This is a genomic window from Mesorhizobium sp. 113-3-3, assembly GCF_016756495.1.
Classification (GTDB): Bacteria; Pseudomonadota; Alphaproteobacteria; order Rhizobiales; family Rhizobiaceae; genus Mesorhizobium.
The window spans coordinates 3714908-3770085 of sequence record NZ_AP023243.1; the positions used below are offsets into that span (position 1 = coordinate 3714908).

Sequence of the window (55178 nt, forward strand, 5' to 3'; positions counted from 1 at the left end):
GCGCCGCCATTGGTGATCTGCTTGACCGCCTTGACCACATTCGGCGTCGTTGACGCATTGATGGTGGCCACGGCGCCGATCTTTCTGGCGAATTCCAGCTTCTCGTCGGTGAGGTCGATGGCGATCACATTGGCGCCAAGCGAGCTGGCGATCATGATCGCCGACAGGCCGACGCCGCCGCAGCCATGCACCGCCACCCATTCGCCGGGCTTGACTCGGCCCTGGTCGACGATGGCGCGAAACGAGGTGACGAAACGGCAGCCGAGGCTGGCGGCGGTGGCGTATTCCATCTCCTCGGGCAGGCGCACCAGATTGGTGTCGGCATGCTCGATGCCGACATATTCGGCGAACGAGCCCCAGCCGGTGAACCCCGGCTGCGTCTGGTGCTCGCAGACCTGATGGTTGCCTGAGGTGCATTCGAAGCAGCGGCCGCAGCCGACGGCGAACGGCACCGTCACACGGTCGCCGGCCTTCCAGCGGCTGACCTGTTTGCCGGCGGCGACGACGACGCCCGCCAGCTCATGTCCCGGGACGTGCGGCAAGGTGATGCCGTCATCATGGCCCATCCAGCCATGCCAATCGCTGCGGCAGAGCCCCGTCGCCTCGACCTTGATGACGACGCCATCGGCGGCCGGTTTCGGATCGGGGACGGTCTGGATCGTCGGCGCTTCGCCGAATTTCTCGAAGACGACGGCTTTCATCGGTCACTCCACCCTGCGTACTGTCCGGGGAAACGATAGCCGATTCCCCGGCCGGTCAAGCGGAAATCGATTCCGCCAGGCTGGCTAGTCCGCCGCCCACCAAGCGCGGTCAGCTGTTTTCCTGGGTGCGGAAATCGGCAAGCCTCGTGTCGCCGGGGGCCAGCAGCCGCCCGTCCTCGGCATGCACCTCCAGCCGCCTGATCGGCCGGCCACTCCGCGTATCGACCATGAAAGTGTAGGGCTCGCCCGGCCCGGAGAAATAGGTCTCGCCCCATTGCCGCAAGGCAACCAGGACATAGAAAAGGCCGCGACCCTTTTCCGTAAGCACATATTCGTGGTGCGCGCTGCCGTCGGGTGCCGGCACCGTCTCGAGAATGCCGTGCGCGACGAGATTGCGCAGCCGCGCCGACAGGATGTTCTTGGCGGCGCCGAGGCTCTTCTGGAACTCGCCGAAGCGCCGCAAGCCGTCGAAGGCGTCGCGCACGATAAGCAGCGACCACCAGTCGCCGATCGCGTCCAGCGGCCGCGCGATCAGGCAATCCGCTTCCTGGTGGCTCGTTCGTTTCACCATGGCAATCGTTGGTCCAGGCCTGTCATTTTGGTTGCAAGATAAAACTGTTCTGCCTATCCAGCAAGTGGTTTCAACTTAAAACCTCTTTGCGGAGAGCGACATGAACATGCAGGTGGTGAACGGCACGGCGACAGGCACGGAGCGGTCCGATGGGTCGCCACAGATCGTGCCGTCGTCACCCCCGGGACTGTCGGGAATGATGGCGCTGGTCTTCGCCATTGCCTGCGGCCTGAGCGTCGCCAATGTCTATTTCGCCCATCCGCTGCTCGACGCCATGGCGCATGATTTCGCCATCGCGCCGGCCTCGGTCGGCATCGTGGTGACGGTGACGCAGATCGGCTATGCGCTCGGCCTGTTCTTCATCGTGCCGCTCGGCGACCTGTTCGACCGCCGCAAGCTGATCGTCGGGCAGGCGGTCCTTTCCGCCGTGGCGCTGATCGCGGTCGCGGTCGCGCCGAGCGCGGCGATGCTGCTCGCAAGCCTTGCCGTTGTCGGACTGCTTGCCGTGGTGGTGCAGGTGCTGGTGGCTTACGCCGCCGACCTTGCCGAGCCGTCAGAGCGGGGGCGGGCGGTCGGCACCGTCACCAGTGGCGTCATCCTTGGCATCCTGCTCGCCCGCTTCGTCGCCGGTGTCGTCGCCGACTTCGCCGGCTGGCGCTGGGTCTATCTGGCCTCGGCGGCGCTGACGCTGGTGACGGCGGTGGTTCTGTTCGTCATCCTGCCGCGTCAAGAGGCGGAGCGGCCCCGCACATCCTATCCGCGCTTGCTCGGTTCGGTGGTGCTGCTGTTCGTGCAGGAGCCGCTGCTGCGCGTGCGCGCGGTGCTCGCCATGCTGATCTTCGCCACCTTCAACGTGCTCTGGGCACCGCTGGTGCTGCCGCTCAGTGCCGCGCCGTTCTCACTCTCTCACACCGAGATCGGGTTGTTCGGCCTTGCCGGCGTCGCTGGCGCTCTCGGTGCTCGCTGGACAGGCGGCCTCGTCGATCGCGGGCGCGGGCAACTGGTCACAGGGCTCAGCCTGTTGCTGATGGCGGTAGCCTGGCTGCCGATTGCCTTGATGGGCCTGTCGCTGTGGCTGCTCGTCGCCGGCATGGTCATGCTGGACCTGGCGATCCAGGCGGTCCATGTCACCAACCAGAGCCTGATCTTCGCGCGCCGGCCGGATGCGCGCAGCCGGCTGGTCGGCGGCTACATGATCTTCTATTCGCTCGGCAGCGCGCTAGGCTCCATCGCCTCGACCATGATTTTTGGCGCCTGGGGCTGGAGCGGTGTTTGCATGCTTGGCGGCGGTGTCGCTCTGGCGGCGCTGGTGTTCTGGGTGGCGACGCTAAGGCTAGGGCACTAGTTAGGGCGGGGTATCAAGCAACGGTTGCCGTTTGCGAACCCATTCGCCAGCTTCGGCATCCCACGGCCAAACCCCGGAAGTTGTTGGAAAAATTAGCTGCATAATCCGGAAATCCGAGCCGTCGTAGAACCAGATATCCCAACCGAAATGTTCAGGATAGTGGTCCGGATGGACCGAGCCGAACTGACAGTCGAAGCCGCCTCCCAAGAACCCTGACGCCCGCCCTCCGACGCTGAACCTCTCGCCGCTGCGCACTCGTCGGCAATACTTGTTGATGATGGTATGCGAAAGTTCCGGCTTGAGTCCGACGACGACCAGTTCAGGGACTTTGAAATTGTGTTCTATCCCCACCGAGTACGCGAATGGCGGATTCTCGTCCTCCTCCAGCACATAGAGGATATGACAGCCATACTCTTCGATATCGGCGAGCGCCTTGGCTTCCTCGGGGTCTTTGGCTTCTCTACTCGGCATCGATCTGGTTCTGCGGCGCGGCTTTCTGGAAGGCCGGCAGCGCCATGCAGGCGCCGTTGATGCGGGCTATCGTCGGGTAGGGTGTCAGGTCGACGCCGAAGCGGGCGTTGCTCGCGATCTGGGCCGCCAGGCAGATATCGGAGAGGCCCGGCGCCTCGCCATGGCAGAATGTTCCCGTCTGAGGCGAGGAAGCCAGAATCTTTTCAAGCGGCTGAAAGCCTTCGTTCACCCAGTGGCGGAACCAGTTGGTGATGTCCTGGTCGCCGGCGCCGAACAAGGTGCGCAGCGAGGTCAGCACGCGCAGATTGTTCACCGGGTGGATGTCACAGGCAATCATCTGCGCCAGCATGCGCACGCGCGCCCGGCCAAGCGGGTCCTTCGGCAGCAGCGGCGGTTCGGGATGGATCTCGTCGAGATATTCGATGATCGCCAGCGACTGCGTCAAAAGCGTGCCGTCGTCGAGCACCAAAGCCGGCACCAGCCCTTGCGGATTGACCGCGAGATAGGCTGGTTCCAGATGTTCGCCATGGCGCAGATGATGCGGGACATAGTCATAGCTCAGCCCCTTCATCTCCAGCGCGATCCGCGCCCGATAGGAGGTGGAGGAGCGATAGTAATTGTGCAGGACGAGTTCGCTCATGCGCTCACTTCGGCTGGCCAATGGTCACTTCGATCGTGCCGATGCCGTCGACGCCGCCGGTCATGGTCTCGCCCGGCTTCACGGCGCCGACACCGGCCGGCGTGCCGGTGAAGATCAGGTCGCCGGCCTGCAATTCCACGCCCTCGCTGCAGATCGAGACAATGTCCGCTATCGGCCAGATCAGCTCGGTGAGATCGGCGTCCTGCCGGACCTTGCCGTCGACGGCAAGCCAGATGCGCCCTTTCGTCGGGTGGCCGGTCTTTTGCGCCGGCACCAGTGGCCCGCAAGGGGCGGAACGATCGAAGGCCTTCGACCAGTCCCAGGGCCGCGCCGCCTTCTTGGCCTCGTCCTGGAGATCGCGCCGGGTGAGGTCGATGCCGACGCCATAACCCCAGACATGCTCCAGCGCCCGCTCGCGCGCAATGCGGAAGCCCGGTTTGCCGACCGCGGCGACCAGTTCGATTTCGTGGTGCAGATTGGCCGTCAGCGGCGGGTAGGCGATCACGGTGCCGGAATCGACCACCGCGTCGGCCGGCTTGGTGAAGAAGAAGGGCGGATCGCGTTCGTCATTGCCGAATTCGCGCGCGTGCGCCGCATAGTTGCGGCCGACGCAGAAAATGCGCCGCACGGCAAAACGCTCGGCCGACCCGCTGATGGCGACGGAGGGCGTTGATTGGACGGGAAGGACGAAGGCGGTCATGGTGGTCTCTACGTTGGATATCGGGTTGCTGGCGGCACCTTCGGCCGATTTTGGGGGCCGGGCAAGGCGTCGCTTTTCATAAAGCACGGGCTTTGCCGGGGCTGTATAAGGAATTCAAGGTTCCCATCACTTTGCAGCGGCCTATCAACGCGCGATAGACTATTTGCCAATAATCCGGCCATGGTCGCGGGGCTATGGTGTGGCCGGTAAACCGGAACGAGCCACATGACAGCATCCAACGATCGCGCCCGGTTCCTGATCATCGACGACCACCCGCTGTTTCGCGAGGCGCTGCACAGCGCCGTGCAGATGGCCTATCCGGAGGTCGACACGGTCGAGGCGCGCTCGATCGCCGAGGCGCTCGATCTCCTGGCCGACGCCAAGCCTTTCGACCTTGCGCTGCTCGATCTCTCAATGCCTGACGTGCACGGCTTCGAAGGGCTGCTGCAGCTCAGGACCCGCTATCCGCGCCTGCCGGTGGTGATCGTGTCCGGCTACGAGGAGCCGCGCATCATTTCCGAGGCCTTGTCCTATGGCGCTGCCGGCTTCATCCCGAAATCGGCGCGCAAAAGCGATCTGGCCGCCGCCATCCGCTCGGTGATGGACGGCGCCATCTATGTGCCGGAAACCTATGAAGGCCAGCCGGCGGACGCTGACAGCATCGACCGCGCCGACATGGTCCAGCGCTTGTCCAAGCTGACGCCGCAGCAACTGCGCGTGCTGCAGATGCTGCGCCAGGGCCTGCTCAACAAGCAGATCGCCTACGAGCTGCAGGTCGGCGAGACCACGGTCAAGGCGCATGTCTCGGAGATCCTGCGCAAGCTCAACGTCTACAGCCGCACGCAAGCGGTGATCGAGGTTTCGAAGCTGGACAATGCGGAGCTTTTCAGGGATCAGGCGGGGTTTTGAGCGGTGGGCCGATACTCCTGCAAACGAAGCAGCAACATGCCGCGATCCGGTGAGAATGATGTCTCAATGGCGTTTCATCTGCTAGCACCTATCCGAATGATATAGACGAAATGATTTCTCTCGCTTCGCCTAGTTCTTCGTCGATGAGGTCGTATTCGTCACCTTGGGCAAGGTAGGTCACGAATGCAAAATCGCTTCCATCGGACAAGTACCATGCCGAAAAGGTTTGATCTGTCGTCTGTGACGAAACGCCAACACACATTACGTCGCCAAATTCTGTCGTAAAAATCCGCTCGACATCTATGAAATTGTTTCGACAGAACTCAGTCATAAATGACCTGAGAGCCTCGAAATTCGCGTTTGGCTTTTCCCCACTGCGATATTTCGCAATAGAGAATTGGAGGGCGCCGCCAGCATCTGATGCCTTAGCCAAGGTAGGTGGCGATCTCCCGGGAAGGTCGTCAGTTACGTCTTCCCATCCGATGGGCGCGTCGAAGGTGATGCCATGGAATTGAACTATCATTGGATTTACCGGATCTCTCAGTCGAGCATGGTGAACACACCGCATTGTTCACGGCACCGCGTCCGCGCGCATTAGCGTGACACGCCTGATCTGATCTGCATGAGGCTGATATTCGATGTGTATGGAATGATGCGCCTCATCAAATCGGTCCCAAGGGCCGAATTCACCCAAAAAAGGATCGCTCCGTGCGGCGCCGCTTCTTGAGGGCGCGCCAAAGCAGCTCAGCACATCGTTGCGGCTGAATGAAAAAGGAATGTCCGAGAGGTCCCGATCTAAATTGTCGGCCTCTATGAATATGGTGTCTATCATTTCGTCGTCATCGCAGATGAAGGAAAATCTGTTGCGGGCAGAAACGTAATGTATACGGATTTCCGGAAGATCGTCGGTAACAGTTCGTTGGAATTTCCAGGATTCAAACGGTGGTAACGTCAAAAGGGATGACGCCGGCTTTCCCAGATAGGCAAGCATCGCGTTGGCCATTCTCAAGCCAGCAAATGCGCCAGCAGCGCCCGCAGTTGCGCCGGTTTCAGTGGTTTGCGCATCAGTTCGATGCCGCCGGCGCGGGCGGCCTTGGCGACGGCCTCGGAACTGTCGGCGGTGACGATCAGCGCCGGTACGGCGCGGCCGAGATAGTCGCGGACTTCCGATATGGTGGCGGTGCCGAGGTCGCCGCCGTCAAGATGTTGGTCCGCAATGACGATGTCGGGCACCCAGTCGGTGTCGCCGAGCAGGTCCAGCGCGTCGTCGGTCGAGGTCGCGGACCGCACCAGGCACTGCCAGCGCTCGAGCAGGAAGGTCATGGCCTCCAGCACCTCGGTGTCGTTCTCGACGAGCAGCACCTTGGTGCCGAAAAGGCCGTAGCCGCGCGACCGTTCCAGGCTGGTGGCGCTGGCGATGGCGTCGGCCGGCGCACCGATGCCGACGGGCACATCGATATGGAAGATCGTGCCGCGCCCGACCCTCGACGAGAAGGTCACGGGGTGGCCGAGCGCGCCGGCCATGCGGCGCACGATGGCGAGCCCGAGCCCGAGGCCGCCGCCGTCGAGCCCGGCATTGGCAGGCAAGGTGCCGCGATGGAATTCCTCGAACACCGCCTCGCGCTGGTCCTCGGGAATGCCGCAGCCGGTATCGGCGACATCGATGCGGATCGTGTCGCCGCGATGCCTGGTGCCGACGAGCACGCCACCCGAGCGGGTATAGCCCAGCGCGTTGGAGAGGATGTTCTGCAGGATGCGGCGCAGCAGCGTGCGGTCGGAGCGGACCACGGCATTGACCTGCCGGAATTTCAGCGACAACCCCTTGATTTCCGCGACCGGCTGGAAATCCGAGCGCAGCGACGAGAACAGCGCCTCCAGGCTGACATCGCCTATGTCGGGGTGCACCACGCCGGCATCGAGCTTGGAAATGTCGAGCAAGGTGCGCAGCAGGTCCTCCATCGTTTCCAGCGAGCGCTCGACCTGCCGCACCAGTTTCCTGCCTTCGTCGCTGGTCTGCACCTCGGCGAGCGCCGAGACGGATAGGTGAGCCGCGTTCAGCGGCTGCAGCACGTCATGGCTGGCGGCGGCGAGGAACCTCGTCTTGGACAGGTTCGCGAATTCGGCGTTCTCCTTGGCGGCGCTGAGGTCGATGTTGGACTGTTCCAGCCGCCGGAGCGTCGAGTGCAGTTCCTCGGTGCGCGTGCGCACCCGGTTTTCGAGTGAGATGGCGGTCTGGAACAGCGAGAAGGCATTGCCTTGCTGGTCCATCGAGCGCTCGACGCGGCTGACCAGGGCGGCGTTGATCTTCTTCAGCTTTTCGAGGTCGTTTATGTCCTTGAGTGGCATCGTTTCATTCTGCGGCCCTTATTCCGCCGCTTGCCGTTCGCCAAAGGCGATGCCGGTGAAGGTCTGGTTCAAATGCATTGACCGGTACTGCTCGCCATAGGTGCCGAAGCCGACGACATTGTTGACCCGGTAGAGTTCCGAAATGTCACGAAAGACCTGCCGGTTGCGCGCGTCGAGCCTGCGCAGCACGCAGTCGAAGCCGAGGATCAGGTCGATGCCGCCGAGCCTCTCCTCGACCTCGCGCAGGGCCGCGCGTGTCGATTCCACCATGTCCTTGGGCTGGGCGATCGACAGCACGACGCCGTCGTCGATGGCGCAGAAGAAAGACAGCGAGCCATCCGCGTGCATCTTCTGGATCGACCGGCAGTAGTATTCGCCGCCTACCTTCACCACCACCGGATGCGAGGCGAAGCTAAGCGGCGTCAGGGTCTGCGGCAGGATGCCGACGGAAGCGGCATATTCCTCAGCCGCGTTGGTGGCATTGAACTCGCGCACGATGCGGTGATCGGCATCGGACGCCGTTACCACCAGCTTTTCGTCGGTCGGAACGAAATTGTCGGTCTTGAAGACGTGGAACGGAATTTCCGTGGATATCAGCACGATGATGGCGCTGTCCGAGGTGACCCTGCCATTCGAGATAAGGCGCGTCGTCTCGAATTTCAGATCGTCGCCGGCTGAGCCGCCGAGCAGCGGGATGTCGTCAAGACCCCAGTGGATGGCCGAGCTGACCGCTTCCTCGGCATAGGACAGCCCATCGATGAAGCAGAGCGCGAAGGTGTTCCTGGTCCGCTCGCCGCCCACCCTGACGCGCAGCGCGCGCCGCAAGGCCTCGACCTCGCCCGTGATCCTGTCCATGCCCGACGAGGATAGATTGTCGACCATGGCGCTGACCGCGGTGAACGCCGCCGAGGGAAGCAGCATCGCCAGCATATGGCCCTCCTCAAGCCCCTGCGGCGTGATCTCGCCGGCGGTGGAGCAGCCGGCATGGTGGAGCCCCGGCGCATGCGCCGAGAGTGCCCGCGAGAGGGCGCCGGCCTCGACGAGGCTCTGGGAAAAGAACACGAGGGCAAAGCCGGCGTCGATTGCCGCAACCTCGCTGGCCACCGCGCGAGCGAAAGCATCCAGGTCGGGCTCGTCCGTGGTCAGCGCCGACAAGCCGCAGGCGTAGCGCGTCCGTGAACTGGTCAGCGGCGTTCTCCCGCATTTCCTCCAACGCTGTTTTATACGCGGCTGTTTTTACAGGCTTCTGGCGCGCAGGCGTCGAAGGATATTGTTGCTTCCATTCGGCGGTTTGGCAATGGGGCGAGGGGAATGCACCTTCGTGCCTTGGCCATGACCGAAAGTACAATGATCCAGCTTTTCCGTCGCGCTGTTTTTTGCGCGTTGTGCGGTGTACGAATAGCGCATGGCCGAAGTGCCAGCGGCGCGTCGGCAGCGTGATGACCAAGGTTGATACCCAGGGAGGATTCATGTCGGACGTTTCGTTGATGGTGAACGGCAAGCGGGTCAGCGGGACCGCCGAGGACCGAACGCTGCTGGTTCACTTCCTGCGCGAGAATCTCGGCCTGACCGGCACTCATGTCGGCTGCGACACCTCGCAATGCGGGGCCTGCGTCGTCCATGTCGACGGCAAGGCGGTGAAGTCCTGCACCATGCTCGCGGTACAGGCGTCCGGCTCGAGCGTTGTAACGATCGAAGGTCTCGCCAACGGCGCCGACCTGCATCCCGTGCAGGCCGCCTTCAAGGAACATCACGGCCTGCAATGCGGCTTCTGCACGCCTGGCATGATCATGATGGCAACCGACATGATCAACCGCCATCCCGAAGGCCTCGACGAGGCGACGGTGCGGGCCGAGCTGGAAGGCAACATCTGCCGTTGCACCGGCTACCACAACATCGTCAAGGCGATCCTCGCCGCATCGAAGACGATGGCGAAGGGGACCAAGGGCAAGGCCAAGCAAGCAGCGTGAGATGAACAAGGCAGTAGGGCAGTAGGGCAGTAAGGCAGTAGGGAACCAGAAGAAAATTTCCCTACTGCCTTACTGCCCTACTCACCTACTCCCCTAAATTCGGGAGGAATTTCTGATGGGCATTGAAGGTGTTGGCGCTCGGGTCGCGCGCAAGGAAGACAAAAGGTTCATCACCGGCGCCGGCCGCTATGTCGACGACATGGTGGTTCCCGGCATGAAGCATGCGGCCTTCGTGCGCAGCCCGCACGCGCATGCGCAGATCAAGAAGATCGACGTGAAGAAGGCGCAAGCCATGCCCGGCGTCATCGGCGTGCTGACCGGCAAGGAGCTCAAGGCCGACGGCATCGGCAACCTGATCTGCGGCTGGATGATCCATTCCAAGGACGGCTCGCCGATGAAGATGGGCGCCTGGTCGCCGCTGGCCGTCGACAAGGTCCGCTATGTCGGCGACGCCGTCGTCGTCGTCGTTGCCGAGACCAAGGGCCAGGCCCGCGATGCGGCCGAGGCGGTCGAGATCACCTACAAGGAATTGAAGGCCGTCGTCGAAGCCACCAAGGCACTCGAAAAGGGCGCGCCGCAGATCCATGCCGAGGCCGAGAACAATCTGATCTTCGACTGGGAGATCGGCGACGCCAAGGCGACCGACGCGGCGATCAAGGCAGCGGCGCATGTCACCCGCATGAAGATCGTCAACAACCGGCTGGTGCCGAACGCCATGGAACCGCGCGCGGCGCTCGGCCATTACGACAAGGCCGAGGACCATTACACCTGCTGGACGACCTCGCAGAACCCCCATGTCGCGCGGCTGGTGATGAGCGCCTTCTACAATGTCGCGCCGGAAAACAAATTGCGCGTCATCGCGCCTGACGTCGGCGGCGGCTTCGGCTCCAAGATCTACATCTATCCCGAAGAGATCGTCTGCCTCTGGGCTTCCAAGAAAACCGGCGTGCCGGTCAAATGGGTCGCCGACCGCACCGAAAGCTTTCTCTCGGACGCGCATGGCCGCGACCATGTCTCGACGGTGGAAATGGCTTTCGACAAGAACAACAGGATCACCGGGCTGAAGGTCGACACGATCGCCAATCTCGGCGCCTACATGTCGCTGTTTTCGTCCTGCGTGCCGACCTACCTCTATGCGACGCTTCTGTCGGGCCAGTACGACATTGCGGCCATCCACGCCAATGTGCGCACGGTCTACACCAATACCGCGCCTGTCGATGCCTATCGCGGGGCAGGGCGGCCGGAGGCCACCTATCTCCTGGAACGCACGATGGAAGCGGCGGCGCGCGAGCTCGGCGTTTCCCCGGCTGAACTGCGGCGCAAGAACTTCATCACCTCCTTCCCGCACCAGACACCGGTGATCATGAACTATGACGCCGGCGACTATGGCGCCTCGCTCGATGCGGCCATGAAAGCTTCGGACTATGCCGGCTTTGCCAAGCGCAAGACGGCGGCCGCCAAGAAGGGCCTGCTGCGCGGCATCGGCATGAGCTGCTACATCGAGGCCTGCGGCATCGCGCCGTCGGCGGCGGTCGGCTCGCTCGGCGCCGGCGTCGGCCTTTGGGAATCGGCCGAAGTGCGGGTCAACGCCGTCGGCACGATCGAGGTGCTGACCGGCTCGCACAGCCATGGCCAGGGCCACGAGACGACTTTCGCGCAGCTGGTCAATCAGCGTTTCGGCGTGCCGATCGATTCGGTTTCGATCGTCCATGGCGACACCGACAAGGTGCAGATGGGCATGGGCACCTACGGTTCGCGCTCGGGCGCGGTCGGCATGTCGGCGATATCAAAGGCGCTCGACAAGGTCGAGGCCAAGGCCAAGAAGATCGCCGCTCACCTGCTCGAAGCCGATGAGGGCGACATTGTCATCGAGAACGGTGCGCTGAAGGTCGCCGGTACCGACAAGAACGTGCCGTGGTTCCAGGTGGCGCTCGCCGCCTACACCGCCCACAATCTGCCGGCAGGGATGGAGCCCGGGCTGAAGGAAACGGCCTTCTACGATCCGTCGAACTTCACCTTCCCGGCGGGCTGCTACATCTGCGAGGTCGAGATCGATCCGGAGACCGGAACTACCGAGATCGTCCAGTTCGTGGCCGCCGACGATTTCGGCAACATCATCAATCCGATGATCGTCGAGGGCCAGGTGCATGGCGGCATAGCGCAAGGCATCGGCCAGGCGCTGCTGGAAGGCGCTTATTACGATACCAGCGGACAGCTGCTGACGGCGAGCTACATGGACTACACCATGCCGCGCGCGGGCGATCTGCCGTCGTTCAAGGTCTCGACCTCGAACACGCCATGCCCGGGCAATCCGTTGGGGATCAAGGGCTGCGGCGAGGCCGGCGCCATCGGCTCGCCGCCGGCGGTGATCAACGCCATCACCGATGCCATCGGCATCGCCGATATCGCCATGCCCGCCTCGCCGCCCACCGTGTGGGCCGCGATCCGCGCCGCGAAGCACTGAGGAGGAACAACCATGTATTCGGTCAACTATCACCGTGCCGCCTCGGTCGCGGATGCCGCCAAGCTCGCGAAAAGCGGCGATACCAAGCTGCTCTCCGGCGGCATGACGCTCATACCCGCCATGAAGACGCGACTGGCGGCTCCTTCCGATCTCGTCGATCTGTCGCGCATCAAGGAGATGCAGGGCATCAAGGTGTCGGGAAAGATGGTCACCATCGGCGCGGCTACCACGCATTTCGACGTCTCCAACGACGAGAAGCTGCGCAAGGCCTGCCCGGCGCTTGCCCATCTGGCGTCGCTGATCGGTGATCCGGCGGTGCGCTACAAGGGCACGATCGGCGGTTCGATCGCCAACAACGATCCGGCGGCCGACTATCCGGCCGCACTTCTGGCCCTGGGCGCCACCATCGTCACCAACAAGCGCGAGATATCTGCCGAAAAGTTCTTCAAGGGCCTGTTCGAGACGGCCTTGAAGGATGGCGAGATCATCACGGCAGTTAGCTTCACGGCTCCGGCAAAGGCTGCGTACGAAAAATTCCGCAACCCGGCCTCGCGCTACGCGATCGTCGGCGTGTTCGTGGCCAAGGGCAAGGACGGCGTCAGCGTCGCCGTCACCGGCGCCGGCGACGACGGCGTCTTCCGCTCGAAGGAGATCGAGGCAGCGCTGGCGAAGAATTTCGACGCCGCATCGCTCGCCGGCGTGAAAGTGCCGGCGAAGAACCTGATGAGCGACATCCACGCCTCCGCCGACTACCGCGCCAACCTGATCGCGGTCATGGCCAAGCGCGCGGTGGCTGCAGCCAACGCCTGACGCGGTTCATCGGTTTACGAGCCGTTGTGGACAAGGAAAGGGGCCTTCGCGGCCCCTTTTTCGTCCGGGTCGATGTCCGCTGGGAGCTGCATCAGTGACAATCTCGCACTTGCACAAATTTATATTGCACTGCAGTATGGATCGGGGCGGGAATGCGAGCCGGGTTCGGATGTGTACCGCCGTGCCCTTTCGCATGCCAATGCGAAGGGATCGGAATGTCCGAAATTACCGCGACCCAGATGGTTCCGTCACGATCCGTACTCGACAGATCGGCCAGGACAAGACTGGCCTATCTCGATGGCTGGCGCGGCCTGTCGATCGCACTGGTGCTGATCGGTCATTTTTTCCCGGTGCCCGGAATCAATCTTGGCGTGCTGGGCGTCGAATTCTTCTTCGTGCTCAGCGGCCGGCTGATGGCCGAAATCCTGTTCATCGAGCGCTACCCGCTGAAGAAGTTCTTCAAACGCCGTTTCTCGCGCATCTACCCCGCACTTCTGGTCTTCGTCGTCATTGCCATGATCGCGCTGTCCGGCACGTTCATCGCCTTCAAATGGAAGGCGGCGCTGACGGCGCTGACATTCACCTACAATTACGCCGGAATTCTCGTCACCCGCGCCGGGGCGCTCGACCATATCTGGTCGCTCTGTGTCGAGGAGCACGCCTACATCATCCTGGCCTTGATCAGCGCGCTCGTCTCCAGCCGCAACCGCGTCATCCCCTTGCTGCTGACGCTGGCCCTGCTCGCCATGGTCAATGGCGCGGTGTCGTACTGGGTGTTCAAGCTGGACTACGAGGCCACTTACTGGCGCACCGACGTGCACATCGCCTCGATCCTGTTGTCGGCTTCGATCTGCCTGCTCAAGGCCGAGGGTCGGCTGCCGGCCTGGTTGAAGGGGCCCTATGTCGCTCTGGCGGCGGCGACCGCCGCGGTAATCCTGTTCATGGACCCTGTCCCGACGCCGATCCACTATCTCCTGGCGGTGCCGCTGCTGGCGCTGTCCGTCAATGCGCTCGACTTCAGCACCGCGATTTTTTCGAATTTGCTGTCGTCCTGGCCCATGGCGACGTTGGGCCTGTGGTCATACTCGCTCTATCTGTGGCAGCAGCCCTTCTACAAATTCGTCTATGAGCAAGGCATCAGCCCATGGCCGATGCTGGCCGCGGTCTTTGCCTGCGCGCTGTGCAGCTACTACCTTGTCGAGCGGCCGGCGCGTGAATGGCTGAACCGCAATTGGTGATTCAGGCCTCATCGCGCTGCGGCACTGTTGTTGCGAGCCTGAGATAACGCCGCAGGCCGGCTTCGCCGCGCGGCGTCGTCCAGCGGTGATTCCATGCGAAAGCCGGCCGCAGCAGCGGCGCCAGGAATTTGAGGATCGGCCTCTCGACCGTGACCTGCCAGGTCAATTGGACATGGGTGCCGCTGCCCGACGGCGACAGTTCAGCCCGCCACAGCCCGTCGAAATCGCCATAGGTTTTCACGACGACCAGCCGGCCGGGCTCGAGTTCGGCGGCTTCGATGATGAAATTCAACTCATAGGGCAGGGCGCCGCGCGCCCGTGCCCTTGCCCGTGAGCCGACCGATCGCTTGCCCTTGCCGTTGAGCGGCACCACTTCCTTGTAGACGTCGCCCCACCACAGCGGCAGCAGTTCGGCGTCGGAGAGCACATCCCACACTTGCTGCGGCGTGCCCTCGGGAATGTCCCAGCTTTCGTCGAAGCGGAAGACGTTGCTTGGCATCGCGGTTCCTCCATTTGGCGGAACGCTTATATTAGGATGATCTTGTTTATTCGGCCAGCAATCAGGCGACGATCTGCTTGACGTAGTAGCGCACTGCTTTCTTGCCGCCATGGATCACCGCGTGGCCGACCTCAGTGAAGCCCAGCGCGGCGTGGAAGGCGTCCGAGGCGGGGTTGGGCGGATCGGTGTTGACCTCGCAGGTGACCAGCGTGTGGCCGGCGCGCCCTGCATGTTCGAACAGGTCCTGATAGAGCCGGCGCGCATGGCCGCGGCCCCTTGCGTGCGCCGCCACGACGACGCGGTCGACATAGACGAAGCGTTCGTAGCGCTCGCAAAACCAGAGGAAATTCGGGCTGTCGTAGTTGGCGTCCTGGTCGAAGGTCATGATGAAGGCTTCGAGATCGCCGATGCGGCGCGCATAAAACGCCTCGCCAAGCAGGAACGACAGCCGTTCGGCTTCGAGCCAGGACAGTTCGGCGGCATGCTCGTTGTTGAGCGCCAGTATGTCCGCTTCGTCGCCTTGCACTATGCGATCTATCGGAGAGCTCATGCCTTGGCCGCCGCGATCGTTGCCGCCACCAGCGATGTGTCGGTCAATGTGTTGCGGTATTCGCGATCAAGATCGGAGCCGCCCATGCCGACCTTGGGATTGCGGTAGTGCATGGCGCTCGGCACATCCTTCAGCGCGGCGAAGTGCATTTCGGCCAGCCCGGTCTTTTGGCGCACCTCGGCTATATTGCCGAGATCGAGCCCGCCGCAGCCGAGGATGATGATGCGGTCGTCGGCCTGCCGCACCAGATCGGCCAGCAAGGGCAAGCCTTCGATGGCGGTGTCGCGCTGGCCGCTGGTCAGCACGCGACCGACCTTGCAGCGGATCAGCGCTTCCAGCGCTTGCGTTGGATCGCGTGTCATGTCGAAGGCGCGGTGGCAGGTGACGTTCAGGGAGCCGGCGGCTTCCGTCAGTTCGCCCATGCGCTTCTCGTCGATGGTGCCGTCGGCGTTCAGGCAACCGAACACCAAGCCCGGCACGCCGAGATCGCGCAGTGCCGCGACGTCGGCGAGCATCGAGCGGTATTCGGTCTCGCTGTAGAGAAAGTCGCCGCCGCGCGGCCGCACCATGACATGGAACGGCACGGTTGCCTGGTCCAGCGCCGCGCGCACCGTGCCGAGGCTCGGCGTGATGCCGCCCTCGACCAGGCTGGCGCAGAGTTCCACCCGGTCAGCGCCGGCAGCCTGCGCGGCGAGCAGGCCATCGATGCCTTCGACACAGATTTCGATGAGGGGCAGGCGGGTTTGCGAGGTCAAGGGGCGATCCATTTCATGATGTTGCGCAAAGCCCTAGCACCCGGGCGGCCGGCGCGAAAGCGTGAGCGGCACACCGCCATGTGGACCAGGCGACATTTCCCGGCTTGACAGTCTTATAACTGCAGGGTTATGAGTAATTCATAGCTGAGCGGTTATGGATTTGCCGTCGGCAGTGAGGCGGCAGCCGAAATTCCATCTGCTGAAATCCGGAAGCACCGCTTCCGGGCTCGGCAAAACACGTCCTGACGAAACGCTTCAAAAGGAGAAGACCATGCAAGCCAGGCTCAAGAATCCCGTGATGCTCATCCCAGGCGCCCTGCAGGCGCTGATGGCGCTGGACAAGTCGACCGACGCCGCCGACGTGCCCTATCTGACGCGCAAGCTCGTTCATCTGCGGGCGAGCCAGATCAACAACTGCGCCGTCTGCGTCGACATGCATGCGCGCGAACTCAAGAAGGCCGGCGAGAAAGACGAGCGCATCTTTGCACTCGCCGCATGGCGCGAGACGCCTTACTTCACCGAAGCCGAACGTGCCGCCCTGGCGCTGGCCGAGGCCGGCACGAGGCTCGCCGACCGGCCGGACGCCGTGCCGGATGATGTCTGGGACGAAGCTGCCCGGCACTATGATGAAAAGGCGCTGGCCGCGCTGGTTGTCCAGATCGCCCTGATCAACGCCTTCAACCGGCTGAACGCGACGACACGGCAGATGGTCGGCACCTGGGGCTGAGCGCTGGTCCAGCGCCTGGGACAGGACGGCTATCCGCTGCGGCGCGGGAAGGCGGGCGGCGTATTGCCTCTCGCCTTTCGGCGCATCAGCGTGGCGCCTGGCGGCTACTGGCGCAATTCCGTGTTCTTCGCGCCTTCCTCGACCTGGTCGATGACCAGGAGCTTGACCGGGCCATCGCCGATATTGGTCGCCTGATGCCACTGCCCGATCATCTCGATGATGAAATCGCCCGTTTTGTAGGTGTTGCTGTTGCCGGTCTCGACATTGGTGACCTTCAGCGTTCCGGCCTCGACATAGGCGTAGCGCGGGAAGGGGTGTCGGTGCACCGGCAAGGTCGCGCCCACCGCTATGTCAAAGGTCGACACCAGAACCTGCACGTTCTTCTGCGGCAGCGTGATCGGCTGGCCGGAGGCGGTGGTGGTGCGCGATGCGAGCGGGGTGACGACGACAGGCGTGCTGCCGCTGTCGAGGGCCAGAGCGCAATTCGCGTAGAGTGCTGCCGCGGCCAGCAGAACCGAAACCAGGATTTTGCGCATGAGTCCTCCCTGAACCGACGCATCTATCGCGCGGCGGATATCCAAGCGCAAGCGGCGCGCGACATTGCGATGAATGGCTCCATCAATCCACCGGCCGAAGTCCTCCCTCATGCTCCAGCTGCTCCGCTTCGAGCAGGTTCGGATCATCTTCATGGCGGCGATCGCGCGGCCAGGCGGCGGGCGTTCGATGGTTTTCGGCCAGCGAGCGACCGAGTTCGGTCGGCTTATCCGTCATAGTCCGGAGGCAATGCCGGCTTTCGACGTTGCAGAAATTTGACGCAAGACAATGCGCCACCGGATCGCCGGCCCTACAGAATTGCCCTCAGTCGTAGGAACTCGGACATGATGTTTGATGGAATGACCAGACGCACGGTGGTGGGCACGACGGTCTCCTTTGCGCCGATGGGAGCCGCTGCCGCGGAAAAGATTCTTGCCGCAAACTCGAACGAAAGTCCCGTTCTGGCGGGTTTTCGACGCTGGGAGGCCCTGATGAATTCGATCTCCCTCGACATTTCCGACCGCGATCTGAAACGCGTTTATCAAGACATGTCGGAGATCGTGAAGGCCATGCTCGCCATCCCGGCTGCAAATACGCACGAGTTCGCGGCGCAGTTCCTGGTTGTCTGCAGCGGTGACGCGATCGAATACCGGCGAGCCGCCCAACAACTCCATGACCATGCGCAAAGCATTGTCGGTATCGCGTAAGGGCGCTCCATCGGATGGTATCGCACGTGCGGAATGGAGACTTTTGCCCAAATCCTGAACGCGCCGGAAGGGCGCTGACGAGAAACGAGTTCCAATACGACCCGCAGGCTGCCTGAAGCGGCTGGCCGTTCGGGCAATGGGCCGCAGGCCCATCACGTTACAAAGCGTTTGGAAATATTGGCTCCCCGGGCCGGATTCGAACCAGCGACCAACCGGTTAACAGCCGCATTTAGCATCCCCTCATAGGCCCCTTTACCGGTTGGTCCGTTTCACGTTTAACCCTTGCCGTACAAGGCGTTCTGATTTTGACATTGCACTTTAGGCCATTCTAGGGCAACATAGGCAGCAGTCGAAACCTGTTGCCCCGACGTTGCCCCGGAGAGCCTTTATGCCCCGCGAGAACCTGACAGACAACCGCCTGAAGGCTTTGAAGCCGGCCGCCTCTGGCCAGCGCTATGTGATCATGGATGCCCAGGTGCCGAACATGGGCGTCCGCGTCACCGACAAGGCGCCGCTCAATGGCTCAAAAATGAAGGCAGGACAGGTCAGCTTTATATACGTGGCCCGCTTCGGTGGGGCAGCGCAGCCGGCACGCCGGGCATTGGGTGAATACGACATCATGTCGCTCGACGCGGCGCGCACAAAGGCGAGGGAGTGGGCGGCGCTCATAGACAGGGGGATAGACCCCAAAGAAAAAGACGCTGAGGAAAAGCGTCTTGCCGAAGCTGCGCGGCGTGAGCGGGAGAATGGTGCGTCCGAGCGCCGTAAGAAGCAGTTCGAGCGCGTCTTGGCCCGATACATCGCCGCTCGCCGCCGTGACGGCATCCGCAAGGTTGAGGAAGACCGGAACGACTTCAAGCGCGAATGCCTGCCAGCATGGCGAGGGAGGGCGGTGGGAGACATTCAGAGCGCCGACGTGATGGCGGTGCTTGAGAAGATCAACAAGCGCGGAGCGACCCGCCAGGCCCTGAACATGGCGCAGAAGATCGGGACGTTCTTCAACTGGTGCGTTGATGACGAACTTATTTCCGCCTCGCCCTTCCGGGCAAAGAAGGTGCGCACCATGATCGGCGAAAAAACATCGCGGGACCGCGTTCTGTCGGATGCCGAGATCGCGGCACTCTGGACGGCAACCGCCGCAGGCGATGTTTACAGCGCCGTCTATCGCCTATTGTTGCTCACCGGCCAGCGGCTGAACGACATCGCACAGGCTTCATGGTCTGAAATCGATCTCGACCGCAAAACCTTGACCGTGCCGGCGGCTCGCTTCAAGTCCGGCCGCGATCATGTCGTTCCGCTCACTGATGACGCAATCGAGATCATTGGCAAGTTGCCGCGCTTCAAGAAATGCGACTGGCTTTGCTCGCTGGACGGGCAGGGGCCGGTGACGATCGGGCACAAGGTCAAGATGCGGATCGATGCCGCCATGCTTGCGGCACTGCGGGAAGACAATCCCGAGGCCACGGTGCCGGCATGGGTCAATCACGACATTCGCCGCACGGTGCGCACGAGACTTTCCGAACTCGACGTTATGGACGAAGTGGCCGAGGCCGTCATAGGGCATGTGCCTACGGCGCTTGTCAGGACGTACAACCAGTCCGACCGCCTGAAGGTGAAGCGGGACGCCCTGACGCGCTGGGAGGGCGCTCTGGCAAGCATCGTCGGCGAAGAGAAGGCTAGCAATGTGGTTGCGATGGCCGGGAGGGCCTCAGCATGATTAAGCCAATTTCGCCCGAAGCAGCCCAACGCATTCAGGAATACACTTCCCGTATCGAGGCCGCTTTAAGCACGCCAGAGGCGTGGAAAGAGTTCGAAGAGTACGGACGCCAACAATTTGAGGCGGGTGAACAGCGGTTTCTCCTGGAAGTCATTTACTGGTGCAGCATGTGGGACAAACCGCTTCCGTTGTGGGCGCGGCAGGCATTTGTTTCCGCTTATCTGAAGGTAAAAACGGCTGAGGTGGGTTCGCTGGACGATGCCTTCGGCGCTCCCTATCCGAAAGGCATTCATCTGAGCAAGGCGCGGCAATCCAATCGTCGATCTCAGATATTCGATCGGGTGAACCAGATCCGGGAGTCGGAAAAAGCCCCGCTGGACGACGGTTTGTTTGAGCGTGTCGGTAGGGAGTTCAATGTCGGGAAGACGAAGTGCTCTCGGCTATATTACGAATTTGAGAGCATAGACAAACAGCTTCGCGGCGGCGGCCTTGGCTTCCGCCAAATTTCGAAAACTGCCGGCAATTAATCCGCCGGCCTCGCTGGCAACCTCTTAGGCGTGAATAGACACCTAGGAGGCTCTAAAGCCCATGCCACTCATCCCCCTCGAAAATCTGCCCGAGAAGGGTATCACCTACAGCACCAGCTATTTGGACAAGTTGATCAAGGACGATCGCTTTCCGAAGCCGGTCTTTCTCTCTCCTCGCCGCCGCGCCTTCCTCGAATCCGAAATCGACGCCTGGATAAAGGCCCGCGTCGATAAGCGTGACGAGGTGGCGGCATGAATAGCGGCGTCGATCACGAGATGACCGCCAAGGTAGACGAGGCCGCCGTATGGCTCGCTGTCAACTGGTGGAAGGCAGAGCGCCCGCTGGTGCCGTTCCTGCGCCGAAGGTTCGGCCTGACGCCCATGGAGGCCGTTACTGCAATGCGCGAGAGCGCCCGGATCAAGGGGCTCGCCGATGCTTAACCCAGAAAATGAAACCGCCGCCCCGAGTGGCATCGGGAACGGCGGCAAAGAAAATTCCACGCGCACTTCTATCCTTTCCGGCATGACCCCGCAAGCGCGGTGGGCAGCGGCAAACCCGCTCGCGGTGTGGGCGCATCGGTGCTTCGAAGCTGCCCTGCGCAAAGGCTTGGTGGATCGCAAGCCCTGCCAGGTATGCGGCGCCGAGCCCGCGGACTTTCACCACCACCCGCAACATTACGATCAGCCGCTTCTCGGAGCGTTCCTTTGCAGGAAACATCATGTAGCGGAGCACCGTCGACTGAAGTGCGAGGCCACCAATGGCTAAGGCTTCCCGCCCATTCCATAAGGTCGGGCCAACTGTATGGCGCTCAAGGCGTTTCCTGGGCCTCACAAACGACCAGAGGTTGCTGTGGTTTTATTTCAGCACCGGCCCGCACCAGACGAGTGCGGGCTGTAGCATGGTCCCGCCAGCCTATGCGGTTGCTGATCTCGGCTGGACCAGGGAACACTACGAATCCTGTCTCGATGCCCTGTCTGTCGCTGATCTCGTCAGCCACGACGAGGAAACGAACGAGATCTATGTGTGCCGATGGTTTCAGACTTCGCCGCCGACCAATGCCAAGCACGCCGCCGGCGTCGCCAGCAACATCTACAAACTGGACAGCCGCAAAGTGTCCGAGAAAGCCGAGGCGGAATTCCTTGAAACGGAATGGGGGGCTGAGTTCGTGGGCAACCCCTCCGTAGCCTCTCGATAGCCTATGCGAAGGGTGTCGATACAAGCAGAAGCAGAAGCAAAACAGATTCAGAACCAGAGATCAGAACCAGATCCAAAAGACAGACGGGGCTTTTGAGGAAGGAAGGAAACAAAGGCCTTTCGATACGGGACGTTTCATAGCCCCAGACAAAGCAGCCCCAAAGACATCCCCAAAGACACCCCCCCAAAGACATCGAGGCCCGCACAACATTTTTTTGCGCATGCTTATACGTCGCTAAAGCCCGCTGCGAGTGTCTAAACCGGCTTGTTACCGGTTGGTCAGCATGTATCAAGCTATTGTAAACATTGTGTTTTGCTGCCATCATTTTGGCAGTTGATTTGCTTCGGGCAACGCTCGGGCAACAATTGGAGCTTCACCATTGGCAAAGACCGCCTCAATCGCAAAACCTCAAGGCCGCTCTCGCATCGGCAACGGCAAGGATCTGTTGCCCGGCGTCAATGGGCGATCGTCCATAATGCGTCGCTACAGGGAGATTTACGGCCAACTCGTGAGCGACATGGGCGGCGATCCGTCCGAGGCCAAGAGCATCATTGCCAAGCGTAGCACAACCCTCGCTATCTGGTGCGAGGAGGCTGAAGCATCGATGGCCAATGGCGGCGACATCGATATTAGCGAGTTCACCACGGCCACCAATGCATTACGTCGCCTGCTTGCCGACATCGGCTTGGAACGCCGAGCACGGGACATTACGCCGTCGCTCGCCGACATCATTGCGGGCCATGCCGCATGAACATCCTCCAGGCATGTGAAAGCCCGCTGCTGTTCAGCCGGTGGTTCAAAAACCGAGACAACTACGCGTCGTGGTTCGCCTTCCTCGCGGCCTTCTTTGGCCTGCCTATGTCGGAAGACCAGCTTGCAACGTTCAAGCATCATACAGGACGCACAGAGGCCCCTACGGAGGCCGGCAGCGAGGCATGGCTCATCGTTGGGCGCCGTGGGGGCAAGTCGTTCGTCATGGCCCTCGTGGCGGTATTCCTGGCCTGCTTCTTCGACTATCGCCAATACCTCGCACCAGGCGAGAAAGCGACGGTGTTGGTGATTGCTGCTGATCGCAGACAAGCGCGGACGATCATCCGCTACATCAAGGCGATGTTGACCGGCATCCCCAGCCTAGCGCTGCTGATCGATCGGGAAACGGCGGACTCTTTCGACCTGACCAATTCGGTCACCATCGAAGTCGGGACCGCAAGCTTTAGAAGTACGCGGGGTTACAGTTATGCGGCTGTCTTGTGTGATGAAATCGCATTTTGGAGGACCGACGACGCGGCAGAGCCCGACTTTGCCATCCTCGATGCCATACGGCCCGGCATGGCCACGATCCACACTTCGATGTTGCTTTGTGCCTCGTCACCCTATGCGCGGCGTGGTGCCCTGTGGGACGCCTACAGGCGGCATTGGGGCAAGGACGGAGCACCGCTTGTTTGGAAGGCCACAACCAGGGAAATGAACCCTACCGTTCGGCAGTCGGTGGTCGATGCTGCTCTTGAGCGCGATCACGCAGCAGCTTCGGCGGAATGGCTTGCAGAGTGGCGGTCTGACATCGAGGCCTTTGTCACCCGCGAAGTGGTTGAGGCTTGCGTCAGCTTGAACGTCACGGAGCGTGCACCGGCAGGCATGATGTACAAAGCCTTTGTCGACCCATCAGGCGGCAGCAACGACTCGATGACGCTGGCCATAGGACATCGGGCAGACGGCAAGGCCGTGCTTGATGCCACTCGGGAGCGCAAGCCGCCATTCTCGCCGGAATCTGTCGTGGCGGACTTTGCAGCCTTGTTGCAGAACTATGGCATCTCGTCAGTTACGGGCGATCGATATGCCGGCGAGTGGCCGCGCGAACAGTTCCGCAAACATGGGATCACGTATCGCGTAGCCGACAAGCCCCGCTCGGATTTGTACCGGGATCTTCTGCCACTCCTGAACAGCGGCAGCGTCGATCTGCTCGATGACGACAAGCTGATCAATCAAATCGTCGGCTTGGAACGTCGCGTTGCGCGCGGTGGCCGCGAGTCGATCGATCACGGCCCAGGCGGTCACGATGATCTGGCGAACAGCGTCGCCGGGGTCGTCGAGATGCTTAACCCCGGCCGGCAAGCGCCCATCGCTTATTCCGGCGTGTTCCAAACTGTCTACTGATGGAAAGATCATGACAATGAAACCATCCGAATTGCTCGACAGCCACGCAGCAGCCGGCACCCGCTACGCAGCGGCGCTTACGGAATTGCAGGCAGCTTTCATCGACCTGGCCGGCCACGACATGGCCCTTGATAACAGGAACGTGCCCGTTGGCCCGACGCCTGTTCGCTCGTTCTTCGGAATCCCCGATTCGATCCCGTGGCCGCTACGTCATGGGCAGTTCGCCCCGAATGCTGGGCAGAACTGGCAGGAAGCCAGCCGTGCGCGCGGCAATGAACTGATCAACAGCGTGAAAGCCTGAGAGGCCGGTCATGAACATTCGCACCCAGCAGATTGTATCTCGCATCAACAACGATGCTCTTCGCCAGGCGGCGACCCTTTGCCTTGATGTGGCCCATAGGTTTGGCCAACGCGCCGCTTCCATCAATGGAGATCCGAGCTTTACAAAGGTCGGGCGTGAAAAGGTCCTGATGGAAGAGGCCGCCAAGACCTATCTTCCGGGTCTGAAGGTGGCATTCGCACCGATTGCCAAAGCCTTTGCTGATGCCAAGACAGCTAGGGCGGCGATTTCGATCCCAGCGCCGGATCCGAGCAACATTGCTGCTGCGCTTGAGAGGCAAGAAATTCGCGCCATGGTCAGGGCAATGAGCCCCAATGAGCGCATGTCGTTCCTGATGGGTACGGTGGACGAGCGGATCGTGGATGCGGTCCTTTCGGCTCCGGGTGTTCTGTCCGGTTTGTCGGATGACAAGTTCGGGCAGCTTCGCGACCAGGCCGTTGAGCGCCGCTTCGGCGATCGGGTCGCAGAGATTCGAGAGGCGGAGGAAACCGCCGAAGCCGCGCAGGCGGCAATGCTCGTTGCGCGTAACGATATCAGGGCCGCCACGGGCCTCGACGAGCGTGCATTCGACCGTTTCGAGAAAAAGGCCGTCATCACGCCATGGCTGGTGAAGGAGGGCGACCGGGTCGTCAAGGTCGTCCCCGGCAGCACTTACCCAGCGGCTACCGCTGACGAGATCGCCCTCGGGAAATTCTACGCCAACAAGGATGAATACCTTGCCGACAATCCCGGCGCGCGTCTGGCCGCAGCGGCATAAGAAGGGATCACCGACATGACCGAGATCGCCGGCAACGTCACAGTCCAGATCAGCGGCAACATCGCACCGTTCGAAGCCGCGCTTGCCAAGGCGCACCAGATGGCGGCCACATTCGATGCGCAGATCTCGGCAAAGCTGAACGGTGCTGGCGTCTCGGAAGGCCTGGCCAAGATCGCGGCCGGGGTCGAACAAACCAATGCTCTCCTGGCAAAATTGACTACCTCGGGCAGCTCTGCCGGGGTGGCGCTTGCCAAGGTTGCCGCGTCCACCAAAACCACCACGGCGGCTCTTGCTGAGGTCGCCGCAGCAACCAAGCTGGTCAATGCCGAAATGGCGAGCATTGGTGGCTCTGCCGGCGGCGCTGCGGCACTAACCACCGGTACGATAGCGGCCAAGGATTTCGCTGCTGCACTTGAGGCCACTGGCGGCAATTTGGGCAAGATCACCCCTCAAATGCTAGGCCTGGCCGTGGCCAATGAAGAGGTTGCCGTATCGAGCAAAGTGGCAGCGGTTGGCATGGCCGAACTTGGCGTTGCTGAAACGAAGGCAGCCGGCCTTGGTGCTGGCGTCACCCGAGAATTTTCCGTATTGGGCGCGGAGATTGCCAGAGGCAATTTTAGCCGCATTCCGGGCAGCTTGATCGTGCTGAACGAGCGCCTGGTCAGCACCGGCGCCGGAGTCTTGACCCTTAGGAACGGGCTGACGGCGCTCGGCGGCCTGGCTTCGGCTGTCTTCAATCCTTTCACGCTCGGCTTCCTGGCCATCTCCATCGGTTCGGAGGTGGCTATCAAGGCTTTGGGCGGCATCAAAGGTAGCGTTCTGGACGTCAATACGGTCCTGGAGAACAACAAAAAACTGATCGATGACATTGCCAAGGCCTACCCCGAGGCAGCGGTAGCGGCCAAGCAGTATGAAGAGCAAGCCAACCAGATTCCGAAGTCCATTGCAGCGGCCGACCTGGCCAATCAGATAGCAGAGTCGCGGAAGACGCTCTCGGCGGAACTGGACACGCTTCGTATCGACCTGCACGCGCTTGGCGGTGAATACGCGTTGACCGGCAAGGCAGGCTCGGAAGCGTTCGAAGCCCTCTCTGGCCGCGTGCATGACGGCACGATCAGCGCCCAAGCCCTCTATTCCGAACTCGGAAGACTTGAACTCGATCCTAAGCTAAGCGCCGAGGCCCACGCCTTCGCCAGATCGCTGGAGGATGCCGCGAAAAAGGCCGCGGATCTGGAGCGGTCAATCCCCGTCGACACTGCTATCGCCACGATCATCAAGGATGACGCGAAAGCGCAGCATACGCTGTTCGAGATCTCTTCCGGCTTCAAGGATGTTGGCGCCAGTGCGAGCAGCGCAGACGCGACCATCGCCAAACTGTTCGGCACCATGAACTCCGGCGGCAGCGGTGGCTTCGGTGTTACCCGGTCTCTAGCCGGTCAGTTCGGAAGCCAGCTTTCTGGCCAGCTTCAGACCACGCTCGGCATGTTCGAACAGGTCGACGCGGCTGTACAGAACGCGCGCCAGAACCAATTGGCTGGAATGGTGCAACTTGAGGCTCAGTTCCGCAGCACGACTGAACGGGTCGACGTGCTGAAGCAGGCAATCGAGACGTCTGCCGGCGCGGACAACATCAAGGCATTCTTCGGCGATGTTGCCGGCATCAAAGATGCAAACGCCGAGATCGCCAACGCCACTACGACCGTAAACAAGCTGTTTGCCGCTATGGCCTCGGGCAACACCAGCGTCAACGCCGTCTATCAGGGGCTAGACATGGTGCGCCAGACGCTCACCAAGGATGGATTCCCGGTTGATAAGGTAAACGCCTTCGTCGACTCATTGGTGCGTACAAACCAGGAGTTGGTCGCCGATACGGGCGCGGCCCATCAGCTCAACGCCGCCATTCAGGCAATCAAGGACAAGACCGTTAATATCACTGTCGTGACCCAGCAAGTCGGCAGCGGCACAAAGTCGATTTATGACGTCGGCACGACTGGCGGCATCGGCGTCACCCGCTACGGCGCTGACAGCAACATGACGCAAAAGGCCTATTCGCTGCCGTCCTACTATGGCGGCAGCGAAGCCTCGGGCTATGGCTCCAGCTATGGTGTCTCTGGCGGCTCCAGCAACGTCAACGTTGCGCGGTTCAGCAGCACCACCCCGGTTTCCCAGACGCCGATCTTCAACACGTCGACGAACTCGTGGGGCTACGCCCAGCCGACGACCTATCAAGACCCTGCCAGGCTTGCCTATGTCAATTCGCTATACCCGGCACGCGCTGCTGGTGGCCGGATCTCGGCCAATATGCCCTATTGGGTGGGCGAGCATGGCCCCGAACTGGTAATGCCCACCAGCGCTGGCACGGTCATTCCCAACGCTCAGTCGATGGCGCTGGCCAATTCGCAATCGGCCTTCACCGGTCAAGTTGCCACCGCCGACACAAACCGCATGTGGACGCTTCAGATGAACATCGAGGCGAACACGAGGAAGACGTCGCAGATCCTCGATGAGATCAAGACGAGCACGGCCGGCAGTTCCGGGCTTTCGTCGGGTTCGTCTTCTGGCGGCTCTTCGTCGGCCAGCAGCAGTCAGGCTGATCAACTCCGTGCCCAATACATGCAGGTCCTAGCCACCTGGAAGTCCAACTTCAATGCAGCCGGCATCGTGGGCGGTGGCCAGGTTGGCTACAACTCCAACGGTCTCGGCGCCACACCGGAACAGATCGCGCATCGTGTCGTCTATGGCTTTGACACCGGCGGCATCATGAGCGGTGGCGGGGGCGGAGACACCCAGAAGGTCGAGTTCTTCAAGAACCCGAACGAGAAGGTGATCATCGCGCGGCCGGATCAGTTCGCCGACGTCAGGCCCGGATCGACTGGCACGGGCTCGGCAGGCAATGGAGGGACCATCACCCAGACATTCCATGTTCGCATCGATGCTCCCAATGGCAATGTGAGCAAGGACAGCCTGGCCGCCGTACGCTCGCAATTTGCCGCTATCGGCCGCGACATGGCGAGGGCAGTCAATGGTCGATGAGATAGAGAAATGGTGGAAGCCGCCACCCGAGTTGGTGCCGATGGTCGAGCAGAACCGCAGGGCCTTCAAGGCGCAATTCGGAAGCTGCGAGGAAGTGGCGTTCGATCGCTATTGGCTCGGAACATCCGAAGACGGCGCCTATCTGGCCTTTCAGTTTCACAGGCCGGACGGCTCAATTCACCGGTTCGCTCTACCGAACGAGATGGTGCGGCAGTTCTTTATCGAATTCGCCGGATCAAGCGACGAGATGGGCGAGCGGCACCTAGCCGCGACCTTCGCCAAGGTTGAACCGAAGGGGCAGGCCTGATGCGCAACGCAACGAAAGAGGTGAAGGCATGAAAACGCTACCCATCGGCGGCAATGAGGTCGTCAGCCTCCCAGCCTATAACGTGATTTCCATCACGGGCGGCGCCGGCTCTATCGAGCGCCTTGGCAACAATCCGGGCGATCCATCATCCGGGACGATAACGACGTTTACCGCCGATGCGACGGTCGGCCCGTTCCCGGTCTGGACAAGACACATGCTACGGTGCACCCCGTCCAGCCACGTCAGTTATGACATTACGCCTGCCGATTTCCCCGCGGTGGACTCAGCTTTCGAGCGCGCACGGGTGATGAGCCAGGCCGAATACGACGCTCTGTCGCCTCCCGAGCCGGCAACGCTCTATCTGATCGTAGGCTGATGACCGCCTGGCTCGCCTTCACGCTTCGCCACAGCGGGCCGCGTTACAGTCGACAACAAGTGCTGTAGCGCCCCGGGTCAGCATATGGCCGAAGCTCAATGTAGCCCGCGTCGAATCGTAGCAATGCACGTCACGAATCGTTTATATGGGCCGGTTCTTCTGAGTCGGTGTCATGACGCGCGTTCCTTGGCCAAATAGTTTCCCGGATGCATTTGTTAACGTGCCTTGGGCCAGCGCGGATAAGAGGGTTGCCACTCTCAAGTCGCATCCTCTCTACGATGCCGCTAAGGGCCAAAGGAACGTTGAAGCCGCAATTGCCATCGTTGACGATCTTCACAACCTCGAAAGCGTCCTTTCGCTGGCCGATTATGTCGAGGGGCAAGGCGGAAAGCCGAAAATAATCGCGCCGTCCTGCCAGCCAGGTGATTCCAACAATGCTTTGGCCATCGGCTACGCTCAATGGTTGTCTCATGAACTCGATTGGGATGTCGACACGGAGGTTTTCCAGCAAAAAACGGTGTCGCGCGATCTTTCACCAAACTGGAGGAGGATAGCCAACCGTTGCAATTTTTACGGCGAAATTGACAAGTCCGCCTCGTATGTAATAGTGGATGACGTCATAACTACGGGCGGAACCTTGGCCGACCTTCGTTCGTTCATAGAGCGTAAAGGTGGCCGAGTTATAGCTATGAGCGCTATCGCATTGGGCGATGGTCGTCCTAGAAGAATTAGGTTGGGCGATGATACTCGGGCAGACTTGGAGCGTTTCTATGGGAACGATCTTGGAAGTTTTTGCCACAAAAATCTCGGATTTTCGTACGAGTGTCTCACTGACGCAGAAGGCCGAGCGATCCTCGGATGTTCAGGTTATGTCGACCTCGGAAAGAAAATCCTACGAGCGCGTCACGCGTGAGATGCATGAGGAAGCCCGGGCGCTGCTTCGTGGGCGGCCTAAGCTCGTGCGTCCGAGATAAGCCCTCGAAATAGACAGAATCAATTCTGACAAGCGCGCCCGGCCTCAAATGGTTCGGGCGTTTTTCTTTTCGGCACGTCGCGCCGAGGCCAGGGGCGATTCGCAATCGATCGTCAGCTTTAACCAGCGATCGCCATTCCAATGCCAACGCCTAGGCCGATAGCAACGCCCATGAGCAGCTTGCCGGCAAAGTCCAGGGCAATGGTGCGGACAGGGCTCCAAGCGTCCACACGGGGCGCTCTGAGGGCTTGTGAGAGATCGTCAAAGATCGTGTCCATGGGCGGATTCTAGATCGAAACCCGGAATCTGTGAATCCCCTGTTTGTTCCGCTTGCGAGAGGCGGCCCATGTGGAGGAATATATTCCTCGTTGCGGCGAACCCCTCAAACAGGAGATCGCCAATGGCCAGAACCAAACCTTCCAAGCAGTTATCACAGGCTGAAATCGAGTGCTTCCTGGTGGCAGCGGAAGCGCTGCACAAGAGCATCGTGAAGCCGTTCATATCGCCGCATTGCGACCACTACCGGGCCACGCGGATCCTGCATGAAGCGCTGTTGAAGACGGTGAGGGATGTCACCGGCAAGGAAGTCGAATTCATCCGCTGGTTTGGAGGAGGTTCGGCCTAGCGGTTAGATCACGTCCGTGGCCGGCGTCAAATCCCTGACTTCTGCATCAGGTTGGCAACTTGCATGCCAAGCCTAGCGGTGAATTCGCCATTGTTGGCGGCGAAATCCCAGCAGAAGAAGGCTCCCAGGCAAAAAAGCAGAATGGAGAATCGCATTAGCGTATTCTAATATATGACAATTGAATAAGCGTTAAAGGCAGAGGCGCCGTGTTTGAGCGCCCAAGGGGAAAGATGACTGAGAAGCCGGGCACCACCTACATCGTGAGCGTGTTCGAAAAGCCTAGCTGGCGCACTGTGCTGACCACCAAGGACAAACAGAAGGCGTTCGACATGGCCAAGGAGATCGGCGACAAGGTGCGGGTCGAGGAGATCACGCCGAAGCCGAAGAAAGCGCTAGTTGGCGCGGCGCCCACGGGACAGGACCGGGCTGTCATAACCCAAAGAATGCCTTAAGATCATCAATATTCGCGAACCTTTTGCGCTGGCTCCCCCTCTCGCCGATGTAGAAGTCGTCGTCGAAATATGTCCAGCTTACGTCTTTGATCGTACCCGAAGCCCGAACCTTCGCGTCGCTGCGATCGGCAAGCACATCTGGGGCTGATAGACGGTCGTGCGCGAGGGCGATGGCCTTCATGCGCTCCAATATCTTGTCGACTTTGCTCTGAGCCTCGTTGAAAAGGTTTGGCGCAATCAACTGAGCCCCGCGCACGTTCTGTTTCGCCGATCCGCGCGGCCGGAACCGATTGCCCCCAAGATCCTCCATGTAGATCGAACCAGAAATGCCCGACCAAGACCCCATCGACATGCCTGTGGTGAACGTCACGATGCCGGTCTGTTCATCTGCAGTATCTAGCTTCCATCCGATCTGCAGCACAGCTTTGGCACCCAACTTTACAAGCAGTGCCTTCGTGCCGATAAACGTGCCGTCTGGTTGAATCTGAGCCACTGTCGGCAATGCCACTCTATCTGCCGCCGCTTCAACTGGCGCACCACAGCCTATGCACTGCGCCGCCTTATCTGAAATCTCTCGACCACATTCCCCGCAAGCAACAAGTGCCATTTGAAACCCCTCCCAAGGTCTATCGCTCAACATTGCGCCGCCATGGGATAAACACAAGCCGGCTCCCTTTCGGGGAGCGCTTGACGATTTGAGCGAATGAGAACATCGTGTCCGTGGGCGTAGCAACCCGGACCAGTGACGACCGAAAATCGTTGGCGCGATCTCAAGTCGTTTATCCCGCTTGCGGGATGACGCGCAGCTTGGCGGCTGCCGCGAACGGCCTTTTATAGGCCGGGGGCGGTGGTGCTGTCCAGACCTCGCGGTTAAAAGCCACCGGCTCGTCTCACTGGCGAGTTGCTAACCCCCGGCTTTGGCGCCGATCGCCATGCGGGCCGTAGCAAGCCCTTTTTACCAGTGAGAAACCATGATGACCAACTCGCCAGGCTTTCCCCAACTTCGCCGGCTCCTCGGGTCGCTCGTGCACCACGACTCAGTGACCATTGATGAGCGAGCAACGCCGTCCACAATCGAAGTAGGGAGTTCAATTATGAACCAGCACGTCAATCGCCGCACAGTTTTCGCCAACTCGGCGGCCGCGGCCGCCGCCGCCGTCGCCGTAATGCCGTTTGATGAAGCCAAAGCAGGGGTAGTACCGGCAGCAACCGAGCTTGCGGTCACAAGGGTCAATCGTCTTACGCGCGAACTTTCCTTGGCGATGGACGACTGGATGACAGACCTTGGCGATGAACCGGATGCATGGGTTGCGCATGTCTATCCGTCCAAATCTCGATTTCAATCGGGATTTCAGTCGCGCCACAACCTTGGCGGCTGGCATCCCGATGAAAAGATCTTCGCTCTTGAAGCTGCTTTCCATGAAGAATGGAGAACTCTGCGCACCATGGAGCCCGCGCTGAACGAGGCTGAGAAAAACTATTGGGCTTTTAGGGTCCAGCGCCCCGTCATGGGCGAAATGACAGACGAAGAAATCAAAAGGCTTCACGCAACTCCTGTTGGCGATCTCGCGAACCTGCCGCCAAGCCGTGCCAGCATTGAACATGCCGCTGCCCTCAGGGCCTATGAGAAGGCCGATGCCGCTGCCAAGCGCAAGAGTGGTTTCGGCAAGCTGGAACGAGCGTACACCAAACAGATGAATATCACCGCTGACGCAGCCGGCGCCGTCCTGCGGGAGCCAGCCAAGTGCATTGCAGGACTCGCAGCCAAGGAGCGCGTGCATCGCGTGTGGGAGTTTGATGGGGAAGACTTCAAGCATATCATGGCCGATATCGCGACTCTGGCAGACTGACACGCCGAAGCTAGCCCGCTGCCTCACGCCCGCTGCCTCACGGTGGCGGGCTTTTCTGTTCCATCGATACGATGGGGGTTCCTCCCATCTCTGCCTCCGTTCGCCATATGCGCCACTCCCGAAAGAAGGCTCCATAGGCCAATGCATCGGAAGTGCCGGACTCGCCGGCGAGATTTATTGCAGCAATCGAATTGCCGGCAGAGATTTTCGTAATGACGTGGATGCCTTCGTTGTGGATCGCAAGTGTGCCTGGAATTCGGCAACCCTCGCCGGGGGGCAATTCTGTTCCCAGAACTGGCTCAAGGACCCAGTTGGCGCCAAATGACAGGCATCCACCCACAGTGCCGGGATTAAGCAAGTGGGATCCTTGAGAGCCAGATTCCTCTGATTTCAGGACCACGATGGCTGGCTTACTCCCAAAAACAGTCCGCACACCATACAATCGCCCCCGTCCTAAATCGAAGCAGATAAGCTCGCCAACATCGAGGTCAGCGGCATTTTTGGCGTGATATTCTCCGACAATGATCATTGTATCGGGGTCCTATTTTTTCTTTCCGCCGCTGCTGGTGGTGGGCGTTACCTTAGGTGCGCCGCCACCAGAAGCCGGCTTATACCCGCCCTGCACATTGCTTTTGGTCGGGGAGTAGCCCTTCTTGACGGCAGCCTGTTGCACCGTCTTGGTCGTCACTTTCTTTTTGTCAGTCATTTTCTTCCTCTGTTCGATCAATGTCCAAGAACTCAATAGTGCTCACTTCTGATGTCTGGACCCAAAGGCCATTTGGCATTGGAATCCATCTGCCGCCTCTGCCAAGGCTGAATATTTGCTCGATGTAAATGTCGCGGTCGTTGTCAGAAGAGGCGAACGACTTTCGCCCGTAAAAACCATGGAAGAGAGTGCCGTCTTTCAACGTGATGATGAGCCAATGCTCTGTCCGCTGGGCGAACTTCCAGTCCCAGGCTGTCGGCATGGAGTGAACGACCTCCCAGCCCAGCCATTCGCAGGCTGTGGCATACCATTTCTTCTGGTGTCCAAGGCCAAGCAGCAGACCGATGACCATTGGCACGATAATTATGAGGCTGACCCATCCAAGCCAGATCACCAACGAGCCGGCGTCTTTGTGAACAATCAAGGCGAAGAAGGGCAGGACCACCGCATAATAGATGACGGTCACTACCACGTACGAGAGGAGTGCCTCAGTGTGAGACGGGGCGCGGCCACTGAGAAACTGCGTGCGGACATATAGGATGAGAAGGCCCGGGACGAGCAGGGCGAGGCCGTTGGCGACCTTACCTAGGTCTTCCACCTCGAACCCCATTGGTCGAATCACTCCTGTTTGCTGGGCGGGGGACTCTCGCGCGCAAAACTTGAGGAGTTCAATGAGGCTTTGTCATTAGCCACAGGGCAGATGTTGCCCCAAATGTTGCCCTGACGAGGTTTTGGTCATTCGTCCAGAGCAACCAATGTTTGCTAAGCGTTTGAAAATATTGGCTCCCCGGGCCGGATTCGAACCAGCGACCAACCGGTTAACAGCCGGTTGCTCTACCACTGAGCTACCGGGGAACGGAGGCTCTTTGAGCAAGTGGCGCAGCCTATAGCAAACACCTTTCGGCTTTGCAAAGAAGCATTTCGCTTTTTTCCGAGACTTTTTCGCGCAGCGGTTTTTTGCAATCGGCGATGTCCGTCCTCATATTAGCCGTCTTGGCGACGGGCGCGGAACCGAAAGGGTGGTTGCGGCTTTCGTAAATAGATATTTTCAAGCGACCAGCGGGCAGCCATTGGCGATGACGGCAGCAGACGAAAACCCGGTACCGGCACGAAAGATCTCGATTTTCGGGCGCGAGTTCACCATGCCGCAGTCACGCGGCCTCAGAATCACGATCGGCGTTCTTCTGACCATCGGCGGCATTCTCGGCTTCCTGCCGATTCTCGGCTTCTGGATGGTTCCGATCGGACTGCTGGTGCTTTCCTATGAATTCGCCATGGTGCGGCGCCACCGGCGCCGCTTCGTCGTCTGGTGGGAGCGGCGGCGACGGCCGGATGGGACGACGGATACCAAGCCGGGCCCTTGACCGCGCCATACTTCCGCAGCGCTATGCCCTTGTTCGGGTTTCGGATTCCGGCGAATCCGCTTTTCCGTGCGCACGTCTCTCCAAATCCTCGCGAATTTCCCTGAGAATGGCGGAAGCCGAGGCGAGACGCGCGCGGTCGCGCGGCGAAAGCCTGGCGAAACCGTCTATCGCAAGGCAGTCGATGGCATGGCGCAGCAACGCCTCGCATCCCGATCGCGACAAGCCGTCCCATGTGTTCGTTCCGGTGTCCGGGCTTGCCGGCCGCATGGCGCAGTCCTCCTCTTTGCTCAACGGCTGCGGGGGCGTGGAGTTTCTGGTGATCTCCTGCTATACTTAATGATCGGCTAATATGCTTCGTGCCCCACCGTGGCCGCGACGCTGGATGTGGAGGGTCGGATTCTTGCAGAGGAAACCGCGCGGAATGCGTGGTGGCCGCTTGACGCCATTTTCGCCGCAACCTATTGGAACCGGGTGGAACGCCGGGAGCAACGAGGCCTCGTGGCGGAGTGGTTACGCAGAGGACTGCAAATCCTTGCACCCCGGTTCGATTCCGGGCGAGGCCTCCAATACCCGGGCTCCCGCGCGCGCAGCGCCGGAGCCTGACGTTCTCATCGTAATGAACCGCGGTTCTGACGCGGCAAGCGGACTGGTTGGGACATGAGCGCTGATTTCTCCGAGCTACGCGTCAAGATGGTCGACGGTCAGGTCCGCACCACCGACGTGACCAGCGCCCCGCTGCTGGAGGCCATGCTCACCGTGCCGCGCGAGGTTTTTGTCGGCGACCGCCAGCGCGATCTCGCCTATATCGACGAGGACATCCGCATTGGCGACGGCGCCGGTGGCGCGCGCTATCTGATGGAAGCGTCGCCGCTGGCCAAGCTGATGCAACTGGCCGAGATCAATGCGACCGATTCGGCGCTCGATGTCGGCTGTGGCACAGGCTACGCCTCGGCCATCCTGTCGCGGCTGGCGAGGTCGGTCGTGGCGCTCGAAAGCGATTCGGCGCTGGCGCAAACCGCGGCATCGACCCTTTCCGGCCTTGGCTGCGGCAATGTGACCGTGGTCGAGGGCGCGCTGGCGCAGGGGCATGCTGCCAAGGCACCCTATGACGTCATCTTCATCGGCGGCAGTGTCGAGAAAGTGCCGGCGCCGCTGCTCGATCAGCTCGCCGAAGGCGGCCGACTCGTCGCGGTCGAAGGGCGGGGCAATTCCGGCGTGGCGCGACTTTTCTTCAAGGCTGGGGGGGTTGTAACCGGGAGACGGGCATTTAATGCGGCAATTAAGCCACTACCGGGATTCGAACGTGAGCATGCTTTCGAATTCTGAATGATTTAGCCTTGCAGCAGAGGCTTTGTCATGGTCGCTTGCATTTGAACAATCGTTGCTGATCCCAGACTGGGGGCACTTTGGGACCGAACGACAGGGAACGAAACACGCCACTCCGGCTACTCTAGCGAGAAGCCGGCGCGGCGAAGTTCCCATGGAAAACGAATGAGGGATATACCCGTGCCGTCTGTATCCAAGACCCTTTTTGCCGCCGTCCTCGTCTCCGCGACCGCGCTGTCCCCAATAACCGCATCGGCGGAAACCATCATCGGCGCGCTCGCCAAGGCCTATCAATACAATTCCACGCTGAATTCATCCCGCGCCGGTGTGCGCGTCACCGACGAAGGCGTGGCCATTGCCAAGTCGACCGGGCGCCCGTCAATCACGGGATCCGCCAGCATCGACTATACAAACACGCGCCGGGCCAATGGCGGTGGCAACTCGAAGCTGACGTCCGGCAGCTACGGCATTCAGATCAACCAGTCGCTGTTTGACGGCTTTCAGACCAGAAACAACGTGGCGGCGGCCGAATCCCAGGTCAAGGCGTCGGTCGAAACCCTGCGCAACACCGAAGAGAATACGCTGTTCAGCGCGGCGACGGCCTATATGGACGTGATCCGGGACCGGCAGATCGCTGTGCTGACCGAGCAGAACCTGCAGTTCCTGACCGAGCAGGCGCGTGCGGCAAGGTCACGTTTCGAAGTTGGCGAAGGCACCCGCACCGACGTCGCGCAGGCCGATGCGTCGCGCGCCTCGGCTGTGGCCTCGCTGAGTGCCGCCCGCGCGCAGGCGCTGGCCAGCGCCGCGACCTATCATCAGGTCGTCGGCGACGAGCCGGGCAAGCTCAAGCCGGCTTCGCCATTGGGTAAACTCTTGCCGTCGAGCCTCGATGCGGCGATCGCGATCGGGGCGAATGAACATCCGGCCATTCTCGCCACGCAGCATCTCGTTGACGCGGCAGCGTTCTCGGTGAAGTCGGCGGAAGGCGCGCTGTTGCCGCAACTGACGGCGTCGGCCGGCATTTCGGAAAACTATCGCAACGGCATTCCGGACCAGACAGGTTCCAATGGCAATTCGACCTCGGCCAATGTCGGCGCGACACTGACCATTCCGATCTATTCGGGCGGCCGGACCCCGGCGCTCGTGCGCCAGAGCAAGGAATCGCTTGGCCAGGCCCGCATCCAGGTCGACGTCAGCCGGGACCAGGTGCGCCAGGCCGTTGCCACCGCGTGGTCGCAATATACCGCCGCGCAGCAGAGCGTCTCGGCCAACAAGCAGGTGATCGACGCCGCGCAACTGGCGCTGAACGGCGTCATCGAAGAACGCAATGTCGGCCAGCGCACGACGCTCGACGTGCTCAACGCGCAGGCCGCCGTCATCACGGCCAAGATCAACCAGGCCAATTCCGAACACGATGTGGTCGTGGCAAGCTATGCCATCCTGTCGGCGATGGGTCGCCTCTCGGTCGACCGGCTCGGTTTGCCGGTAACCAAGTACAAGCCCGAAGAGCATTATAACGCCGTCAAGGACAAGTGGTTCGGTCTGCGCACGCCGGACGGCCGCTAGCGCCGGCGGCTCGACTTGCCGTCGTGCCCTCCGAGCGGAACCTGGTTTGAACCGGTTCCGCTCCGGCTTTGTGCCCTGTCTCTTTGCACCGGCGCGATTCCGAAGGGAGCGCGCCATGTGCTTTTCCTGGGGAAACCGTTTTTTGCGCTTTTCCCGGAATCGCTTCTAATCTGTTGAAATCCCACATGTCCCCAGATTGGGGATTCTCGTTGGGCGATCCGTCGGTTACGCTGTCGCCATGATTCGAATCCGGCCTCTGCCGGAGCGGAAGACTAACAGGTCACAAGGGCGGCGGATGTGACGATGGCAACGGCAAGCAGCGCACAGCGCGAACCTTCCATGGAAGAGATACTGGCTTCCATCAGAAGGATCATCGAGGACAGCGACAACGGCCGCAAGCAGCCGGGCGAGGCCGAAGAGTTGCGGCAGGATCTGGAGCCGTCGCCGGGCGAGGCTCCCGCCGGCGATGTGGATGCGTTTCGCGCCGAACTGCATGCCGCCCCCGAAGTCAGGAAGCCCGTCGTGCTCGCGGAAGTCCAGGCGCCATCGCCCGAGCCCGCGCGCATGGAAGCGCAGACGCGCGCCGATCCCGCGCCGGTCAAGCCGTCGATGACGCTTGCCGAGGTCAGCGCCAGGATCGCCGCCGAGCCAGCGCCCGCCGCCACGGCCGGAGCGCCAATGGTTTCGCCGGCTGGCGCCCCGCAAACCAGCACGACCAGCGATGCCATCGTTGCCGATTGGCGACGCGAGATCGCGGCGGTCGGAGAGCAAGCGAAAGCGATACCGGACAGGAGCATCCGCAAGCCGGCGGCCCAGCCCGAGGCGCCCCAGCCCGAGGTGCCAACGAGTGAGCCGGTGGCGGACGCTGTGTTCGAACGGCCTTCTGCAAGCGGCGCTCCGGCAGCCATCGCTGAGGCGCGCCCGGCAACAAATGAAGCGCCCGCGGTCCGCGCCGCAATCCTTTCCGAACACACGGGCCGGCAGGTCGCGGCCGCCTTCGGCGAGCTGTCCGATGCCTTTGCCAGCCGCAGCAAGAAGACATTCGACGAGATGGCCGAGGAGATGCTGCGGCCGATGCTGCAGGACTGGCTGGACAACAATCTGCCGACGCTGGTCGAGCGCCTGGTGCGCGAGGAAATCGAGCGCGTCGCGCGCGGCGCGCAGTAAGGCTCACAGCCCATCCTCCAACAACGCGCCGCCTCTTTGGCGGCGTTTTTGTTGGTGAGGTCGACTGGCGATGATCATGGCAAAGGAGATCGCCCTTTTAAGGCCATGTCTGATTGCTCTCCTTGGCCGATGTGCCGAGTGCGGCACGGCCTTCCCGCGACCCTCCGTTGAAATGAACGTGGGCACGCCTATTTGCTTCTCATGAGCCGGGGCGGCCCTTGCGGTTGACTTGGCCAAGACCTTCCGATTTACACCGAACCAGCAAAAAATCCCGACAGCGCGGACCGTTTCCCCATGCTTGAAAAGACCTACGACGCAAAGACCGTCGAGCCGAAGATCGCCAAGGTGTGGGAAGAGGCGGATGCCTTCCGCGCCGGCGCCGGGGCGGAGGAGGGGGCCGAAGCCTTCACCATCGTCATCCCGCCGCCCAACGTCACCGGCTCGCTGCATATGGGCCATGCGCTCAACAACACGCTGCAGGACATTCTGGTGCGCTTCGAGCGCATGCGCGGCAAGAACGTGCTGTGGCAGCCGGGCATGGACCATGCCGGCATCGCCACGCAGATGGTGGTCGAGCGGCAGTTGATGGAGAAGCAGATCCACCGCCGCGACCTCACGCGCGAGCAGTTCATCGAGAAAGTGTGGGAGTGGAAGGCCGAATCCGGCGGCGCCATCTTCAACCAGCTGAAGCGGCTCGGCGCCTCGGCCGACTGGTCGCGCGAACGCTTCACCATGGATGAAGGCCTGTCCAAGGCCGTGCTCGAAGTCTTCGTCACCCTCTACAAGGAAGGCCTGATCTACAAGGACAAGCGCCTTGTGAACTGGGACCCGAAACTTTTGACCGCGATCTCCGATCTCGAGGTCGAGCAGCAGGAGGTCAACGGCAATCTCTGGCATTTCCGCTATCCGATCGAGGGCGAGACCTTCGATCCGGAAAATCCGAAAACCTTCATCACGGTCGCGACCACGCGTCCCGAAACGATGCTGGGCGATACGGCGGTGGCGGTGCATCCGGATGACGAGCGGTACCGGCATCTGGTCGGCAAGAACGTCGTGCTGCCGATCGTCGGCCGCAAGATACCGGTTGTGGCGGACGAGTACTCCGACCCCGAAAAAGGCTCGGGCGCGGTCAAGATCACGCCGGCGCATGATTTCAACGACTTCGAGGTCGGCAAGCGCCACAAGCTGCCGGCGATCAACATCCTGACCGTCGAAGCCGCCATCAAGTTGAAGGACAATGAGGATTTCCTCGCCGGCCTCGAAGCGACGCCGGAGCGCCAGGCCGTCTGGGACGAGCTCGACGGGCTCGACCGTTTCGTCGCGCGCAAGAAGATCGTCGAACTGATGGAAGCCGGCGGCTTCCTCGACAAGATCGAGCCTCATCGCCATGCCGTGCCGCATGGCGACCGCGGCGGCGTGCCGATCGAGCCGTTCCTGACCGAGCAGTGGTATGCCAACGCGGCCGAGCTCGCCAAACCGGCGATCGCCTCGGTGCGCGAAGGCCGCACCAACTTCGTGCCGAAGAATTGGGAGAAAACCTATTTCGATTGGATGGAGAACATCCAGCCCTGGTGCATTTCGCGCCAGCTGTGGTGGGGCCATCAGATCCCGGCCTGGTATGGGCCTGACGGGCGCGTCTTCGTCGAGAAGACCGAGGAAGAGGCGCTGAGCGCGGCGATCGAATATTATCTGGCGCTCGAAGGCCCGTGGAAGGCCTGGGTCGAGGACAAGCTGGAAAACTTCCAGCCGGGCGAGATCCTGACCCGTGACGAGGATGTGCTCGACACCTGGTTCTCCTCGGCGCTGTGGCCGTTCTCGACCCTGGGATGGCCGGACCAGACGCCGGAGCTGAAGACCTACTACCAGACCGACGTGCTGGTGACCGGCTTCGACATCATCTTCTTCTGGGTTGCCCGCATGATGATGATGGGCCTGCATTTCATGGACGAGGAGCCGTTCCACACCGTCTATGTGCATGCGCTGGTGCGCGACAAGAACGGCGCCAAGATGTCGAAGTCGAAGGGCAACGTCATCGACCCACTCGACCTTATCGATGAATATGGCGCCGATGCCTTGCGCTTCACCTTGACGGTGATGGCGGCGCAAGGCCGCGACGTGAAGCTCGACCCGGCGCGCATCGCCGGCTACCGCAATTTCGGCACCAAGCTGTGGAACGCGACGCGTTTCGCCGAGATGAACGAAGTCGCCCGCAATGACGATTTCTGGCTGAACGACGCCAAGCTGGCGGTCAACCGCTGGATCCTGACCGAACTGACACGCGCGGCGCGCGAGGTCACCGACGGCATCACCTCCTACCGCTTCAACGAGGCGGCCGGTGCTGCCTACCGTTTCGTCTGGAACCTGTTCTGCGACTGGTATCTGGAACTGCTGAAGCCGGTGTTCATGGGCACGGACGAGGCGGCCAAGGCCGAAAGCCGCGCCTGCGTCGCCTTCGTGCTCGACGAAATCTACAAGCTCCTGCATCCGATGATGCCGTTCATGACGGAAGAGCTGTGGGCGCAGACGGCGGGCGAGGGCAAGGAGCGAGAGTCGCTGCTGTGTCACGCCGCTTGGCCGTCGCCCGACTTCTGGGATGACGAAGCCGCTGCCGACATCAACTGGCTGGTCGATCTCGTCTCAGGCATCCGCTCGGTGCGTTCCGAGATGAACGTGCCGCCGGCAGCGATCGCGCCGCTGGTCGTGGTCGGCGCCAATGATGTCACGCGCGAGCGGCTGGTTCGCGAGGACTCGGCGATCAAGCGGCTGGCGCGCGTCGGCGACATCTCTCTGGCGGACGCGGCGCCCAAGGGCTCGGCGCAGATCGTGCTCAACGAGGCAACGATCTGCCTGCCGCTCGGCAGCCTGATCGATCTCTCCGCCGAGGCCGCCCGGCTGCAGAAGGAACTGGCCAAGGTGACCGAGGAGATCGCGCGCCTGCACAAGAAGCTGTCGAATGAAAGATTCGTCGCCAGCGCACCGGCCGAGATCGTCGACGCCGAGCGCGAAAAGCTCGCCGAATATCGCGACGCGCAGGACAAGCTGTCGGTGGCTTTGACCAGGGTTCGTGACGCCGGGTGAGGGCAGATTCGCGAGACGTTAGCCGCCTCTAAAATGGTGGTCCGTTTGCCTCGAAAGTAGGCATTCCGTAGCGTTAATGTTGACGTAAACGGAAGTTTTAGCCCCATTGTTGCCATAATGTTACAATGGGGCTGAAAGCCCGTGAAAATGGCTGTTTTTGAGCCTTTTGGGGCGAGTTTTCCTCATTTTCCAGTCGGATAAGCATGCGTCGGGCCGTTTTTCGACCTTCCGGCGCCTGTCCGCATTTTGTCGAAAATGCGTTTGGTAAACATGTACATGTACGCCCCAAGAATTCGTTGTTGCGCCATTAACCCGAATTGGTTCTAGCTTGATGCACTAGTTATTCGGGGAGGACATCCATGAACATTATGCGTCTGAAAGCACTGCTGGGGGCGGGGTGCTTTTCGCTGGCTTTGATTGGGACCGCAATGAACTCGGCGCATGCCGGTGGCATTGAGCGTGGCGGTTACGATATCGATCTTCTGTTCGATCCGGCGCCGTTCGCGACGGAAGCGGAATCGACTTATGTTATGCCGCAACGCAAGCTCAAGAACGCGGTGGACACCGATCCGAGCGATGGAAACGTAACGTTCCTCGGCAGCACGGCGAAAGACAGCAAGAGCTACTGGGTGCCGCGCATCGGCGTCAAGGCGCAGATCGTTCAGGGTGTCGATTGTATGTTCGACTATTCCCAGCCTTGGGGCGCGCACACAAATCCCGGTCTGTGGGCCGGCGCCGAATCCAACATGGAAACCGACATTAAGAGCAACAACTACGCAACGACTTGCTCCTACAAGATGGATGCCGGCAAAGGCCAGATTCGCTTCATCGGCGGCGTCTACTATCAGGAAGTCTATGGTTTCAAGAAAGACCTGGTGTCGCCGCTGGTGCCTGGCTTCCAGGGTACCGGCCAGGTTGATCTCAAAGGGACCGGCTGGGGCTGGCGCGCCGGCCTTGCTTATGAAATCCCTGACATCGCGCTGCGCGCCAGCCTGGTCTACAATTCGCGAGTCAAGCTCGACAATATCTCGGGCACGCTGGATCTGACGCATGTTGGCAGTGTCGTGCTGCCGATTTATGGCTCGACACAGTACATGCCGGACACGGTCGAGTTTAAGTTGCAGTCAGGCATCGCTCCCGGCTGGCTCGCCTTCGGTTCGTTGAAGTGGGTCAATTGGAGCCTGCTGCAGAGCGTTCCGATTTGCGTAGTCGGCACTCCGGCCGCGGCGTGCGTCACAGGTGATAAACTGCATTCGGGCCAGATCACCTCGCTGGATCTGATGTATCGCGACGGCTGGACCGTCACGGGCGGTATCGGCCACAAGTTCAACGATCAGTGGAGTGCGGCCGGCCAGCTTTCGTGGGATCGCGGCACGTCGCATGGCTATGGCTCGCAGACCGACACCTGGACCGTGGGCGGTGGCGTCGCCTATACGCCCCAGCCCAATATCGAAGTTCGTCTGGCCGGCGCGATCGGCGTGCTGACCAGCGGCCATTCGGGGACAGTGAATGGCCAAAACGGCTATGTCGCCGGCAATGAGGTCAGCTACGACTTCGGCAACGATCTGGTCACGGCAATTTCCGGCGGCATCAAGATCAAGTTCTAACCTGTTGAGAATTCGACAAAAAGGCCGGGCATTGCCCGGCCTTTTTCGTTTGGGCCGACTTTGTCGGCACCTCGGGTATCCAAGCTGCGTTGCATATAAGCCGCACCGGGATCGCCTCGTGCGATTGTGACGTTTTGGCAACACTTTCTGAACAACCCCTGCGCTAGAAGTCAGGGCGGGGAAATTGCCTATTTCCCGCCATAAACCCGGCGCACCTCGAAAGGGTCCCGGGACACGCGCCAAAAGGCTCGGCGATGGGACAGGCCGCACCGCCCGCGGCAAGGATGAGAATGGACGCCAAGGTCATTTCAAAGGCTAAGCTGCCTAGCCGCTATGTGACTGTCGGTCCGGCGCGTGCGCCGCACCGGTCCTATCTCTATGCCATGGGGCTTTCCGCCGCCGAGATCGCCCAGCCGCTGGTCGGTGTCGCCTCCTGCTGGAACGAAGCCGCCCCCTGCAACATCTCGCTGATGCGCCAGGCGCAAGTGGTCAAGAAGGGCGTCGCTGCCGCCAACGGCACGCCGCGCGAATTCTGCACCATCACCGTCACCGACGGCATCGCCATGGGCCACCAGGGCATGAAGTCGTCGCTGGTGTCGCGCGAGGTCATTGCCGATTCGGTCGAACTGACCATGCGCGGCCATTGCTACGATGCGCTGGTCGGCCTTGCCGGCTGCGATAAATCGCTTCCCGGCATGATGATGGCCATGGTGCGGCTCAACGTGCCGTCGATCTTCATCTATGGCGGCTCGATCCTGCCCGGCAGCTATCGCGGCCGCCAGATCACCGTGCAGGACGTGTTCGAGGCCGTCGGCCAGCATTCGGTCGGCACGATCGGCGATGCCGAACTGCTCGAGATCGAGCAGGCCGCGTGTCCGTCGGCCGGCTCGTGCGGCGCCCAGTTCACCGCCAACACCATGGCGACCGTGGCCGAGGCGATTGGTCTCGCGCTGCCCTATTCCTGCGGCGCGCCGGCGCCTTACGAAATGCGCGACCGTTTCAATTTCGCCTCGGGCGAAAAGATAATGGAACTGATCGCCAAGAACATACGGCCACGCGACATCGTCACGCTGAAGGCGTTGGAGAACGCGGCGACCGTGGTTTCGGCCACCGGCGGCTCGACCAACGCAGCGCTGCATCTGCCGGCGATCGCGCATGAGGCGGGCATCAAGTTCGATCTTTTCGACGTCGCGAAGATCTTCGAGAAGACACCCTACATCGCCGACCTCAAGCCGGGCGGCAAATATGTCGCCAAGGACATGTTCGAGGCCGGCGGCATTCCGCTTCTGATGAAGACGCTGCTCGACCACGGTTACCTGCATGGCGATTGCCTGACGGTCACTGGCCGCACTTTGGCCGAAAACATGGAGCACGTTGCCTGGAATGAGCATCAGGATGTGGTTCGCCCGGCCAACAGACCAATTACCCAAACCGGCGGTGTCGTGGGCTTGAAGGGAAACCTTGCCCCTGAAGGCGCGATCGTGAAGGTCGCGGGCATGGCGGAGCTGAAGTTCTCCGGCCCGGCACGCTGCTTCGATTCGGAAGAGGAATGTTTCGAGGCGGTGACGCATCGCAACTACCGGGAAGGCGAGGTTCTCGTCATTCGCTACGAAGGACCGCGCGGCGGTCCCGGCATGCGCGAGATGCTGTCGACGACGGCGGCGCTTTACGGCCAGGGCATGGGCGGCAAGGTGGCGCTGATCACCGACGGCCGCTTCTCGGGCGCGACACGCGGCTTCTGCATCGGCCATGTCGGGCCGGAAGCGGCGGTCGGCGGTCCGATCGGCCTCATCCGGGATGGCGACGTGATCTCGATCGACGCGGTGAGCGGCACGATCGACGTGGCGCTGTCCGATGAAGAACTGGCGGCGCGGGCAAAGACATGGAAGGCGCGCACGACCGACTACCAGTCGGGCGCGATATGGAAATACGCACAGACGGTCGGGTCTGCCAGGGATGGCGCGGTCACCCATCCGGGCGGTGCGAAAGAAACACACTGCTATGCGGATATCTGAGTTGTTGAAGTCAACACCAGAGTTGTTGAGGTCATCTGTCCTACCGGCACTGGTCGCTGCGGCGATCTTTGGCGCCGTGGGCCAGGCTTTGGCCTTCGACGACAAGGTGTTCGACGACAAGACCGGCGTGAAGCCGCAGTCGAGCCCCTGGGCGGTGTTCCAGTTCGGCTTCTCCGCCTACAAGAACGGCCACAAGGAACAGGCCGCCGAGGCCTACAAATACGCCGCCGAAAACGGCCAGATCGGCGCCACCTGGAAGCTTGCCCGCATGTATGCCGAGGGCGACGGCGTGGCGCGCGACGATTATGAGGCGTTCAAGTTCTTTTCCGAGATAGTAGACCAGGATGTCGAGCCCGGTTCGCCTGAGGAAAGCTACGTTTCCGACGCGCTGGTGGCGCTGGGCGACTATCTGCGCAAGGGCATTCCCGGCAGCCCGGTCACCGAGAACGAGGTGGCGGCCCAGGAATATTACATGCGCGCCGCCGCCAACTACCGCAACCCGAACGCCCAGTTCGAGATGGGGCAGATGTTCCTCAAGGGCGAGGGCGGCGTGAAGGCCAGCGTCAAGCAGGCCGGGCGCTGGTTCCAGCTCGCCGCCGAGAAGGGCCATGCCGGTGCCCAGGCGACGCTCGGCCATCTCCTGTTCCAGAGCGGCAAGATCGTTCGCGGCCTGGCGATGATGACCGCCGCACTCGAACGCGCGGCGCCGGCCGATCAGCCCTGGATCCGCGGCATGCAGGAAGAGGCCTTCGCCGCTGCCGGCGAAGCCGACCGGCGCACGGCGATTTCGCTGGCCGATGACATCCTGACCAAGGGCACCACCAATGCAGATCAGTAGGGTGGTCAGCCGGGCATCTTCTCCACGAAGAGAGATTGGCTAGGCGAAAGAATCAGTTTTCGGTTGGCTCCGTCGGCACCATGCTGGGCGCGGGCGTCGAGATCGGCGTGACGTGCAGGTGCGGCGCCATCGTGTTTCCGGGGCAGCTGTCGCCGATCTTCGTCCAGGATGTGTTGTTGAGCACCATCTCGCAGCGCGCCAGATGGCTCTGGTCGGCCACCGTCAGGCAGGCGACCTGACCGACCGGATAGGACTTTCCGTTGGCAAGACATTCCGGGGCGGCGAAAGCAGGCACCATGGCAGCCGTGGCAAATGCCAAGCCGATCGGACAAACAACAAATCGAATGGTCATGGGAACCCCGGCCGCCATGATGATCTTCCATCCTGCGCCCGATTTGTGGCGACACCACGTCCAGACAAATCGACGGCAGCAGGGCACCGGTCAGGCTGGCTGCAAAGCGAGATCGATCGCCACCGGCACGTGATCGGACGGCTTTTCCCAGGCGCGCACATGTTTTTCGATCGAGGCTGAAGAGAAGCGGTTGGCGGCCTCCGGCGACAGCAGCAGATGGTCGATGCGGATGCCGTTGTTCTTCTGCCAGGCGCCGGCCTGATAATCCCAGAAGGTGTAGGTGTCGGGTGCATCGGTGACCGCGCGCACCGCTTCGATGAAACCGAGGTTGAGCAGGCGGCGGAAGGCCTGCCGCGTCTGCGGCTGGAACAATGCGTCGCCCAGCCAGTTTTCGGGAAAGCGCGCATCGATCGGCTCGGGAATGACGTTGTAGTCGCCGGCCAGCACGAGCGCCTCTTCCAGCCTCAGCCGCTCCTCGGCCCAGCGCTCCAGCCGCGCCATCCAGGACAGCTTGTAGGAGAATTTCTTGTCGTCATCGATCGGGTTGCCGTTCGGCAGGTAGAGCGAGGCGACACGCAACGCGCCCTTGTCGGTCGAGAACACGCCTTCGATGAAGCGCGCCTGCTCGTCGGTATCGTCGCCCGGGAGGCCTCTGTTGACTTCGTCAAAGCGCAGCTTCGACAGCAGCGCCACGCCATTAAAACCCTTCTGGCCATGGGTTTCGACATTGTAGCCTAGCGCTTCGATCTCGGCGCGCGGGAACTGATCGTCGACCGTCTTGATCTCCTGCAGGCAGACGATGTCGGGCGCGCTCTCTTTCAGCCAATGGGTCAGATTGCCGATGCGGGCGCGAACGCCATTGATGTTCCAGGTGACGATTTTCATGACGGTCTATTCTTCCTGCGGCGGGTGGCGTTCGACGAGCCCGATCGTATTGCCTGCGGGGTCCTTTAGGAAGGCCATCCACTCGCTTTCCCCTGGCGGACCGAAGGTGCCTTCGGTATCGCGATGGACAAGTGCGGGCGGCGCGGTGAAGGGGACGCCCGCGGCTTTCGCCTCGGCATGGAAGGCTTCGAGGCCTGTAATGTCGAGATAGACTATGCCGGCCGGAACGCCGTCGGTGAACAGCAGGCGCACGTCGCCTGCCAGGATGAAGGCGATGCCGGGCGGGTCGTAGCGGGCATGGACGCCCATGCCGAGTACGTCGCGCCAGAAGGCCAGCGTCGAATCAAGATCGCGTCCGGCCGACAGCGCGACCTGACGGACCGCGCCGATGGCAGGCATGCCGTTAGATGGAGAAGCTCGTGCCGCAGCCGCAGGAGGCGACCGCGTTCGGATTGCGGATCTGGAAGGACTGGCCCATCAGATCGTCGACGAAATCGATGACCGAGCCACCCATATAGACCAGCGACAAATCGTCGATCAGCACGGTCGCGCCATCCTTCTCGATGGCGACATCGTCGTCGTTGCGCGTGTCGACCAGGTCGAATTTGTAGGAGAATCCCGAGCAGCCGCCGCCTTCGACGGAAACGCGCAGCGCCGTCTTGCCGGCCTCGCCAGAGACAATCTTGGCGATCCGCCTGGCGGCGGCCTCGGTCATGTCGACTTTCATGGCGGTCTTGGCATCAGCGCCCATGGGCGTCACCTTGCTTTCGGTTTCACATGATAGGTATGAAGCGCAAGGGGCCAAGTCAACTAGATCAAGTCAACTGCGGCAGCATCAGCCATGACCAATGAGTTGGGCGACATCGGTTTCGGCTATCGGCCGCGCGCGGCTTATGCCACGGATCCGGCGCGCTCGCGCGGCCGGCTGTTCGACGAGGTCGAGAGCCCGACCCGCACGCCGTTCCAGCGCGACCGCGACCGTATCATCCACTCGACGGCGTTCCGGCGGCTCAAGCACAAGACGCAGGTCTTCATCGCCCATGAAGGTGATCACTACCGCACACGTCTGACTCATTCGATCGAGGTGGCGCAGATCGCGCGTGCGCTGGCGCGGGCGCTGCGCGGCGACGAGGATCTCGCAGAGGCGGTGGCGCTGGTGCATGATTTCGGCCACACGCCCTTCGGCCATACCGGCGAGGACGCGCTGAACGACAAGATGGCGGCCTGGGGCGGTTTTGATCACAACGCCCAATCGCTGCGCATCGTGACGCGGCTGGAGGCGCGCTACGCCGAATTCGACGGGCTGAACCTGACCTGGGAGACACTGGAAGGCCTGGTCAAGCACAATGGCCCGCTGACGGATGCCAGCGGCAAGGGGCTGAAAGGGCCGGTGCCACAGGCGATCCGTGATTATTCGCAACTGCAGGACCTCGAACTCGACCGCTTCGCCGGCATCGAGGCGCAGTGCGCGGCGATCGCCGACGACATCGCCTACAACACGCATGACATCGATGACGGGTTGCGGGCAGGGCTCTTGACGCTCGACATGCTGAAAGCCGTCTCGCTGCCGGGAAAGATCCTGGACGGCGTGCGCCAGCGCTATCCCAGGCTCGATGACGTGCGCACCGGCCACGAACTGATGCGGCGGCAGATCACCGCCATGGTCGAGGATGTCATCGTCTCGGCGACCGCAAATCTGGAACGTGTCGGGCCGCAAAGCGCCGACGCGGTGAGGGCGGCGGGCGAGACGATGGTGACCTTTTCCGCCGAGATGGCCGCGGCCGAGAAGGAATTGAAGGCGTTTCTCTACAAGCACCTCTACCGGCACGAGGAGGTGATGCGGGTGCGCGCCGGCGCCGAGCAGATCGTCAGGGACCTGTTCGACGTCTATTTCGCCGATCCGCGCGCCATGCCGGATGGCTGGCGCGAGGGGCTGGACCGGGCCGAGGATCGCATCAAGGCGCGCTCCGTCGCCGATTTCCTGGCAGGGATGACCGACACCTACGCGCTCAAGGAACACAGGCGTTTGTTTGACCGCACCCCGGATTTGAGCTAGGGCGAGCGCGATTTTGCCGGCCAACGAGCCGGATTCGCCCTAAAGCCGCCAGAGCAATACCCATGAACATCTTCGCCGATTTCACCGCGCGAGTCACAAAGGCTGTCGAAGCGCTTGATCTGAAAGACAAGGACGGCGTTTCGCCCGACCTGTCGCGCATTGCCGTCGAACCGCCGCGCGACGCCAGCCATGGCGATCTCGCGACCAATGCGGCGATGGTTCTGGCCAAGCCCACCGGGCAGAACCCGCGCGTGCTGGCCGAGAAGCTCGCGCTGGCGCTGCGCGACGACAAGGATGTCGCCGCCGCCGAGGTCGCCGGTCCCGGCTTCGTCAATCTCCGCCTGAAGGACGGGTTTTGGCAGGCGCATCTGTCAGCGCTTCTGGGCGAGGGCCGCAACTACGGCCGCTCGAAGGTAGGCGCCGGCCGGAAAACCAATGTCGAATATGTCTCCGCCAACCCGACGGGGCCGATGCATGTCGGCCATTGCCGCGGCGCCGTCGTCGGCGACGCGCTCGCCAATTTGATGGCGTTTGCCGGCTACGACGTCACCAAGGAATATGTCATCAACGACGCCGGCGGACAGATCGACGTGCTCGGGCGGTCGGTCATATTGCGGTATCGGGAGGCGCTCGGCGATGACATCGGCGAGATCCCGACCGGCCTATATCCAGGCGACTATCTGGTTCCACTTGGCCAGGCGCTGGCGAAAGAGTTTGGCCGCAGCTTGCTCCAAATGCCGGACGATGAGGCGCTGGCCATCGTCAAGGATCGTGCGATCGACGCCATGATGGCGATGATCCGAGAGGATCTGGCGCTGCTCAACGTGCATCATGACGTGTTCTTCTCCGAACGCACGCTGCACGCCGACAATGCCAAGAAGATCCGCTCGGCGATCAACGACCTGACTCTGAAGGGCCATATCTACAAGGGCAAGCTGCCGCCGCCCAAGGGCGAGAAGCCCGACGACTGGGAAGATCGCGAGCAGACGCTGTTCCGTTCGACCGCGGTTGGCGATGACATGGACCGGGCGCTGGTCAAGTCCGACGGCGCGTTCACCTATTTCGCCGCCGACGTGGCGTATCTGAAGGACAAGGTCGATCGCGGCTTCGTCGACCTGATCTACGTGCTTGGCGCCGACCATGGCGGCTACGTCAAGCGGCTGGAAGCGCTGGCGCGGGCTATTGCCGGCGACGAGGTGAAGCTTACCGTCCTGTTGTGCAATCTGGTCAAGCTGTTTCGCGATGGCGAGCCCGTTCGCATGTCGAAGCGGTCCGGCGATTTTGTCACGCTTCGGGAAGTGGTGGAGGAGGTTGGCCGCGACGCCATCCGCTTCATGATGCTATATCGCAAGAGCGATGCGCCGCTCGATTTCGATTTCGCCAAGGTCACCGAGCAGTCCAAGGACAATCCGGTGTTTTATGTGCAGTACGCTTCGGCGCGCTGCCATTCGGTGTTCCGGCAGGCGAGCGAACAATTGGGCGAGGCGAATTTCGATCGCAAAAGCCTGGCTGCCGCCGCGGCTTCGCTGACCGACGAAGGCGAAATCGGCGTGATCCGCAAGCTCGCCGAATATCCGCGCCTGATCGAGTCCGCCGCTCTTGCGCTGGAGCCGCATAGGCTGGCATTTTATCTCTACGATCTGGCTTCCAGTTTCCACGGACACTGGAACCGGGGCACGGATAATCCGGACTTACGTTTTGTTAAGGTTAACGACCGACAATTGACGCATGCCAGACTAGGGCTGGTGCAGGCTGTTTCGGACGTTCTGACGTCCGGCCTGACGCTGATCGGGGCCGCTGCGCCCACCGAAATGCGTTAGGTTTGACTAAATAACCTGTCACCTTTTGCCCACATTGCGCTGGTAAGGGCCAACCCTGCGCGACGTCCATGGCGTCCGAATGAGTGCGAGTTCGGGAACAATAATGGCAGACAGAACCCAGCTGAGAGTAGCCGACAACAACGACATCGCTGACGATGATCCGTTCGCGGAACTGACCAGGATCATGGGATTCGACCCACGCCAGCCGGTCAAGCAGCAGGCGCGGGTCGAACCGCAGGTCGCTGCCGCCAGCCAGCCCGTGCAAGAGGACGATTTCGACATCGACCTCGAAAAGGAGCTGATGGGCGAGTTCGACGCTGGCGACAGCGTGGCGACTCCGGTTGTCGAGGCTCATGAGCCGGCATTCGAAACGGCGGCCGCTCCGGCGCAGGACGACGACCTTGCGTTGTCGCTAGACGACGATTTCCATCTGGACTTCACGGGTGCCGACGAGCAGGGGCTCGTTGCCGGCCGTGCCGATACCGGCGCTGCCGAAGCCGCGCCATCCGTCGAGCCCGCCTTCGACGCTGATTTCGACAATGCCGTTGCCAGTTCGCTCGAGGACGTTTCGCCCTTCGAGGACGATCTGCGGATGGATGACGAACTTGCCGCGTCGCTCGATCAGGACTTCCACATCGAGGACCATGCCGTCGAGGACGAGGCCGTCGAGGCCCAGCATGCCGTTGCCGAAGTGCCGATGGCTGCCGAGCCGGCCCCCGAGCACGAATTCGACGATGCGGCCGCGTTTTCGCTCGAAGACGAGCTGATGCTGGACGGCCATTCGGCTGATCAGCGCCCCGTGGCTGCGGTCGCGGTCGACTATCCGGAGCCGGTGCTGGCCGCCGCGCACGAGGCTGAGGCGATTTCCGACGACGATTTCGACGGTCGCTTCGAGGCCGCCATGGCGGATGTCGATATGGATTTTGACATTCAGGCGGACGAGCCGGTGGCCTTTGATGCGGCAGAAGCGCACGAAGTGCTCGCCGATGCCGTGGGCACGAGGGGCGAGTTCTCGAACCCCGAAGCCGTTTCGGATGATTCTTTCGATCTGAACCTGGACGATGCGTTTGCCGAGCCTGCCGAAGAGCCGGTCGCCGAGGTCGCAGCCGCCGCGGTCCAGCCGATAGCTCCGGCGACGCCGGCAGCCATCATGGCTGAGCCGGCGCCGGCCCCCGTGGCGGACGAACGCAGCCTCGAAGACGAGTTGAATGCGCTTCTGGGCGCCATGACGGCACGCACGCAGCCGTCGGCCAAGGAGCCCGTCGCCGCTCAGCCCGTTGTGGCTCAGCCGGTTGCCGCTCCCGTTCAGCCGTATGCTGCTCCATATGCTGCCGCGCCTGCGAAGGCCGCCGAGGAACCGGCCGATCTTGTCGGCGATCTCGACTGGGATCTCGACGAACAGGCGACCGAGGATCTGCATGCCTCCAGCGCCGCTGCCGATGCCGATCTCGACGATCTGCTGCTCGATGAGCTTCAGGGCCAGGATATGGGCGCGGATGCTGCCGATCATGGCGACATCGATTTCGACGATGATGCGTTCGATGCGGCCTTGGCCAGCAATCTCGATCCGCGCGACGAGGCAGCTTCCCGCCAGGATCAGGCCGATTCCCTCGATTGGCTGGCCGAGCGCTCCGCGCCGAGCGAGCCGACCCGTTCGTGGAGCCGCGTGACACCGGTTCCCCAGCACCCGGCATTCGCCGCGCAGCCGTCCGCTTCGATGGCGGCCAGGCCCGCCGAGCCTGATGTTGCCCCTGCGGTGGCCGTCGTGCCGTCCTACCGCGCGCCTGAGCCGGTTGCGGCAGCTCCCTATGCAGCGCCGGTATCCGCACCGCAGCCGCGCCAGTCCTCGCGCTACGACGAGGTGCCTGATGTCGAAACGGTCGATGTGCCGGAGCGCGTCGTGGCGCTGGCGGACGATCTCGACATTCCGGAACTGCATTTCGAGGAAGATGAACCGGCCGCAACAGGTTATGACGACCTCGACGCCGAGTTCGCCAGCCTGCTGACGGAAATGAATTCGGTGGAGGTCGCGCCTGCTCCCGCCGCGCCCGCAAGCAGCGCTGCCTATGCCGATGAAGCCTTCAATGGCGGGTTCAATCAGGGCTACCAGGCGCCGGCCTATGAAGAACCCAAGCCGGCATATGACGGGGTCAAACCGGCCTATCAGCCGGAAGCGCGTACCTATGCGGCTCGGCCGGCGGAAATGCCCGCGCGCGCCGCGGCGAACACCGGCTATGCCGACGCCGCCGATGGCTTCGATCTCGACAATCTGCCCGGCAGCCAGCCGGTCTCGCAGGCCGACGATTTCACCGTCGATGAACTCGATTATGATCCCGAGCTGGACGAAGCAATGGCCGTTCCGGGTCTCGGCGAACGGGAAGCCGCGAGGCCGTCGGGCCGCCGCGGCCTGTTTATCGCCGCGATCGTCGGTGCCGTGGCCGTCGCAGGCGGTCTTGGCGCCTTTGCGCTGTCTTTCGGCGGCAAGGGCGGCAGCGAAGCGCCTGTCATCGTCAAGGCTGACAATTCGCCGATCAAGGTCAAGCCGGAAAATCCGGGCGGCACCGTGGTGCCGAACCAGGACAACAAGGTCTATGACGCGGTGGTCAAGGGCGCGAAGCCGGCCGAGCCGGTGCAGCAGAAGCTTGTCACCAACACCGAGGTCCCTGTGGATGTGCAGGCCAAGGACCCGGCCCGCGCCATCGATCTTTCCGCTGGCCAGGGTGCTACCGTTGGTGATGACGGCAATGCCGCGCCGACCGCAAGTGCCGCGCCGGCTGGCAATACGGCTCCGGCCGGCAATGCAACCCAGGCTGACAATGCGGCGCCCGCGCCCAAGTCCGAGGACCGCATCGCGCAGGTGCTGCAGGATACCGACAAGGGCACCAACAACGATGTCGTCGCCGTCGCGCCGCGCAAGGTGAGGACGATGGTGGTCAAATCGGATGGCTCGCTGGTGCCGCGCGAGGATCCGACGCCGGCCGCACCGCAGGTGGCGGCCGCCGAGCCGAGCGATCCGGCGCCGCAGCATGTCGCTGCACCGTCGGCGCAGGCCGATGCAGACCAGACCGGCACGGTTGCGCCCGCCGTGGCCCAGTCGGGCGATGAACCGGCCCTCAAGCCGGCGGCCAAACCGGCCAAGGCGCAGTCGGCCAACACGCCGGCCAAGGTTGCGATCGCGCCGCAGCGTCCGTCCGACCAGCCGGTCGATGTCGTCGGCGAGGTCAAGCCCGACCAGGTCGCGTCCATCGACCCGGCAACGACGGCGACCGGTAGCGGTTCGTGGTCGATGCAGGTTGCTTCGCAGCCGACGGTGGAAAGCGCCCAGTCGACCTACCAGGACCTGCAGCGCCGCTATGGCAGCGTGCTTGCCGGCCGCACCGCCAACATCGTCAAGGCCGAGATTGCCGGCAAGGGCACGTTCTACCGCGTCCGGGTCGTTGCCCAGTCGCGCAACGATGCCATTAATCTGTGCACCAGCTACAAGGCTGCCGGCGGCAACTGCTTCGTCTCGCGCTAGACGACGTTCAACTGTTCAAAGCCGGCGCGGCCCAAGGTCGCGCCGGCTTTTTCATGTGCCTGACCTTTCACATGCCTGACTTTTTCATGTGGAAGCATATCCCGTGGTTTGACGCATGTTTCCCGAGACGATTCCCTTCGGCCGCGTGAAGCCCTAGACTCCTGACATGACCGAATCAAAATCCATGATCCTCGGCTGCGCCGGGAAATCGCTCACCCGCGAAGAAATCAATTTCTATCGCAATGAATGCCCGTGGGCCTTCATCCTGTTTGCCCGCAACATCGGCGAGACCGAGCAGATCCGCGATCTCGTCGCCGAGATGCGCGACTGCATCGGGCGGCCGGACGCGCTGGTGTTCATCGACCAGGAAGGTGGCCGGGTGCAACGCCTGCGGCCGCCGCTGGCGCCGAACTATCCGGCGGGCGGGGCGCTTGGCGCGCTGTGGCGCGACGATCACGACGCCGGCGCCCGTGCTGCCTGGCTGATGGCGCGCCTGCACGCCTTCGACCTGCTGCGCTACGGCATCACCGCGGATTGCCTGCCGGTGCTCGACGTGCCGATCGAAGGCGCCAGCGACGTCATCGGCGCGCGCGCCTACGGCAAGGAGCCGCGCGCGGTCATCGAACTCGGCCGGGCC

At 61.9% G+C, this 55178-nt stretch carries 59 protein-coding genes and 2 tRNA genes (2 of these 61 running past the window's edge); 38 read left to right on the forward strand and 23 right to left on the reverse strand.

The window, feature by feature from the left end; translation table 11 throughout:
• Both JG746_RS18050 and JG746_RS18055 read right to left on the reverse strand, forming a co-directional pair.
• Window positions 1-701: the 5' portion of a zinc-dependent alcohol dehydrogenase family protein gene (locus tag JG746_RS18050; protein ID WP_202354036.1), read on the reverse strand. It extends 340 nt beyond the left edge of the window; the window shows 701 of its 1041 coding nt (coding positions 1-701); its start codon is at window positions 699-701; the stop codon falls past the left edge of the window.
• Between the two features lie 109 nt (window positions 702-810).
• Window positions 811-1272, reverse strand: a complete 462-nt coding sequence (locus JG746_RS18055; RefSeq protein WP_202354037.1) for a winged helix-turn-helix transcriptional regulator — start codon at window positions 1270-1272, stop codon at window positions 811-813.
• A 100-nt stretch (window positions 1273-1372) separates the two neighbouring features.
• Between JG746_RS18055 and JG746_RS18060 the strand changes: the two genes are divergently transcribed.
• Complete coding sequence (locus tag JG746_RS18060; RefSeq protein ID WP_202354038.1) at window positions 1373-2617, forward strand: MFS transporter; 1245 nt, start codon at window positions 1373-1375, stop codon at window positions 2615-2617.
• Here JG746_RS18060 and JG746_RS18065 read toward each other — a convergent pair whose 3' ends face one another.
• Genes JG746_RS18065 through JG746_RS18075 form a run of 3 tightly spaced genes read right to left on the reverse strand, consistent with a single transcriptional unit; the run spans window position 2618 to window position 4428 of the window.
• Window positions 2618-3088 (reverse strand): DUF4262 domain-containing protein, encoded by a 471-nt coding sequence (locus tag JG746_RS18065; RefSeq protein WP_202354039.1) that lies wholly within the window; start codon window positions 3086-3088, stop codon window positions 2618-2620.
• A complete protein-coding gene (maiA, locus tag JG746_RS18070) occupies window positions 3078-3728 on the reverse strand; it encodes a maleylacetoacetate isomerase (RefSeq protein ID WP_202354040.1) in 651 nt (216 codons plus the stop codon). The genes JG746_RS18065 and maiA overlap by 11 nt, the downstream gene beginning before the upstream one ends.
• 4 nt (window positions 3729-3732) lie before the next feature.
• Entirely contained in the window at window positions 3733-4428 is a 696-nt protein-coding gene (locus tag JG746_RS18075) for a fumarylacetoacetate hydrolase family protein (protein WP_202354041.1), read from the reverse strand.
• A 225-nt stretch (window positions 4429-4653) separates the two neighbouring features.
• Here JG746_RS18075 and JG746_RS18080 point away from each other — a divergent pair, with 225 nt between their 5' ends.
• Window positions 4654-5337, forward strand: coding sequence for a response regulator (locus tag JG746_RS18080; RefSeq protein WP_096446860.1), 684 nt, complete (start codon window positions 4654-4656; stop codon window positions 5335-5337).
• A gap of 88 nt (window positions 5338-5425) precedes the next feature.
• Here JG746_RS18080 and JG746_RS18085 read toward each other — a convergent pair whose 3' ends face one another.
• Genes JG746_RS18085 through JG746_RS18100 form a run of 4 tightly spaced genes read right to left on the reverse strand, consistent with a single transcriptional unit; the run spans window position 5426 to window position 8838 of the window.
• The gene (locus tag JG746_RS18085; RefSeq protein WP_202354042.1) at window positions 5426-5860 is read right to left on the reverse strand and encodes a hypothetical protein; all 435 of its coding nucleotides are present in this window, start codon (window positions 5858-5860) and stop codon (window positions 5426-5428) included.
• 48 nt (window positions 5861-5908) lie between these two features.
• Window positions 5909-6340, reverse strand: a complete 432-nt coding sequence (locus JG746_RS18090; RefSeq protein WP_202354043.1) for a hypothetical protein — start codon at window positions 6338-6340, stop codon at window positions 5909-5911.
• Window positions 6341-6342: 2 nt separating this feature from the next.
• Entirely contained in the window at window positions 6343-7683 is a 1341-nt protein-coding gene (locus tag JG746_RS18095; RefSeq protein WP_202354044.1) for a hybrid sensor histidine kinase/response regulator, read from the reverse strand.
• 18 nt (window positions 7684-7701) lie between these two features.
• The gene (locus JG746_RS18100) at window positions 7702-8838 is read right to left on the reverse strand and encodes an FIST signal transduction protein (RefSeq protein WP_202354045.1); all 1137 of its coding nucleotides are present in this window, start codon (window positions 8836-8838) and stop codon (window positions 7702-7704) included.
• 314 nt (window positions 8839-9152) lie between these two features.
• Here JG746_RS18100 and JG746_RS18105 point away from each other — a divergent pair, with 314 nt between their 5' ends.
• From JG746_RS18105 to JG746_RS18120, 4 genes are all read left to right on the forward strand, one after another.
• Window positions 9153-9653: a (2Fe-2S)-binding protein gene (locus JG746_RS18105; RefSeq protein WP_202354046.1), complete on the forward strand. Its 501-nt coding sequence runs from the start codon at window positions 9153-9155 to the stop codon at window positions 9651-9653.
• Window positions 9654-9768: 115 nt separating this feature from the next.
• Window positions 9769-12117 carry a xanthine dehydrogenase family protein molybdopterin-binding subunit gene (locus tag JG746_RS18110; RefSeq protein ID WP_202354047.1) on the forward strand — a complete coding sequence of 783 codons (2349 nt, stop codon included), beginning with the start codon at window positions 9769-9771 and terminating at the stop codon, window positions 12115-12117.
• A gap of 12 nt (window positions 12118-12129) precedes the next feature.
• The gene (locus tag JG746_RS18115) at window positions 12130-12927 is read left to right on the forward strand and encodes an FAD binding domain-containing protein (protein WP_202354048.1); all 798 of its coding nucleotides are present in this window, start codon (window positions 12130-12132) and stop codon (window positions 12925-12927) included.
• Window positions 12928-13142: 215 nt separating this feature from the next.
• Window positions 13143-14165, forward strand: a complete 1023-nt coding sequence (locus JG746_RS18120; RefSeq protein WP_202354049.1) for an acyltransferase family protein — start codon at window positions 13143-13145, stop codon at window positions 14163-14165.
• A 1-nt stretch (window position 14166) separates the two neighbouring features.
• Here the strand turns inward: JG746_RS18120 and JG746_RS18125 are convergent, their stop codons facing one another.
• The 3 genes from JG746_RS18125 to JG746_RS18135 all read right to left on the reverse strand — a co-directional run bounded on the left by JG746_RS18125 (window position 14167) and on the right by JG746_RS18135 (window position 15981).
• Window positions 14167-14664, reverse strand: coding sequence for an SRPBCC family protein (locus tag JG746_RS18125; RefSeq protein ID WP_202354050.1), 498 nt, complete (start codon window positions 14662-14664; stop codon window positions 14167-14169).
• A gap of 61 nt (window positions 14665-14725) precedes the next feature.
• Entirely contained in the window at window positions 14726-15214 is a 489-nt protein-coding gene (locus JG746_RS18130; protein ID WP_202354051.1) for a GNAT family N-acetyltransferase, read from the reverse strand.
• Window positions 15211-15981, reverse strand: coding sequence for a copper homeostasis protein CutC (locus tag JG746_RS18135; RefSeq protein ID WP_202354052.1), 771 nt, complete (start codon window positions 15979-15981; stop codon window positions 15211-15213). Before JG746_RS18135 ends, JG746_RS18130 begins: the two co-directional genes overlap by 4 nt.
• A gap of 259 nt (window positions 15982-16240) precedes the next feature.
• On the opposite strand from JG746_RS18135, the gene JG746_RS18140 reads away from it, so the two are divergent.
• Window positions 16241-16696, forward strand: a complete 456-nt coding sequence (locus JG746_RS18140; RefSeq protein ID WP_202354053.1) for a carboxymuconolactone decarboxylase family protein — start codon at window positions 16241-16243, stop codon at window positions 16694-16696.
• 104 nt (window positions 16697-16800) lie between these two features.
• Here JG746_RS18140 and JG746_RS18145 read toward each other — a convergent pair whose 3' ends face one another.
• Complete coding sequence (locus JG746_RS18145) at window positions 16801-17232, reverse strand: cupin domain-containing protein (protein WP_202354054.1); 432 nt, start codon at window positions 17230-17232, stop codon at window positions 16801-16803.
• A gap of 82 nt (window positions 17233-17314) precedes the next feature.
• On the reverse strand, window positions 17315-17467 hold the full coding sequence (locus tag JG746_RS18150) for a hypothetical protein (protein ID WP_202354055.1): 153 nt from the start codon (window positions 17465-17467) through the stop codon (window positions 17315-17317).
• 107 nt (window positions 17468-17574) lie between these two features.
• On the opposite strand from JG746_RS18150, the gene JG746_RS18155 reads away from it, so the two are divergent.
• From JG746_RS18155 to JG746_RS18230, 16 genes are all read left to right on the forward strand, one after another.
• A complete protein-coding gene (locus JG746_RS18155; protein ID WP_202354056.1) occupies window positions 17575-17937 on the forward strand; it encodes a hypothetical protein in 363 nt (120 codons plus the stop codon).
• A gap of 388 nt (window positions 17938-18325) precedes the next feature.
• On the forward strand, window positions 18326-19654 hold the full coding sequence (locus JG746_RS18160) for a tyrosine-type recombinase/integrase (protein ID WP_202354057.1): 1329 nt from the start codon (window positions 18326-18328) through the stop codon (window positions 19652-19654).
• Entirely contained in the window at window positions 19651-20181 is a 531-nt protein-coding gene (locus JG746_RS18165) for a hypothetical protein (protein ID WP_202354058.1), read from the forward strand. Before JG746_RS18160 ends, JG746_RS18165 begins: the two co-directional genes overlap by 4 nt.
• A 61-nt stretch (window positions 20182-20242) precedes the next feature.
• The gene (locus tag JG746_RS18170) at window positions 20243-20437 is read left to right on the forward strand and encodes a helix-turn-helix transcriptional regulator (protein ID WP_202354059.1); all 195 of its coding nucleotides are present in this window, start codon (window positions 20243-20245) and stop codon (window positions 20435-20437) included.
• Window positions 20434-20622 (forward strand): hypothetical protein, encoded by a 189-nt coding sequence (locus tag JG746_RS18175; protein ID WP_202354060.1) that lies wholly within the window; start codon window positions 20434-20436, stop codon window positions 20620-20622. Before JG746_RS18170 ends, JG746_RS18175 begins: the two co-directional genes overlap by 4 nt.
• Window positions 20623-21080: 458 nt before the next feature.
• Window positions 21081-21377: a hypothetical protein gene (locus tag JG746_RS18180; protein ID WP_202354061.1), complete on the forward strand. Its 297-nt coding sequence runs from the start codon at window positions 21081-21083 to the stop codon at window positions 21375-21377.
• Between the two features lie 379 nt (window positions 21378-21756).
• Window positions 21757-22128: a hypothetical protein gene (locus tag JG746_RS18185; protein ID WP_202354062.1), complete on the forward strand. Its 372-nt coding sequence runs from the start codon at window positions 21757-21759 to the stop codon at window positions 22126-22128.
• Window positions 22125-23531 (forward strand): hypothetical protein, encoded by a 1407-nt coding sequence (locus JG746_RS18190; RefSeq protein ID WP_244730318.1) that lies wholly within the window; start codon window positions 22125-22127, stop codon window positions 23529-23531. Before JG746_RS18185 ends, JG746_RS18190 begins: the two co-directional genes overlap by 4 nt.
• A gap of 16 nt (window positions 23532-23547) precedes the next feature.
• A complete protein-coding gene (locus tag JG746_RS18195) occupies window positions 23548-23832 on the forward strand; it encodes a hypothetical protein (RefSeq protein WP_202354063.1) in 285 nt (94 codons plus the stop codon).
• Between the two features lie 10 nt (window positions 23833-23842).
• A complete protein-coding gene (locus JG746_RS18200) occupies window positions 23843-24628 on the forward strand; it encodes a hypothetical protein (protein ID WP_202354064.1) in 786 nt (261 codons plus the stop codon).
• Between the two features lie 15 nt (window positions 24629-24643).
• Window positions 24644-27661, forward strand: coding sequence for a hypothetical protein (locus JG746_RS18205; protein WP_202354065.1), 3018 nt, complete (start codon window positions 24644-24646; stop codon window positions 27659-27661).
• Between the two features lie 40 nt (window positions 27662-27701).
• Complete coding sequence (locus tag JG746_RS18210; RefSeq protein WP_202354066.1) at window positions 27702-27968, forward strand: hypothetical protein; 267 nt, start codon at window positions 27702-27704, stop codon at window positions 27966-27968.
• Window positions 27969-27996: 28 nt separating this feature from the next.
• Complete coding sequence (locus JG746_RS18215) at window positions 27997-28344, forward strand: phage upper tail fiber protein (RefSeq protein WP_202354067.1); 348 nt, start codon at window positions 27997-27999, stop codon at window positions 28342-28344.
• Window positions 28345-28516: 172 nt separating this feature from the next.
• Window positions 28517-29257: a hypothetical protein gene (locus tag JG746_RS18220; protein ID WP_202354068.1), complete on the forward strand. Its 741-nt coding sequence runs from the start codon at window positions 28517-28519 to the stop codon at window positions 29255-29257.
• Between the two features lie 460 nt (window positions 29258-29717).
• Window positions 29718-29942 (forward strand): hypothetical protein, encoded by a 225-nt coding sequence (locus JG746_RS18225; RefSeq protein WP_202354069.1) that lies wholly within the window; start codon window positions 29718-29720, stop codon window positions 29940-29942.
• Window positions 29943-30172: 230 nt separating this feature from the next.
• Window positions 30173-30394 carry a hypothetical protein gene (locus JG746_RS18230; RefSeq protein ID WP_202359560.1) on the forward strand — a complete coding sequence of 74 codons (222 nt, stop codon included), beginning with the start codon at window positions 30173-30175 and terminating at the stop codon, window positions 30392-30394.
• Here the strand turns inward: JG746_RS18230 and JG746_RS18235 are convergent.
• A complete protein-coding gene (locus JG746_RS18235; RefSeq protein WP_202354070.1) occupies window positions 30372-31001 on the reverse strand; it encodes a zinc ribbon domain-containing protein in 630 nt (209 codons plus the stop codon). The genes JG746_RS18230 and JG746_RS18235 overlap by 23 nt on opposite strands.
• Before the next feature lie 487 nt (window positions 31002-31488).
• Between JG746_RS18235 and JG746_RS18240 the strand changes: the two genes are divergently transcribed.
• Window positions 31489-32244: a hypothetical protein gene (locus tag JG746_RS18240; RefSeq protein ID WP_202354071.1), complete on the forward strand. Its 756-nt coding sequence runs from the start codon at window positions 31489-31491 to the stop codon at window positions 32242-32244.
• Between the two features lie 37 nt (window positions 32245-32281).
• On the opposite strand, the gene JG746_RS18245 is transcribed toward JG746_RS18240, so the two are convergent.
• The 4 genes from JG746_RS18245 to JG746_RS18260 form a co-directional block, all read right to left on the reverse strand.
• On the reverse strand, window positions 32282-32773 hold the full coding sequence (locus tag JG746_RS18245) for a hypothetical protein (RefSeq protein ID WP_202354072.1): 492 nt from the start codon (window positions 32771-32773) through the stop codon (window positions 32282-32284).
• A 12-nt stretch (window positions 32774-32785) separates the two neighbouring features.
• Window positions 32786-32950 (reverse strand): hypothetical protein, encoded by a 165-nt coding sequence (locus tag JG746_RS18250; protein WP_202354073.1) that lies wholly within the window; start codon window positions 32948-32950, stop codon window positions 32786-32788.
• Window positions 32943-33560 carry a DUF6338 family protein gene (locus tag JG746_RS18255; RefSeq protein WP_202354074.1) on the reverse strand — a complete coding sequence of 206 codons (618 nt, stop codon included), beginning with the start codon at window positions 33558-33560 and terminating at the stop codon, window positions 32943-32945. Before JG746_RS18255 ends, JG746_RS18250 begins: the two co-directional genes overlap by 8 nt.
• Window positions 33561-33730: 170 nt before the next feature.
• Window positions 33731-33805: transfer RNA gene (locus JG746_RS18260), tRNA-Asn, on the reverse strand.
• A 221-nt stretch (window positions 33806-34026) separates the two neighbouring features.
• Between JG746_RS18260 and JG746_RS18265 the strand changes: the two genes are divergently transcribed.
• The 10 genes from JG746_RS18265 (at window position 34027) to JG746_RS18310 (ending at window position 45911) form a co-directional block, all read left to right on the forward strand.
• The gene (locus JG746_RS18265; protein ID WP_202354075.1) at window positions 34027-34314 is read left to right on the forward strand and encodes a hypothetical protein; all 288 of its coding nucleotides are present in this window, start codon (window positions 34027-34029) and stop codon (window positions 34312-34314) included.
• A 106-nt stretch (window positions 34315-34420) separates the two neighbouring features.
• A complete protein-coding gene (locus JG746_RS18270; protein WP_202359561.1) occupies window positions 34421-34651 on the forward strand; it encodes a hypothetical protein in 231 nt (76 codons plus the stop codon).
• A 155-nt stretch (window positions 34652-34806) separates the two neighbouring features.
• Window positions 34807-34880, forward strand: a tRNA-Cys gene (locus JG746_RS18275).
• Between the two features lie 91 nt (window positions 34881-34971).
• Complete coding sequence (locus tag JG746_RS18280; RefSeq protein WP_202354076.1) at window positions 34972-35640, forward strand: protein-L-isoaspartate O-methyltransferase family protein; 669 nt, start codon at window positions 34972-34974, stop codon at window positions 35638-35640.
• A 180-nt stretch (window positions 35641-35820) separates the two neighbouring features.
• Window positions 35821-37206 (forward strand): TolC family outer membrane protein, encoded by a 1386-nt coding sequence (locus JG746_RS18285; protein ID WP_446721213.1) that lies wholly within the window; start codon window positions 35821-35823, stop codon window positions 37204-37206.
• 303 nt (window positions 37207-37509) lie between these two features.
• A complete protein-coding gene (locus JG746_RS18290; RefSeq protein ID WP_202354078.1) occupies window positions 37510-38373 on the forward strand; it encodes a PopZ family protein in 864 nt (287 codons plus the stop codon).
• Window positions 38374-38667: 294 nt separating this feature from the next.
• Window positions 38668-41451, forward strand: a complete 2784-nt coding sequence (locus JG746_RS18295) for a valine--tRNA ligase (protein ID WP_202354079.1) — start codon at window positions 38668-38670, stop codon at window positions 41449-41451.
• Window positions 41452-41810: 359 nt separating this feature from the next.
• Entirely contained in the window at window positions 41811-43058 is a 1248-nt protein-coding gene (locus JG746_RS18300; protein ID WP_202354080.1) for an OmpP1/FadL family transporter, read from the forward strand.
• Window positions 43059-43348: 290 nt separating this feature from the next.
• Entirely contained in the window at window positions 43349-45073 is a 1725-nt protein-coding gene (gene ilvD, locus JG746_RS18305; protein ID WP_202354081.1) for a dihydroxy-acid dehydratase, read from the forward strand.
• Window positions 45060-45911 (forward strand): tetratricopeptide repeat protein, encoded by an 852-nt coding sequence (locus tag JG746_RS18310; protein ID WP_202354082.1) that lies wholly within the window; start codon window positions 45060-45062, stop codon window positions 45909-45911. The genes ilvD and JG746_RS18310 overlap by 14 nt, the downstream gene beginning before the upstream one ends.
• Before the next feature lie 52 nt (window positions 45912-45963).
• Here JG746_RS18310 and JG746_RS18315 read toward each other — a convergent pair whose 3' ends face one another.
• The 4 genes from JG746_RS18315 to erpA all read right to left on the reverse strand — a co-directional run bounded on the left by JG746_RS18315 (window position 45964) and on the right by erpA (window position 47899).
• Window positions 45964-46281: a hypothetical protein gene (locus tag JG746_RS18315; protein WP_202354083.1), complete on the reverse strand. Its 318-nt coding sequence runs from the start codon at window positions 46279-46281 to the stop codon at window positions 45964-45966.
• Between the two features lie 72 nt (window positions 46282-46353).
• The gene (gene xth / locus JG746_RS18320) at window positions 46354-47148 is read right to left on the reverse strand and encodes an exodeoxyribonuclease III (RefSeq protein ID WP_202354084.1); all 795 of its coding nucleotides are present in this window, start codon (window positions 47146-47148) and stop codon (window positions 46354-46356) included.
• A gap of 6 nt (window positions 47149-47154) precedes the next feature.
• Window positions 47155-47547 (reverse strand): VOC family protein, encoded by a 393-nt coding sequence (locus tag JG746_RS18325; protein ID WP_202354085.1) that lies wholly within the window; start codon window positions 47545-47547, stop codon window positions 47155-47157.
• A gap of 4 nt (window positions 47548-47551) precedes the next feature.
• Window positions 47552-47899, reverse strand: coding sequence for an iron-sulfur cluster insertion protein ErpA (gene erpA, locus JG746_RS18330; protein ID WP_027024881.1), 348 nt, complete (start codon window positions 47897-47899; stop codon window positions 47552-47554).
• A 90-nt stretch (window positions 47900-47989) separates the two neighbouring features.
• On the opposite strand from erpA, the gene JG746_RS18335 reads away from it, so the two are divergent.
• The 4 genes from JG746_RS18335 to nagZ form a co-directional block, all read left to right on the forward strand.
• Complete coding sequence (locus JG746_RS18335) at window positions 47990-49204, forward strand: deoxyguanosinetriphosphate triphosphohydrolase (protein WP_202354086.1); 1215 nt, start codon at window positions 47990-47992, stop codon at window positions 49202-49204.
• A 62-nt stretch (window positions 49205-49266) separates the two neighbouring features.
• Window positions 49267-51024 carry an arginine--tRNA ligase gene (gene argS / locus JG746_RS18340; protein WP_202354087.1) on the forward strand — a complete coding sequence of 586 codons (1758 nt, stop codon included), beginning with the start codon at window positions 49267-49269 and terminating at the stop codon, window positions 51022-51024.
• A 103-nt stretch (window positions 51025-51127) separates the two neighbouring features.
• Entirely contained in the window at window positions 51128-54541 is a 3414-nt protein-coding gene (locus JG746_RS18345) for an SPOR domain-containing protein (protein WP_202354088.1), read from the forward strand.
• Between the two features lie 166 nt (window positions 54542-54707).
• Window positions 54708-55178: the 5' portion of a beta-N-acetylhexosaminidase gene (gene nagZ / locus JG746_RS18350; RefSeq protein ID WP_095790978.1), read on the forward strand. The gene runs 549 nt beyond the window's last position; the window shows 471 of its 1020 coding nt (coding positions 1-471); the start codon lies at window positions 54708-54710; the stop codon falls past the right edge of the window.

Excerpts from the sequence above, each read along its gene's own strand:
- JG746_RS18280 (WP_202354076.1), top strand. The coding sequence starts at position 34,972 with ATGAGCGCTGATTTCTCCGAGCTACGCGTCAAGATGGTCGACGGTCAG.
- JG746_RS18085 (WP_202354042.1), bottom strand. The coding sequence starts at position 5,860 with ATGATAGTTCAATTCCATGGCATCACCTTCGACGCGCCCATCGGATGG.
- JG746_RS18060 (WP_202354038.1), top strand. The coding sequence starts at position 1,373 with ATGAACATGCAGGTGGTGAACGGCACGGCGACAGGCACGGAGCGGTCC.
- JG746_RS18265 (WP_202354075.1), top strand. The coding sequence starts at position 34,027 with ATGACGGCAGCAGACGAAAACCCGGTACCGGCACGAAAGATCTCGATT.
- JG746_RS18325 (WP_202354085.1), bottom strand. The coding sequence starts at position 47,547 with ATGCCTGCCATCGGCGCGGTCCGTCAGGTCGCGCTGTCGGCCGGACGC.
- JG746_RS18190 (WP_244730318.1), top strand. The coding sequence starts at position 22,125 with ATGAACATCCTCCAGGCATGTGAAAGCCCGCTGCTGTTCAGCCGGTGG.
- JG746_RS18140 (WP_202354053.1), top strand. The coding sequence starts at position 16,241 with ATGCAAGCCAGGCTCAAGAATCCCGTGATGCTCATCCCAGGCGCCCTG.
- xth (WP_202354084.1), bottom strand. The coding sequence starts at position 47,148 with ATGAAAATCGTCACCTGGAACATCAATGGCGTTCGCGCCCGCATCGGC.
- JG746_RS18150 (WP_202354055.1), bottom strand. The coding sequence starts at position 17,467 with ATGACGGATAAGCCGACCGAACTCGGTCGCTCGCTGGCCGAAAACCAT.
- JG746_RS18200 (WP_202354064.1), top strand. The coding sequence starts at position 23,843 with ATGAACATTCGCACCCAGCAGATTGTATCTCGCATCAACAACGATGCT.
- JG746_RS18125 (WP_202354050.1), bottom strand. The coding sequence starts at position 14,664 with ATGCCAAGCAACGTCTTCCGCTTCGACGAAAGCTGGGACATTCCCGAG.
- JG746_RS18075 (WP_202354041.1), bottom strand. The coding sequence starts at position 4,428 with ATGACCGCCTTCGTCCTTCCCGTCCAATCAACGCCCTCCGTCGCCATC.
- JG746_RS18055 (WP_202354037.1), bottom strand. The coding sequence starts at position 1,272 with ATGGTGAAACGAACGAGCCACCAGGAAGCGGATTGCCTGATCGCGCGG.
- JG746_RS18225 (WP_202354069.1), top strand. The coding sequence starts at position 29,718 with ATGGCCAGAACCAAACCTTCCAAGCAGTTATCACAGGCTGAAATCGAG.
- JG746_RS18160 (WP_202354057.1), top strand. The coding sequence starts at position 18,326 with ATGCCCCGCGAGAACCTGACAGACAACCGCCTGAAGGCTTTGAAGCCG.
- JG746_RS18235 (WP_202354070.1), bottom strand. The coding sequence starts at position 31,001 with ATGGCACTTGTTGCTTGCGGGGAATGTGGTCGAGAGATTTCAGATAAG.
- JG746_RS18155 (WP_202354056.1), top strand. The coding sequence starts at position 17,575 with ATGATGTTTGATGGAATGACCAGACGCACGGTGGTGGGCACGACGGTC.
- JG746_RS18245 (WP_202354072.1), bottom strand. The coding sequence starts at position 32,773 with ATGATCATTGTCGGAGAATATCACGCCAAAAATGCCGCTGACCTCGAT.
- JG746_RS18220 (WP_202354068.1), top strand. The coding sequence starts at position 28,517 with ATGACGCGCGTTCCTTGGCCAAATAGTTTCCCGGATGCATTTGTTAAC.
- erpA (WP_027024881.1), bottom strand. The coding sequence starts at position 47,899 with ATGGGCGCTGATGCCAAGACCGCCATGAAAGTCGACATGACCGAGGCC.
- JG746_RS18300 (WP_202354080.1), top strand. The coding sequence starts at position 41,811 with ATGAACATTATGCGTCTGAAAGCACTGCTGGGGGCGGGGTGCTTTTCG.
- JG746_RS18250 (WP_202354073.1), bottom strand. The coding sequence starts at position 32,950 with ATGACTGACAAAAAGAAAGTGACGACCAAGACGGTGCAACAGGCTGCC.
- JG746_RS18335 (WP_202354086.1), top strand. The coding sequence starts at position 47,990 with ATGACCAATGAGTTGGGCGACATCGGTTTCGGCTATCGGCCGCGCGCG.
- JG746_RS18290 (WP_202354078.1), top strand. The coding sequence starts at position 37,510 with ATGGCAACGGCAAGCAGCGCACAGCGCGAACCTTCCATGGAAGAGATA.
- JG746_RS18115 (WP_202354048.1), top strand. The coding sequence starts at position 12,130 with ATGTATTCGGTCAACTATCACCGTGCCGCCTCGGTCGCGGATGCCGCC.
- JG746_RS18255 (WP_202354074.1), bottom strand. The coding sequence starts at position 33,560 with ATGGGGTTCGAGGTGGAAGACCTAGGTAAGGTCGCCAACGGCCTCGCC.
- JG746_RS18080 (WP_096446860.1), top strand. The coding sequence starts at position 4,654 with ATGACAGCATCCAACGATCGCGCCCGGTTCCTGATCATCGACGACCAC.
- JG746_RS18210 (WP_202354066.1), top strand. The coding sequence starts at position 27,702 with ATGGTCGAGCAGAACCGCAGGGCCTTCAAGGCGCAATTCGGAAGCTGC.
- JG746_RS18105 (WP_202354046.1), top strand. The coding sequence starts at position 9,153 with ATGTCGGACGTTTCGTTGATGGTGAACGGCAAGCGGGTCAGCGGGACC.
- maiA (WP_202354040.1), bottom strand. The coding sequence starts at position 3,728 with ATGAGCGAACTCGTCCTGCACAATTACTATCGCTCCTCCACCTCCTAT.
- JG746_RS18240 (WP_202354071.1), top strand. The coding sequence starts at position 31,489 with ATGAACCAGCACGTCAATCGCCGCACAGTTTTCGCCAACTCGGCGGCC.
- JG746_RS18175 (WP_202354060.1), top strand. The coding sequence starts at position 20,434 with ATGAATAGCGGCGTCGATCACGAGATGACCGCCAAGGTAGACGAGGCC.
- JG746_RS18110 (WP_202354047.1), top strand. The coding sequence starts at position 9,769 with ATGGGCATTGAAGGTGTTGGCGCTCGGGTCGCGCGCAAGGAAGACAAA.
- JG746_RS18270 (WP_202359561.1), top strand. The coding sequence starts at position 34,421 with ATGGCGGAAGCCGAGGCGAGACGCGCGCGGTCGCGCGGCGAAAGCCTG.
- JG746_RS18180 (WP_202354061.1), top strand. The coding sequence starts at position 21,081 with ATGGTCCCGCCAGCCTATGCGGTTGCTGATCTCGGCTGGACCAGGGAA.
- JG746_RS18205 (WP_202354065.1), top strand. The coding sequence starts at position 24,644 with ATGACCGAGATCGCCGGCAACGTCACAGTCCAGATCAGCGGCAACATC.
- JG746_RS18130 (WP_202354051.1), bottom strand. The coding sequence starts at position 15,214 with ATGAGCTCTCCGATAGATCGCATAGTGCAAGGCGACGAAGCGGACATA.
- JG746_RS18315 (WP_202354083.1), bottom strand. The coding sequence starts at position 46,281 with ATGGCGGCCGGGGTTCCCATGACCATTCGATTTGTTGTTTGTCCGATC.
- JG746_RS18170 (WP_202354059.1), top strand. The coding sequence starts at position 20,243 with ATGCCACTCATCCCCCTCGAAAATCTGCCCGAGAAGGGTATCACCTAC.
- ilvD (WP_202354081.1), top strand. The coding sequence starts at position 43,349 with ATGGACGCCAAGGTCATTTCAAAGGCTAAGCTGCCTAGCCGCTATGTG.
- JG746_RS18120 (WP_202354049.1), top strand. The coding sequence starts at position 13,143 with ATGTCCGAAATTACCGCGACCCAGATGGTTCCGTCACGATCCGTACTC.
- JG746_RS18230 (WP_202359560.1), top strand. The coding sequence starts at position 30,173 with ATGACTGAGAAGCCGGGCACCACCTACATCGTGAGCGTGTTCGAAAAG.
- JG746_RS18065 (WP_202354039.1), bottom strand. The coding sequence starts at position 3,088 with ATGCCGAGTAGAGAAGCCAAAGACCCCGAGGAAGCCAAGGCGCTCGCC.
- JG746_RS18145 (WP_202354054.1), bottom strand. The coding sequence starts at position 17,232 with ATGCGCAAAATCCTGGTTTCGGTTCTGCTGGCCGCGGCAGCACTCTAC.
- JG746_RS18195 (WP_202354063.1), top strand. The coding sequence starts at position 23,548 with ATGAAACCATCCGAATTGCTCGACAGCCACGCAGCAGCCGGCACCCGC.
- JG746_RS18215 (WP_202354067.1), top strand. The coding sequence starts at position 27,997 with ATGAAAACGCTACCCATCGGCGGCAATGAGGTCGTCAGCCTCCCAGCC.
- JG746_RS18090 (WP_202354043.1), bottom strand. The coding sequence starts at position 6,340 with ATGGCCAACGCGATGCTTGCCTATCTGGGAAAGCCGGCGTCATCCCTT.
- JG746_RS18135 (WP_202354052.1), bottom strand. The coding sequence starts at position 15,981 with ATGGATCGCCCCTTGACCTCGCAAACCCGCCTGCCCCTCATCGAAATC.
- JG746_RS18165 (WP_202354058.1), top strand. The coding sequence starts at position 19,651 with ATGATTAAGCCAATTTCGCCCGAAGCAGCCCAACGCATTCAGGAATAC.
- JG746_RS18095 (WP_202354044.1), bottom strand. The coding sequence starts at position 7,683 with ATGCCACTCAAGGACATAAACGACCTCGAAAAGCTGAAGAAGATCAAC.
- JG746_RS18295 (WP_202354079.1), top strand. The coding sequence starts at position 38,668 with ATGCTTGAAAAGACCTACGACGCAAAGACCGTCGAGCCGAAGATCGCC.
- argS (WP_202354087.1), top strand. The coding sequence starts at position 49,267 with ATGAACATCTTCGCCGATTTCACCGCGCGAGTCACAAAGGCTGTCGAA.
- JG746_RS18310 (WP_202354082.1), top strand. The coding sequence starts at position 45,060 with ATGCGGATATCTGAGTTGTTGAAGTCAACACCAGAGTTGTTGAGGTCA.
- JG746_RS18345 (WP_202354088.1), top strand. The coding sequence starts at position 51,128 with ATGGCAGACAGAACCCAGCTGAGAGTAGCCGACAACAACGACATCGCT.